Annotated in this window: 57 protein-coding genes (2 of these 57 running past the window's edge); 16 read left to right on the top strand and 41 right to left on the bottom strand. The window is 56.2% G+C overall.

The window, feature by feature from the left end; genetic code table 11:
• Positions 1-377, top strand: the end of a protein-coding gene (gene pyk / locus F3J31_RS03185; protein WP_008500455.1) for a pyruvate kinase. Its footprint begins 1,066 nt before the window's first position; the window shows 377 of its 1,443 coding nt (coding positions 1,067-1,443); its start codon lies beyond the left edge, outside the window; the stop codon is at positions 375-377.
• 45 nt (positions 378-422) lie between these two features.
• On the opposite strand, the gene lpxM is transcribed toward pyk, so the two are convergent.
• The 3 genes from lpxM to znuA form a co-directional block, all read right to left on the bottom strand.
• Positions 423-1,394, bottom strand: a complete 972-nt coding sequence (lpxM, locus tag F3J31_RS03190) for a lauroyl-Kdo(2)-lipid IV(A) myristoyltransferase (protein WP_045908211.1) — start codon at positions 1,392-1,394, stop codon at positions 423-425.
• Positions 1,395-1,515: 121 nt separating this feature from the next.
• Entirely contained in the window at positions 1,516-2,835 is a 1,320-nt protein-coding gene (gene mepM, locus F3J31_RS03195; RefSeq protein ID WP_048029426.1) for a murein DD-endopeptidase MepM, read from the bottom strand.
• A gap of 15 nt (positions 2,836-2,850) precedes the next feature.
• Complete coding sequence (gene znuA, locus F3J31_RS03200) at positions 2,851-3,795, bottom strand: zinc ABC transporter substrate-binding protein ZnuA (RefSeq protein ID WP_167212026.1); 945 nt, start codon at positions 3,793-3,795, stop codon at positions 2,851-2,853.
• 77 nt (positions 3,796-3,872) lie between these two features.
• Here znuA and znuC point away from each other — a divergent pair, with 77 nt between their 5' ends.
• Together znuC and znuB are read left to right on the top strand one after the other, a co-directional pair.
• Positions 3,873-4,628: a zinc ABC transporter ATP-binding protein ZnuC gene (gene znuC, locus F3J31_RS03205; protein WP_048029425.1), complete on the top strand. Its 756-nt coding sequence runs from the start codon at positions 3,873-3,875 to the stop codon at positions 4,626-4,628.
• A complete protein-coding gene (gene znuB, locus F3J31_RS03210) occupies positions 4,625-5,410 on the top strand; it encodes a zinc ABC transporter permease subunit ZnuB (RefSeq protein ID WP_048029424.1) in 786 nt (261 codons plus the stop codon). The genes znuC and znuB overlap by 4 nt, the downstream gene beginning before the upstream one ends.
• A 52-nt stretch (positions 5,411-5,462) precedes the next feature.
• On the opposite strand, the gene ruvB is transcribed toward znuB, so the two are convergent.
• The 6 genes from ruvB to aspS form a co-directional block, all read right to left on the bottom strand.
• Positions 5,463-6,473, bottom strand: coding sequence for a Holliday junction branch migration DNA helicase RuvB (gene ruvB, locus F3J31_RS03215; RefSeq protein WP_008500449.1), 1,011 nt, complete (start codon positions 6,471-6,473; stop codon positions 5,463-5,465).
• Between the two features lie 8 nt (positions 6,474-6,481).
• Positions 6,482-7,096 carry a Holliday junction branch migration protein RuvA gene (ruvA, locus tag F3J31_RS03220; protein WP_023617042.1) on the bottom strand — a complete coding sequence of 205 codons (615 nt, stop codon included), beginning with the start codon at positions 7,094-7,096 and terminating at the stop codon, positions 6,482-6,484.
• Positions 7,097-7,176: 80 nt separating this feature from the next.
• Positions 7,177-7,698, bottom strand: coding sequence for a crossover junction endodeoxyribonuclease RuvC (gene ruvC, locus F3J31_RS03225; RefSeq protein WP_003859749.1), 522 nt, complete (start codon positions 7,696-7,698; stop codon positions 7,177-7,179).
• Positions 7,699-7,732: 34 nt separating this feature from the next.
• Positions 7,733-8,473, bottom strand: coding sequence for a YebC/PmpR family DNA-binding transcriptional regulator (locus F3J31_RS03230; protein ID WP_008500447.1), 741 nt, complete (start codon positions 8,471-8,473; stop codon positions 7,733-7,735).
• Positions 8,474-8,500: 27 nt separating this feature from the next.
• Positions 8,501-8,944, bottom strand: coding sequence for a dihydroneopterin triphosphate diphosphatase (gene nudB, locus F3J31_RS03235; protein WP_008500446.1), 444 nt, complete (start codon positions 8,942-8,944; stop codon positions 8,501-8,503).
• A 1-nt stretch (position 8,945) separates the two neighbouring features.
• Positions 8,946-10,718 carry an aspartate--tRNA ligase gene (gene aspS, locus F3J31_RS03240; RefSeq protein WP_126533671.1) on the bottom strand — a complete coding sequence of 591 codons (1,773 nt, stop codon included), beginning with the start codon at positions 10,716-10,718 and terminating at the stop codon, positions 8,946-8,948.
• A 263-nt stretch (positions 10,719-10,981) separates the two neighbouring features.
• Between aspS and F3J31_RS03245 the strand changes: the two genes are divergently transcribed.
• Genes F3J31_RS03245 through cmoB form a run of 5 tightly spaced genes read left to right on the top strand, consistent with a single transcriptional unit; the run spans position 10,982 to position 14,562 of the window.
• The gene (locus F3J31_RS03245) at positions 10,982-11,548 is read left to right on the top strand and encodes a hydrolase (protein WP_167211295.1); all 567 of its coding nucleotides are present in this window, start codon (positions 10,982-10,984) and stop codon (positions 11,546-11,548) included.
• Positions 11,545-12,363, top strand: coding sequence for a DUF72 domain-containing protein (locus tag F3J31_RS03250; protein WP_126533670.1), 819 nt, complete (start codon positions 11,545-11,547; stop codon positions 12,361-12,363). Before F3J31_RS03245 ends, F3J31_RS03250 begins: the two co-directional genes overlap by 4 nt.
• Before the next feature lie 51 nt (positions 12,364-12,414).
• Complete coding sequence (locus F3J31_RS03255; protein ID WP_021240443.1) at positions 12,415-12,810, top strand: MAPEG family protein; 396 nt, start codon at positions 12,415-12,417, stop codon at positions 12,808-12,810.
• A gap of 40 nt (positions 12,811-12,850) precedes the next feature.
• Positions 12,851-13,594, top strand: a complete 744-nt coding sequence (gene cmoA, locus F3J31_RS03260; RefSeq protein ID WP_045908204.1) for a carboxy-S-adenosyl-L-methionine synthase CmoA — start codon at positions 12,851-12,853, stop codon at positions 13,592-13,594.
• Positions 13,591-14,562 carry a tRNA 5-methoxyuridine(34)/uridine 5-oxyacetic acid(34) synthase CmoB gene (gene cmoB, locus F3J31_RS03265; protein ID WP_045908203.1) on the top strand — a complete coding sequence of 324 codons (972 nt, stop codon included), beginning with the start codon at positions 13,591-13,593 and terminating at the stop codon, positions 14,560-14,562. The genes cmoA and cmoB overlap by 4 nt, the downstream gene beginning before the upstream one ends.
• A gap of 262 nt (positions 14,563-14,824) precedes the next feature.
• Here the strand turns inward: cmoB and cutC are convergent, their stop codons facing one another.
• Entirely contained in the window at positions 14,825-15,568 is a 744-nt protein-coding gene (gene cutC, locus F3J31_RS03270) for a copper homeostasis protein CutC (protein WP_167211298.1), read from the bottom strand.
• 69 nt (positions 15,569-15,637) lie between these two features.
• Positions 15,638-16,207: a VOC family protein gene (locus tag F3J31_RS03275; RefSeq protein WP_167211301.1), complete on the bottom strand. Its 570-nt coding sequence runs from the start codon at positions 16,205-16,207 to the stop codon at positions 15,638-15,640.
• A 239-nt stretch (positions 16,208-16,446) separates the two neighbouring features.
• Here F3J31_RS03275 and argS point away from each other — a divergent pair, with 239 nt between their 5' ends.
• Complete coding sequence (gene argS, locus F3J31_RS03280; protein ID WP_167211304.1) at positions 16,447-18,180, top strand: arginine--tRNA ligase; 1,734 nt, start codon at positions 16,447-16,449, stop codon at positions 18,178-18,180.
• A gap of 76 nt (positions 18,181-18,256) precedes the next feature.
• Here the strand turns inward: argS and F3J31_RS03285 are convergent, their stop codons facing one another.
• The 16 genes from F3J31_RS03285 to F3J31_RS03360 all read right to left on the bottom strand — a co-directional run bounded on the left by F3J31_RS03285 (position 18,257) and on the right by F3J31_RS03360 (position 36,626).
• Entirely contained in the window at positions 18,257-19,396 is a 1,140-nt protein-coding gene (locus F3J31_RS03285; protein WP_167212027.1) for a glycoside hydrolase family 105 protein, read from the bottom strand.
• A 4-nt stretch (positions 19,397-19,400) separates the two neighbouring features.
• Positions 19,401-20,984 carry an MFS transporter gene (locus F3J31_RS03290; RefSeq protein WP_045908199.1) on the bottom strand — a complete coding sequence of 528 codons (1,584 nt, stop codon included), beginning with the start codon at positions 20,982-20,984 and terminating at the stop codon, positions 19,401-19,403.
• 262 nt (positions 20,985-21,246) lie between these two features.
• Positions 21,247-21,639 carry a flagellar protein FlhE gene (locus F3J31_RS03295; RefSeq protein ID WP_048029418.1) on the bottom strand — a complete coding sequence of 131 codons (393 nt, stop codon included), beginning with the start codon at positions 21,637-21,639 and terminating at the stop codon, positions 21,247-21,249.
• On the bottom strand, positions 21,639-23,717 hold the full coding sequence (gene flhA, locus F3J31_RS03300; protein ID WP_045908197.1) for a flagellar biosynthesis protein FlhA: 2,079 nt from the start codon (positions 23,715-23,717) through the stop codon (positions 21,639-21,641). Before flhA ends, F3J31_RS03295 begins: the two co-directional genes overlap by 1 nt.
• Positions 23,710-24,858 (bottom strand): flagellar biosynthesis protein FlhB, encoded by a 1,149-nt coding sequence (gene flhB, locus F3J31_RS03305; protein WP_021240449.1) that lies wholly within the window; start codon positions 24,856-24,858, stop codon positions 23,710-23,712. Before flhB ends, flhA begins: the two co-directional genes overlap by 8 nt.
• 148 nt (positions 24,859-25,006) lie before the next feature.
• On the bottom strand, positions 25,007-25,651 hold the full coding sequence (gene cheZ, locus F3J31_RS03310) for a protein phosphatase CheZ (protein ID WP_008500432.1): 645 nt from the start codon (positions 25,649-25,651) through the stop codon (positions 25,007-25,009).
• Between the two features lie 10 nt (positions 25,652-25,661).
• The gene (cheY, locus tag F3J31_RS03315) at positions 25,662-26,051 is read right to left on the bottom strand and encodes a chemotaxis response regulator CheY (protein ID WP_008500431.1); all 390 of its coding nucleotides are present in this window, start codon (positions 26,049-26,051) and stop codon (positions 25,662-25,664) included.
• 17 nt (positions 26,052-26,068) lie between these two features.
• Entirely contained in the window at positions 26,069-27,118 is a 1,050-nt protein-coding gene (locus F3J31_RS03320; RefSeq protein ID WP_008500430.1) for a chemotaxis response regulator protein-glutamate methylesterase, read from the bottom strand.
• A complete protein-coding gene (gene cheR / locus F3J31_RS03325; protein ID WP_008500429.1) occupies positions 27,115-27,981 on the bottom strand; it encodes a protein-glutamate O-methyltransferase CheR in 867 nt (288 codons plus the stop codon). Before cheR ends, F3J31_RS03320 begins: the two co-directional genes overlap by 4 nt.
• A gap of 19 nt (positions 27,982-28,000) precedes the next feature.
• Complete coding sequence (gene tap / locus F3J31_RS03330; protein ID WP_167211307.1) at positions 28,001-29,602, bottom strand: methyl-accepting chemotaxis protein IV; 1,602 nt, start codon at positions 29,600-29,602, stop codon at positions 28,001-28,003.
• A gap of 44 nt (positions 29,603-29,646) precedes the next feature.
• A complete protein-coding gene (gene tar, locus F3J31_RS03335; protein ID WP_063621994.1) occupies positions 29,647-31,314 on the bottom strand; it encodes a methyl-accepting chemotaxis protein II in 1,668 nt (555 codons plus the stop codon).
• Positions 31,315-31,398: 84 nt separating this feature from the next.
• Positions 31,399-32,361 carry a spore coat U domain-containing protein gene (locus tag F3J31_RS03340; RefSeq protein ID WP_045372554.1) on the bottom strand — a complete coding sequence of 321 codons (963 nt, stop codon included), beginning with the start codon at positions 32,359-32,361 and terminating at the stop codon, positions 31,399-31,401.
• On the bottom strand, positions 32,358-34,742 hold the full coding sequence (locus F3J31_RS03345; protein WP_167211310.1) for a fimbria/pilus outer membrane usher protein: 2,385 nt from the start codon (positions 34,740-34,742) through the stop codon (positions 32,358-32,360). Before F3J31_RS03345 ends, F3J31_RS03340 begins: the two co-directional genes overlap by 4 nt.
• Positions 34,718-35,476: a molecular chaperone gene (locus F3J31_RS03350; RefSeq protein ID WP_167211313.1), complete on the bottom strand. Its 759-nt coding sequence runs from the start codon at positions 35,474-35,476 to the stop codon at positions 34,718-34,720. Before F3J31_RS03350 ends, F3J31_RS03345 begins: the two co-directional genes overlap by 25 nt.
• 16 nt (positions 35,477-35,492) lie before the next feature.
• Positions 35,493-36,041: a spore coat U domain-containing protein gene (locus tag F3J31_RS03355; protein WP_167211316.1), complete on the bottom strand. Its 549-nt coding sequence runs from the start codon at positions 36,039-36,041 to the stop codon at positions 35,493-35,495.
• Positions 36,042-36,053: 12 nt separating this feature from the next.
• The gene (locus F3J31_RS03360) at positions 36,054-36,626 is read right to left on the bottom strand and encodes a spore coat protein U domain-containing protein (protein WP_008500422.1); all 573 of its coding nucleotides are present in this window, start codon (positions 36,624-36,626) and stop codon (positions 36,054-36,056) included.
• A gap of 430 nt (positions 36,627-37,056) precedes the next feature.
• Between F3J31_RS03360 and F3J31_RS03365 the strand changes: the two genes are divergently transcribed.
• Positions 37,057-38,322 (top strand): dicarboxylate/amino acid:cation symporter, encoded by a 1,266-nt coding sequence (locus F3J31_RS03365; RefSeq protein WP_111964836.1) that lies wholly within the window; start codon positions 37,057-37,059, stop codon positions 38,320-38,322.
• Between the two features lie 284 nt (positions 38,323-38,606).
• Here F3J31_RS03365 and cheW read toward each other — a convergent pair whose 3' ends face one another.
• From cheW to flhD, 6 genes are all read right to left on the bottom strand, one after another.
• Complete coding sequence (cheW, locus tag F3J31_RS03370) at positions 38,607-39,110, bottom strand: chemotaxis protein CheW (RefSeq protein ID WP_008500420.1); 504 nt, start codon at positions 39,108-39,110, stop codon at positions 38,607-38,609.
• 19 nt (positions 39,111-39,129) lie between these two features.
• The gene (gene cheA / locus F3J31_RS03375) at positions 39,130-41,166 is read right to left on the bottom strand and encodes a chemotaxis protein CheA (RefSeq protein ID WP_069718977.1); all 2,037 of its coding nucleotides are present in this window, start codon (positions 41,164-41,166) and stop codon (positions 39,130-39,132) included.
• 4 nt (positions 41,167-41,170) lie between these two features.
• Positions 41,171-42,100: a flagellar motor protein MotB gene (gene motB / locus F3J31_RS03380; protein ID WP_032658606.1), complete on the bottom strand. Its 930-nt coding sequence runs from the start codon at positions 42,098-42,100 to the stop codon at positions 41,171-41,173.
• Complete coding sequence (motA, locus tag F3J31_RS03385) at positions 42,097-42,984, bottom strand: flagellar motor stator protein MotA (protein WP_008500417.1); 888 nt, start codon at positions 42,982-42,984, stop codon at positions 42,097-42,099. The genes motB and motA overlap by 4 nt, the downstream gene beginning before the upstream one ends.
• A 123-nt stretch (positions 42,985-43,107) precedes the next feature.
• Positions 43,108-43,686, bottom strand: a complete 579-nt coding sequence (flhC, locus tag F3J31_RS03390) for a flagellar transcriptional regulator FlhC (RefSeq protein ID WP_008500416.1) — start codon at positions 43,684-43,686, stop codon at positions 43,108-43,110.
• Positions 43,687-43,688: 2 nt separating this feature from the next.
• A complete protein-coding gene (flhD, locus tag F3J31_RS03395; protein ID WP_008500415.1) occupies positions 43,689-44,039 on the bottom strand; it encodes a flagellar transcriptional regulator FlhD in 351 nt (116 codons plus the stop codon).
• A 795-nt stretch (positions 44,040-44,834) separates the two neighbouring features.
• On the opposite strand from flhD, the gene uspC reads away from it, so the two are divergent.
• Positions 44,835-45,263 (top strand): universal stress protein UspC, encoded by a 429-nt coding sequence (gene uspC, locus F3J31_RS03400; protein WP_045908186.1) that lies wholly within the window; start codon positions 44,835-44,837, stop codon positions 45,261-45,263.
• Between the two features lie 15 nt (positions 45,264-45,278).
• Here uspC and otsA read toward each other — a convergent pair whose 3' ends face one another.
• From otsA to araF, 5 genes are all read right to left on the bottom strand, one after another.
• Positions 45,279-46,703: an alpha,alpha-trehalose-phosphate synthase gene (gene otsA / locus F3J31_RS03405; protein WP_167211319.1), complete on the bottom strand. Its 1,425-nt coding sequence runs from the start codon at positions 46,701-46,703 to the stop codon at positions 45,279-45,281.
• Entirely contained in the window at positions 46,678-47,481 is an 804-nt protein-coding gene (gene otsB, locus F3J31_RS03410) for a trehalose-phosphatase (RefSeq protein ID WP_167211322.1), read from the bottom strand. The genes otsA and otsB overlap by 26 nt, the downstream gene beginning before the upstream one ends.
• 176 nt (positions 47,482-47,657) lie before the next feature.
• The gene (araH, locus tag F3J31_RS03415) at positions 47,658-48,647 is read right to left on the bottom strand and encodes an L-arabinose ABC transporter permease AraH (protein WP_171843394.1); all 990 of its coding nucleotides are present in this window, start codon (positions 48,645-48,647) and stop codon (positions 47,658-47,660) included.
• A gap of 11 nt (positions 48,648-48,658) precedes the next feature.
• Complete coding sequence (araG, locus tag F3J31_RS03420; protein ID WP_045908182.1) at positions 48,659-50,173, bottom strand: L-arabinose ABC transporter ATP-binding protein AraG; 1,515 nt, start codon at positions 50,171-50,173, stop codon at positions 48,659-48,661.
• A gap of 71 nt (positions 50,174-50,244) precedes the next feature.
• Positions 50,245-51,234 (bottom strand): arabinose ABC transporter substrate-binding protein AraF, encoded by a 990-nt coding sequence (gene araF / locus F3J31_RS03425; protein WP_008500409.1) that lies wholly within the window; start codon positions 51,232-51,234, stop codon positions 50,245-50,247.
• A 788-nt stretch (positions 51,235-52,022) separates the two neighbouring features.
• Here araF and F3J31_RS03430 point away from each other — a divergent pair.
• Both F3J31_RS03430 and F3J31_RS03435 read left to right on the top strand, forming a co-directional pair.
• A complete protein-coding gene (locus tag F3J31_RS03430; RefSeq protein ID WP_045908180.1) occupies positions 52,023-52,526 on the top strand; it encodes a non-heme ferritin-like protein in 504 nt (167 codons plus the stop codon).
• A gap of 156 nt (positions 52,527-52,682) precedes the next feature.
• Entirely contained in the window at positions 52,683-54,026 is a 1,344-nt protein-coding gene (locus F3J31_RS03435) for an anaerobic C4-dicarboxylate transporter (RefSeq protein WP_167211325.1), read from the top strand.
• A 42-nt stretch (positions 54,027-54,068) separates the two neighbouring features.
• On the opposite strand, the gene F3J31_RS03440 is transcribed toward F3J31_RS03435, so the two are convergent.
• Both F3J31_RS03440 and azuC read right to left on the bottom strand, forming a co-directional pair.
• The gene (locus tag F3J31_RS03440; protein ID WP_008500405.1) at positions 54,069-54,320 is read right to left on the bottom strand and encodes a DUF2766 family protein; all 252 of its coding nucleotides are present in this window, start codon (positions 54,318-54,320) and stop codon (positions 54,069-54,071) included.
• 109 nt (positions 54,321-54,429) lie between these two features.
• Positions 54,430-54,513, bottom strand: a complete 84-nt coding sequence (gene azuC / locus F3J31_RS03445) for a stress response protein AzuC (RefSeq protein WP_014884364.1) — start codon at positions 54,511-54,513, stop codon at positions 54,430-54,432.
• A 234-nt stretch (positions 54,514-54,747) separates the two neighbouring features.
• On the opposite strand from azuC, the gene yecR reads away from it, so the two are divergent.
• Together yecR and ftnA are read left to right on the top strand one after the other, a co-directional pair.
• The gene (yecR, locus tag F3J31_RS03450; protein ID WP_045908178.1) at positions 54,748-55,086 is read left to right on the top strand and encodes a YecR family lipoprotein; all 339 of its coding nucleotides are present in this window, start codon (positions 54,748-54,750) and stop codon (positions 55,084-55,086) included.
• A gap of 202 nt (positions 55,087-55,288) precedes the next feature.
• Positions 55,289-55,786 carry a non-heme ferritin gene (ftnA, locus tag F3J31_RS03455; RefSeq protein ID WP_014884366.1) on the top strand — a complete coding sequence of 166 codons (498 nt, stop codon included), beginning with the start codon at positions 55,289-55,291 and terminating at the stop codon, positions 55,784-55,786.
• A 36-nt stretch (positions 55,787-55,822) separates the two neighbouring features.
• Here the strand turns inward: ftnA and F3J31_RS03460 are convergent, their stop codons facing one another.
• The gene (locus tag F3J31_RS03460) at positions 55,823-56,164 is read right to left on the bottom strand and encodes a hypothetical protein (RefSeq protein WP_111966390.1); all 342 of its coding nucleotides are present in this window, start codon (positions 56,162-56,164) and stop codon (positions 55,823-55,825) included.
• Between the two features lie 229 nt (positions 56,165-56,393).
• Between F3J31_RS03460 and tyrP the strand changes: the two genes are divergently transcribed.
• On the top strand, positions 56,394-57,290 hold the 5' portion of the coding sequence (tyrP, locus tag F3J31_RS03465; RefSeq protein WP_024909783.1) for a tyrosine transporter TyrP. It continues 315 nt past the right edge of the window; the window shows 897 of its 1,212 coding nt (coding positions 1-897); it begins with the start codon at positions 56,394-56,396; its stop codon lies beyond the right edge, outside the window.

Consider the following 57,290-nt stretch of genomic DNA (forward strand, 5'->3'; position numbering starts at 1 on the left):
TGCAGTTCGACAACGTGGAAGAAGCGATTGCGATGTCGGCAATGTATGCGGCAAACCATCTGAAAGGCGTTACCGCGATCATCACCATGACCGAATCTGGCCGCACCGCGCTGATGACCTCGCGTATCAGCTCGGGTCTGCCGATCTTCGCCATGTCCCGTCACGAACGTACGCTGAACCTGACGGCGCTGTACCGCGGCGTGACGCCGGTTCACTTCGACAGCACCAATGACGGCGTGGCCGCCGCGCACGATGCCGTAAACCTGCTGCGCGACAAAGGCTATCTGGTGTCAGGTGATATCGTTATTGTGACCCAGGGCGATGTGATGAGCACCATCGGCTCAACCAACACCACCCGTGTTATGACCGTCGAGTAATAACGTCTCTGTTAAAAAGCCCTCTCCAGATGGAGAGGGCTTTTTTTATTTCGTTGGATACAACTCTTTGCGTTTATACGGCTCTGTTTCGCCCGGTTTGCGCGTTTTAAGCAGCTTCAAAATCCAGGTGTACTGTTCGGCATGCGGTCCCACCAGAATCTCCACCTCTTCGTTCATCCGACGCGCAATGGTGTGGTCATCGGCGGTGAGCAGATCGTCCATCGGCGGACGAACCTCAATGCTCAGGCGATGCGTTTTGCCGTCATAGACCGGGAACAGCGGGATCACCCGGGCACGACACACTTTCATCAGGCGACCAATCGCGGGGAGCGTCGCTTTATAAGTCGCAAAGAAATCGACAAACTCGCTGTGCTCTGGGCCGTGGTCCTGATCCGGCAGATAGTAGCCCCAGTACCCCTGACGTACCGACTGAATGAAGGGCTTAATGCCATCGTTACGGGCATGCAGGCGTCCACCAAAACGACGACGCACCGTATTCCAGACAAAATCGAAAATCTTATTGCCCTGATTGTGGAACATTGCCGCCATCTTCTGGCCCTGAGAGGCCATCAGCATCGCCGGAATATCAACGCCCCAGCCGTGTGGGACAAGGAAAATGACTTTCTCGTCATTGCGACGCATCTCCTCGATGATTTCCAGCCCTTTCCAGTCAACGCGATCGACAATTTTATCCGGCCCTTTCAGCGCCAGCTCCGCCATCATCGCCATGGCCTGCGGTGCGGTGGTATACATCTCATCAATGATTGCCTCGCGCTCGGCATCACTCTTTTCCGGAAAACAGTAATAGAGGTTGATCTGCGCGCGACGGCGGGCACTCTTGCCAAAACGCCCGGCCAGACGGCCAATTTTACCCAGGACAGGATCGCGGACGGAAGCCGGCAGCATCGCTATCCCCGCAAAGGCATAAACGCCAAGCCAGGCGCCCCAGTTGCGCGGATGACGAAAGGATTTTTCAAACTCAGGAATGTATTCAATATTGTTTTTTTGGGTTTCCATGTTGGATCCAGGGTCTGATGACGCAAAAAATTATTCAGATAGTGTAGCGAGGCAGTCGTCCGCGCACAAAAGAAAAAGCCGGCGTCAGTGTGCGCCGGCTTTATTAACAAAAACAGAGGGCTTAGTCTAAGCTCAGCTGCGGCAATACCTCTTTCACCTGCGCCAGATAATCAGTACGATCTTTACCTGTCAGGCCTTCGGTGCGCGGCAGTTTCGCCGTCAGCGGGTTCACTGCCTGTTGGTTAATCCACACTTCATAGTGCAGATGCGGGCCGGTAGAGCGTCCGGTATTACCAGAGATCGCAATACGATCGCCACGTTTCACCTTCTGGCCCGGTTTAACCAGCAGCTTACGCAGGTGCATGTAGCGGGTCGTATACGTACGGCCATGACGTACCGCGACGTAATACCCGGCTGCACCGCTACGTTTGGCCACCACCACTTCACCATCCCCTACCGCCAGAACCGGTGTGCCCTGCGGCATGGCAAAGTCAACGCCACGGTGCGGTGCGACACGCCCGGTTACCGGGTTCAGACGACGCGGGTTAAAGTTGGAGGAGACGCGGAACTGTTTAGCCGTCGGGAAGCGCAGGAAGCCTTTTGCAAGGCCCGTACCGCTGCGGTCGTAGAACTTACCGTCTTCGGCACGGATCGCGTAGTAATCTTTGCCCTCGGAGCGCAGACGCACGCCCAGCAGTTGGCTTTGCTCGCGCTTACCGTCCAGCATTTCGCGGGACATCAGAACGGAGAACTCATCGCCCTTCTTCAGTTTGCGGAAATCCATCTGCCACTGCATGGCTTTGATCACCGAACTGATTTCAGCGCTGGTCAACCCTGCATCACGCGCGCTGGAAACAAAGCTTGCCCCCACGGTGCCTTTCAGAACGCTGTTAACCCAGTCGCCCTTCTGCATTTCGCTGGTCATTTTAAAGCCCGTTGCCGTGCGATCGTAGGTGCGGGTTTCGCGGCGGGACATTTCCCAGGTCAGACGCTGCAGATCGCCATCGGCCGTTAACGTCCAGGAGAGCTGTTGCCCAATTTTCAGGTTGCGAAGATCTTTATCTGCCGCCGCCAGCTGGCTGATATTCCCCATGTCGATGCCGTACTGGTTCAGCACGCTGCTCAGCGTGTCCCCGGTAGAAACAACATATTCGTGAATACCCGCTTCGTTCTCGGTTTTATCGTCCAGTTCATCCTGTGGAATAGCTTCATCTTCCTGAGCCGACTGGTCGATAGGCTCACTGGCTTCAGGCAGCAAAGAACGGATTTCGCTCTTTTCAAGCTCGATGGTTTTGATGATAGGGGCAGAACTCGGGTGGTAAACATAGGGCCGCCAGACGGCGACCGCTAAGGTGAGTACTGTAAGCGACCCCAGCATGACGCGGTGGGGTCGAGGCAGATTGTTAAATGCCAGGGCGACAGAGCGGGCTATCTGTTGCACGTATTCACTTCCTCGTTAATCTCCTTTCAGGCAGCTCGCATACTGGTTCGCCAGTTGGCTGAGGAACTGAGAATAGCTCGCTTTGCTCAACTGGATATTCGTTCCTAGCGGGTCAAGGGTCCCCATGCGCACGGATGTCCCCCTGGCCACGGCTTCTACGACCGCTGGCCTGAACTGTGGCTCAGCAAAAACGCATGTCGCTTTTTGCTCAACCAGCTGTGTTCTGATTTCATGTAAACGCTGCGCACCAGGTTGAATTTCAGGGTTGACGGTAAAATGACCCAGCGGGGTCAAACCGTAGTGTTTTTCGTAATAGCCGTAGGCGTCATGAAAAACGAAATACCCTTTTCCTTTCAACGGTGCGAGCTCATTACCAACCTGCTTATCGGTTGCGGCTAATTGTGCCTCAAAATCCTTCAGGTTGGCGTCTAGTTTGGCTCGACTTTGCGGCATAAGTTCCACTAATTTGTCATGGATTGCAACCGCTGAAAGCCGCGCTATCTCTGGGGATAACCAAAGATGCATGTTGTACTCGCCGTGATGGTGATCTCCATCACCTTTTTCACCGTCGGCAGCATGATGGTCATGTTCGTCGCCGTCGTCATCCGCCCCTTTCATGAGTAACGGTTTCACGCCGGGGAGGTCGACAATCGCGACCTGTTTTTCACCCGCCACCTGTTTTGCTGACTTCTGCATAAACGCTTCCATTTCCGGACCGATCCAGACAACTAAGTCCGCGTTTTGTAAGCGTTTTACATCGGAAGGGCGCAGGGAATAATCATGCTCCGATGCACCATCCGGGAGCAGAACCTGGGTTTCTGTTACCCCGTCAGCAATGGCTGACGCGATGAACCCGAGTGGTTTAAGCGAAGCGACAACCGCAGCGTTAACATCTTGTGCGGTTGTACCCCAAAGGGCAGCGGATAATGCTGCGAAAAGAAGCGTATTTTTATGTAACATAATGCGACTAATCATCGTAGTGAATGCGTGGAATGTGATATTATAACATTCGTTGACTTCTTCAAGCTTAAAATGACATGACGACATTGGTTTCCCTTGAAAATATTTCGGTCTCATTTGGTCAGCGCCGCGTCCTCTCTGACGTGTCGCTCGATCTGAAGCCCGGCAAAATTCTGACGCTGCTCGGCCCCAATGGCGCAGGCAAATCCACTCTGGTACGTGTGGTGCTGGGTCTGGTCGCACCCGATGAAGGCGTGATCACGCGCGAGGAAAAATTGCGCATCGGCTATGTGCCGCAAAAACTGCACCTCGACGCCACACTGCCGCTGACGGTGAGCCGTTTCCTGCGCCTGCGTCCCGGCACGCGTAAAGCCGATATTCTCCCGGCGCTGAAGCGCGTGCAGGCGGGCCATCTTGTCGATGCGCCGCTGCAAAAACTGTCCGGCGGAGAAACGCAGCGCGTTTTACTTGCCCGCGCGTTGCTCAGCAGCCCGCAGCTGCTGGTACTGGATGAGCCGACGCAGGGTGTAGACGTCAACGGCCAGGTCGCGCTATACGACCTCATTGACCAGCTGCGCCGGGAACTGAACTGCGCGGTGCTGATGGTATCCCACGACCTGCATCTGGTGATGGCAAAGACTGACGAAGTGCTGTGTCTTAACCACCATATCTGCTGCTCCGGCACGCCTGAAGTGGTCTCCATGCACCCGGAATTTATCTCTATGTTCGGCCCTCGCGGCGCTGAACAGCTCGGCATCTATCGCCATCATCATAATCATCGCCATGATTTGCAGGGACGAATCGTTCTGCGTCGGGGAAATGGACACTCATGATTGAACTGTTACTGCCCGGCTGGCTGGCCGGGATTATGCTTGCCTGCGCCGCGGGCCCGCTCGGCTCGTTTGTGGTGTGGCGCAGAATGTCTTACTTCGGTGATACCCTGGCGCACGCGTCCCTGCTGGGCGTGGCTTTTGGCCTGCTGCTGAACGTCAACCCGTTCTACGCGGTGATTGTGGTCACGCTGCTGCTGGCGGCCGGTCTGGTCTGGCTGGAAAAGCGCCCTCACCTCGCCATCGATACCCTGCTTGGCATCATGGCGCACAGTGCCCTGTCGCTGGGCCTGGTGGTGGTCAGCCTGATGTCGAATATCCGCGTGGATCTGATGGCTTACCTGTTCGGTGACCTGCTGGCCGTCACGCCAGACGATCTCATCGCTATCGCGATTGGCGTTGTGGTGGTGCTCGGCATTCTGCTCTGGCAGTGGCGTAACCTGCTGGCCATGACCGTCAGCCCGGACCTGGCGTTTGTCGACGGCGTGAAGCTGCAGCGCGTTAAGCTGCTGCTGATGCTGGTAACGGCGTTAACCATTGGCGTGGCGATGAAGTTTGTCGGCGCGCTGATTATTACGTCGCTGCTGATCATCCCTGCGGCTACGGCGCGTCGTTTTGCCCGTACGCCGGAGCAGATGGCCGGTGTGGCCGTGATTGTCGGAATGATTGCGGTAACGGGTGGACTCACCTTCTCGGCGTTCTATGACACGCCTGCCGGGCCGTCCGTGGTGCTGAGTGCGGCGGTGCTGTTTATCTTCAGTATGATGAAGAAGACCGCGCAGTAGTGGACATGTCCCCGGTGGCGCTTCGCTTACCGGGGCTACAAATTATCGCTGCTTACGGCATTGCCGGTGGCGTAATGCCGAAATGATTCCACGCCCGCACCGTAGCCATACGTCCACGCGGTGTGCGCTGCAGGAAGCCCTGCTGGATCAGATACGGTTCAAGCACATCCTCAATGGTTTCACGCTCTTCCCCGATTGCCGCCGCCAGGTTATCCAGGCCGACCGGGCCACCAAAGAACTTGTCCAGCACCGCCAGCAGCAGCTTGCGGTCCATGTAGTCAAAACCTTCGGCATCGACGTTAAGCATATCCAGCGCCTGCGCGGCGATCTCTGCGGAGATCGAACCGTTGTGCTTCACCTCAGCAAAGTCACGCACGCGGCGCAGCAGGCGGTTGGCGATACGCGGCGTACCGCGGGAACGCTTCGCCACTTCAAACGCCCCCTCTTCGCTCATCTCCAGCCCCATATAGCGGGCGCTGCGGCCAACGATGTGCTGGAGGTCGGCCACCTGGTAAAACTCCAGACGCTGCACGATCCCGAAACGGTCGCGCAGTGGAGAGGTCAACGACCCGGCTCGCGTTGTTGCGCCAATCAGGGTAAACGGCGGCAGATCGATTTTGATGGAGCGTGCCGCCGGACCTTCACCAATCATGATATCCAGCTGATAATCTTCCATCGCCGGATAGAGCACTTCCTCCACCACCGGTGACAGACGGTGGATCTCATCGATAAACAGCACGTCATGCGGTTCGAGGTTGGTCAGCATAGCTGCCAAATCGCCCGCTTTCTCCAGCACCGGGCCGGAGGTGGTACGCAGGTTTACGCCCATTTCATTAGCGACGATATTCGCCAGCGTGGTTTTGCCCAACCCCGGAGGGCCAAAAATCAGCAGGTGATCGAGCGCATCGCCGCGCAGTTTTGCCGCCTGGATAAAAATCTCCATCTGGGAACGAACCTGCGGCTGGCCAATGTACTCATCAAGCAGTTTTGGGCGAATCGCGCGATCCACCACATCCTCTGCCTGAACAGTGCCTGCCGAAACCAGGCGGTCTGCTTCAATCATCCTTTACCTCACAATGCAGCGCGCAGCGCTTCACGAATCAGGGTTTCACTGCTGGCATCCGGTTTGGCAATTTTACTTACCATGCGGCTGGCCTCCTGAGGTTTATAGCCCAGCGCCACCAGCGCGGCAACCGCTTCCTGCTCGGCGTCATCATCCGTCGCAGGCGCGCCTGGGGAGGTCAACACCAGATCGGCCGCCGGCGTGAAGAGATCGCCATGCAGGCCTTTGAAACGGTCTTTCATCTCGACAATCAGGCGCTCTGCCGTTTTCTTACCAATACCGGGAAGCTTAATCAGTGCCGCAGGATCTTCACGCTCAACGGCATTCACAAACTGTGGCGCTGACATGCCGGATAAGATCGCCAGCGCCAGCTTTGGTCCGACGCCGTTGGTTTTAATCAGCTCGCGGAACAGCGTGCGTTCCTGTTTGTTGTTGAAGCCGTACAGCAGTTGAGCATCTTCACGCACCACAAACTGAGTAAAGACGATCGCCTCTTTGCCCGCGTCCGGCAGCTCGTAGAAGCAGGTCATCGGCATATGGACTTCATAGCCCACGCCACCCACTTCCAGCAGCACTAACGGGGGTTGTTTTTCAATGATGATGCCTCTGAGTCTGCCTATCACGTGACGCTCCTGCGTTCTGGAAGAAATTAACTGCCGACATAATAAAAAAAGGCTGGATAAACATCCAGCCTGATTTGTCATTATCGTAACCTGCCTCGCGCCAGATTGAGCCGCGACTCGCTCATTTGCATCGCGTTCTGGCTGACGTGACAATGGGTAATCGCAATCGCCAGCGCATCCGCGGCGTCAGCCTGCGGGTTTGCAGGGAGCTTCAGCAGGGTCCGCACCATGTGCTGCACCTGACTTTTCTCCGCGCTACCGATGCCCACCACCGTCTGCTTGACCTGACGTGCCGCGTATTCAAATACCGGCAAATCCTGGTTTACCGCAGCCACGATGGCCACTCCACGCGCCTGACCGAGCTTTAGCGCCGAATCGGCGTTTTTCGCCATAAAGACCTGCTCGATGGCGAAATAGTCCGGCTGAAACTGGGTGATGATCTCCGACACGCCCGCATAAATGAGCTTCAGGCGCGAAGGCAGATCGTCCACTTTGGTGCGAATACAGCCGCTGCCGAGGTAGGTTAACTGGCGTCCCACCTGACGGATAACGCCATACCCGGTGACGCGTGAGCCTGGGTCAATCCCGAGAATAATCGACATCACGCGTCTCCTGTAACGGATCTACACGCTCTCATCAGAGAGTCGCTGCAACCTCATCAGAGATTTCACCGTTGTGGTACACTTCCTGCACGTCGTCGCAGTCTTCGAGCATGTCGATCAGACGCAGCAGTTTTGGTGCGGTTTCCGCATCCATGTCCGCTTTGGTGGACGGGATCATGGAGACTTCCGCATTGTCCGCTTTCAGGCCAGCCGCTTCCAGCGCATCGCGCACGGCACCCATCTCTTCCCACGCGGTGTAAACGTCGATAGCACCGTCGTCAAAGGTCACCACGTCTTCAGCACCGGCTTCCAGCGCCGCTTCCATGATCGCATCTTCGTCGCCTTTCTCGAAAGAGATGACGCCTTTTTTGCTGAACAGGTATGCAACGGAACCGTCAGTGCCCAGGTTGCCACCGGTTTTGGTGAATGCGTGGCGCACTTCCGCAACGGTACGGTTACGGTTGTCGGACAGGCACTCAACCATTACCGCCGTACCGCCAGGACCGTAACCTTCATAGATGATGGTTTCCATGTTCGCGTCTTCGTCGCCGCCCACGCCACGTGCGATAGCACGGTTCAGGGTGTCACGCGTCATGTTGTTGGACAGCGCTTTATCCACCGCCGCGCGCAGACGCGGGTTAGAAGCCGGGTCACCGCCGCCCAGACGCGCGGCCGTCACCAGCTCGCGAATGATTTTGGTAAAGATCTTACCGCGCTTGGCATCCTGTGCCGCTTTGCGGTGTTTGGTGTTGGCCCACTTACTATGACCTGCCATAAAAAGTTCTCCAAAAATCGCGCCTTTTCAGGCTGCGTTAATTACAAATTCTTCAATCGCCTGCCGGTTGCTCCACGACTTGGTCAGTGCGGCGGCATCCGCCGCATTCACCCAGCGGTAGGTCAGGTGTTCGGTAAACACGATCTCCCGTTCATGGGGGAGCGCGAGACAGAACCACGATTCCGTATTGCGCTCGGTACCCGGCGCGTAGCGATGACGTAAATGGCTAAAAATTTCAAACTCCACCGTGCGCTGACAGTCCTTCAGGGTCAGTTGCTCGCGGGCAACGTCAATGGCGACCTCTTCCTTTACTTCACGCGCGGCGGCCTGCGGCGCGGTTTCCCCCTCTTCCAGACTGCCGGTAACCGACTGCCAGAATTCAGGGTCATCGCGCCGCTGCAACATCAGCACCCGCTTCGTGTCTTCTGCATAAATGACCACCAGGACCGAAACGGGGAGCTTATATGTCATATCAGTTTTTCTCTTCCTTCTTAACCACCTCAATGCCCAGCTCAGCCAGTGCGGCCGGGTTGGCAAAGCTTGGCGCTTCGGTCATCAGACACGCGGCGGCAGTGGTTTTCGGGAAGGCGATCACATCACGGATGTTATCGGTGCCGGTCAGCAGCATGGTCAGACGGTCAAGACCGAAGGCCAGACCCGCGTGCGGAGGCGTACCGTATTTCAGCGCGTCCAGCAGGAAGCCGAATTTCTCACGCTGCTCCTGCTCGTTGATGCCCAGGATGCCGAACACGGTCTGCTGCATTTCACCGCTGTGAATACGCACGGAACCGCCGCCCACTTCGTAGCCGTTAATGACCATATCGTAGGCGTTGGCGACCGCCTCTTCCGGTGCCGCTTTCAGCTCTGCCGCCGTCATCTCTTTTGGCGAGGTGAACGGGTGGTGCATCGCGGTCAGGCCGCCTTCACCGTCGTCTTCAAACATTGGGAAGTCGATAACCCACAGCGGCGCCCATTTGCTCTCGTCGGTCAGGTTCAGGTCTTTGCCGAGCTTCAGACGCAGCGCGCCCATCGCATCCGCAACGACTTTCTTGTTGTCTGCACCGAAGAAGATCATGTCGCCGTCCTGCGCGCCGGTGCGCTCCAGGATCGCTTCCACGATGTCTGCGTTCAGGAATTTCGCGACCGGGCTGGTGATACCTTCAAGACCTTTCGCGCGCTCGGTCACTTTAATATAGGCCAGACCTTTCGCGCCGTAGATCTTGATGAAGTTACCGTAGTCGTCGATCTGCTTACGGCTCAGAGCCGCGCCGCCCGGTACACGCAGCGCTGCTACGCGGCCTTTGACGTCGTTAGCCGGGCCCGCGAATACCGCGAACTCCACGTTTTTAACCAGATCAGCTACGTCTACCAGCTCCATTGGGTTACGCAGGTCTGGTTTGTCAGAGCCATAGCGACGCTCGGCTTCCGCGAAGGTCATGATTGGGAAATCGCCCAGCTCAACGCCTTTCACGTCATTCCACAGGCTACGCACCAGAGCTTCCATCACTTCACGCACCTGCTCGGCGGTCATGAAGGAGGTTTCCACATCGATCTGGGTAAATTCAGGCTGGCGGTCAGCACGCAGGTCTTCGTCGCGGAAGCATTTCACGATCTGATAGTAGCGATCGAATCCGGACATCATCAGCAGCTGTTTGAACAGCTGTGGAGACTGCGGCAGCGCGTAGAACTTGCCTTTATGAACGCGGGATGGCACCAGGTAATCGCGCGCGCCTTCCGGCGTGGCTTTGGTCAGCATCGGGGTTTCGATATCCAGGAAACCATGGTCATCCATAAAGCGACGCACCAGGCTGGTGATTTTCGCACGGGTTTTCAGGCGCTGAGCCATTTCCGGGCGACGCAGATCCAGGTAGCGGTATTTCAGACGCGCTTCTTCGGTGTTGACGTGGTTGGAGTCCAGCGGCAGCGCTTCAGCACGGTTGATGATCGTCAGATCGGACGCCAGCACTTCAATGGCCCCCGTCGCCATGTCGGCGTTAACGTTTTTCTCGTCACGCGCACGTACGGTGCCGGTGACCTGAATGCAGAACTCATTACGCAGCTCAGAGGCCAGCTTCAACGCATCTGCGCGATCCGGATCGAAGAACACCTGAACGATACCTTCGCGGTCGCGCATATCGATGAAGATAAGGCTACCAAGATCACGACGACGATTGACCCAACCACACAGGGTGACCTGCTGTCCGACGTGGGACTGACGCAGCTGCCCGCAATATTCTGTACGCATGAGATATCCCTTAATTAGCCGCAGGCTAAATGTCGCCTGGTATGCAGGCTACTATGTCGCAGCTTTCTGTATGTCACAACTGGATGAAAAAAGGCGGCTATTATACTGGAAATTCCGCCGGACGATAAGAGCGAACCACGGCCAGGCGGTCGTTTGCTGCACTCTTATTGCGCATTCTCACAAAAATTAACAAAATTATGCGACCAATAACAGGCCATCACGTCGTATGGTGTCTGGAAGTGATTAATTTAACGGGAGTAACGATGTTAACCCTTGATGCCAGAAAAACCGCGCTTGTAGTCATTGATTTACAGGAAGGCATTTTGCCCTTCGCCGGTGGCCCGCATACCGCGGACGATGTAGTAAGCCGCGCCGCCCGCCTGGCGGAAAAATGCCGCTCCAGCGGTGCCCCGGTTGTCATGGTGCGCGTCGGCTGGTCTGCGGATTACGCCGAAGCGTTAAAACAGCCCGTTGATGCGCAGGCACCCGCGCGAGCCCTGCCGGAAAACTGGTGGACGTACCCGGTCTCGCTTGGCAAACGCGACAGCGACATCGAAGTCACCAAACGCCAGTGGGGCGCATTTTACGGCACCGATCTTGAGCTGCAGCTCCGCCGTCGCGGCATTGACACCATTATCCTGTGCGGTATTTCCACCAACATCGGCGTGGAATCGACTGCCCGCAACGCGTGGGAGCTCGGTTTTAATCTGGTGATCGCCGAAGATGCCTGCAGCGCGGCCTCCGCGGAACAGCACCAGGGCAGCATGACCCACATCTTCCCGCGCATCGGCCGCGTGCGCAGCACGGATGAGATTGTCAGCGCGCTATGATGTATGTCGGTTTACCCCAGTGGTCGCACCCGAAATGGGTGCGCCTTGGCATCACCAGCCTTGAAGAGTATGCCCGACACTTCAACTGCGTCGAGGGTAACACTACCCTCTATGCGCTCCCGAAAGCCGAGATTGTTGCGCGCTGGCGGGAACAAACGACCGACGACTTCCGCTTCTGCTTCAAGTTTCCGGCGACCATTTCTCACCAGGCCGCGCTGCGAAACTGCGGTGAGTTGACCGACGAATTCTTTGCCCGGATGGCGCCTCTGGCAAACCGCATTGGCCAGTACTGGCTGCAGCTTCCGGCCGTCTTTGGCCCGCGCGACCTGCCCGCACTGTGGACGTTTCTGGACGCCCTGCCCCGGGAGTTTACGTACGGCGTGGAAGTTCGACACCAGGACTTCTTTGCGAAGGGCGAAGCAGAAAAAGCGCTCAACCGCGGCCTTCTCGAGCGCTCCGTTAACCGGGTGATCCTCGATAGCCGTCCGGTGCACAGCGCGATACCGCACAGTGAGGCCATCATTGAGGCGCAGCGTAAAAAGCCAAAAGTGCCCGTTCATGCTGTGGTGACCGCGCAGAACCCCATGGTCAGGTTTATCGGCAGCGATAACATGCCGCAAAACCAGGCGCTGTTCGCCGTCTGGCTGGAAAAACTGGCCTCGTGGGAACACACCACCACGCCGTATCTCTTTTTGCACACGCCGGATATTGCCCAGGCCCCCGAACTGGTCGATGCTCTGTGGCAGGCCTTGCAGACTGCAGTGCCGTCCGTGGGCTGCGCCCCTTCCATCCCACAACAATCTTCTCTTTTCTGATATCACCCCCTATCATAGTGAAGTGCCATCTGCCAAAAACAGGGAGTTTGTATGGTCAGCGCGCTGTATGCGGTGTTAGGTGCATTACTGCTGATTAAATTTTCATTTGATGTTGTGCGCCTCAGAACGCTCTACCGCGTCTCCTACGGTGACGGAGGATTTTCCGAGCTGCAAAGCGCAATCCGCATTCACGGCAATGCGGTCGAATACATCCCCGCGGCCTTAATCCTGCTGCTGTTTATGGAGATGAATGGCGCAGAAACCTGGATGGTGCACATCTGTGGCCTGCTGCTTATCGCTGGCCGCCTGATGCACTATTACGGTTTTCACCACCGCTTAATCCGCTGGCGTCGTTCCGGCATGAGTGCGACCTGGTGTTCACTTTTGCTGATGGTGCTGGCTAACCTGTGGTATATGCCGTGGGAGTTGGTTTTCTCCCTCCATTAGCGCACAATACGCCACTTTATTTTTCCCGGATTTTTACGTTATGTCAGATCGCGACACGCTTTTTTCCGCGCCTATCGCCAGCCTGGGCGACTGGACCTTCGATGAACGGGTAGCCGAAGTCTTCCCGGATATGATCCAGCGCTCTGTTCCCGGTTATTCCAATATTATCTCTATGATCGGCATGCTGGCTGAGCGCTTCGTTCAACCCGGCACGCAGGTCTATGACCTGGGCTGCTCGCTCGGCGCGGCAACGCTGTCGGTTCGTCGTAACGTTCACCACGAAGGCTGCCGAATCATAGCCGTCGATAACTCCCCGGCGATGGTTGAACGCTGCCGTCGTCATATTGACGCCTACAAAGCCCCTGTGCCAGTGGACGTGGTGGAAGGCGATATCCGCGAGATTGAGATCACTAACGCGTCGATGGTCGTGCTGAATTTCACGCTGCAGTTCCTGGTGCCGGAAGACCGCCAGCTGCTGCTGGACAAAATTTATCAGGGGCTGAATCCTGGCGGCGCGCTGGTGCTCTCAGAGAAATTCAGTTTTGAAGATGCCGAGGTTGGCGAGCTACTGTTCAATATGCACCACGATTTCAAGCGTGCGAACGGCTACAGCGAGCTGGAGATCAGCCAGAAGCGCAGCATGCTCGAAAACGTGATGCTGACGGACTCCGTAGAAACCCACAAGGCGCGCCTGCGTCAGGCCGGATTTGAGCATAGCGAACTGTGGTTCCAGTGCTTCAACTTTGGTTCGCTGGTGGCGCTGAAAGCGGGGAAACCGGCATGATCGAGTTCAGTAACTTCTATCAGTTGATTGCTAAAAATCAGCTCTCACACTGGCTTGAGACGCTGCCTGCACAGATTGCCGCCTGGCAGCGCGATCAGCAGCACGGCCTGTTAAAGCAGTGGGCGAATGCGGTGGAGTTTCTGCCCGAGCTGACCCCGCATCGTCTGGATCTCCTGCACAGCGTCACCGCAGAGAGTGAAGAACCGCTTCCGCCAGGACAGATCAACCGCATCGAAACGCTGATGCGCAACCTGATGCCGTGGCGCAAAGGGCCGTTCTCGCTGTACGGCGTGAACATCAATACCGAATGGCGCTCAGACTGGAAATGGGATCGCGTTCTGCCCCACCTTTCCGACCTGACCGGGCGCACCATTCTGGACGTGGGCTGCGGCAGCGGTTACCACATGTGGCGCATGATTGGCGCGGGTGCGCATCTGGCGGTGGGTATTGACCCGATGCAGCTGTTCCTGTGCCAGTTTGAAGCGGTACGTAAGCTGCTGGGTAACGACCAGCGCGCCCACCTGCTGCCGCTGGGTATTGAGCAACTGCCCGCTCTGAAAGCGTTTGATACCGTGTTCTCCATGGGCGTGCTGTACCACCGTCGTTCCCCGCTGGAGCACCTGTGGCAACTGAAAGATCAGCTGGTCAGCGGCGGCGAGCTGGTGCTGGAAACGCTGGTCATCGAAGGGGATGAACATGCCGTTCTGGTGCCGGGCGATCGCTACGCGCAGATGCGCAACGTTTACTTCATCCCTTCTGCGCTGGCGCTGAAGAACTGGCTGGAGAAATGCGGGTTTGTGGACGTGCGGATTGCCGATGTCAGCGTGACCTCAATCGAAGAGCAGCGCCGCACCGACTGGATGATCACCGAATCGCTGGAGCAGTTCCTCGACCCGACCGATCACAGCAAAACCATTGAAGGCTATCCGGCCCCGATGCGTGCGGTGCTGATAGCGACAAAGCCGTAGCCTGTTAGCCGGGTGGCGGCTGCGCCTTACCCGGCCTACGCGTCGCACGTTTTCTCCAAAATAGTTCAAGTTGCAGCAAGGCGGCAACGCAGCGAATCCCCGGGAGCTTACATCAGTAAGTGACCGGGGTGAGCGAGGCGGCCAACGCGGCTGCGGCTTGAAATATGAAGGAGAAAAAAAGGCCCCTGTGTAATTTGCAGGGGCCTGGTACAAGCAAGCATCATATTGGGCGACATGATGCGCGGTAAAAATCGGTACGTTGCTACACGTGATGGCGCTCAATCAGCGACTTCATTTCCGCAACCGACTCTCCCTCGACACCGTAGCGTGAATACTCATCCGCTTCAGCATCCGTCGACATAGACAATCCTGTATTGCGATAACGCATGGGTGACGGCATCCATTTGCCTGCCGAGCTGTGCAGCTCTTTTACCCCGGCGTTTAAAAACAGTTCCAGATTGCTGGCACGGACTCCCGCACCCGCCATTATTATTGGAACGCGGGAATGTGCGTTTAGTTCCGTAATTAATTGCATTCCTTTTTCTGCGGACGCCTGTTGACCCGAGGTCAGAACGCGCGCCACACCAAGTTCTCCAAGCGTTTCAAAGGCCTGAAGCGGATCTTTACACATATCAAATGCGCGATGAAACGTGACGGCCAGCCCCTTCGCGGCGCTCATGACCTGACGCATGCGCGGGAGGTCGATATTACCGTCTTCATCCAGCAGGCCGGTGACCAGCCCCGGGAACCCCAGGTCGCGAACGAGGGCGATGTCTTCAAGCATGGCACCGAACTCGCCCGCCGTGTAACAAAAATCACCGCCGCGCGGACGAATAATCGGGTGAACGGGAATGGTGACGGCCTGACGGGCGGCCCTCAGCACGCCGTAAGAAGGCGTCAGCCCGCCCTCTTTGGGTGCCGTACACAGTTCAATGCGGTCAGCCCCGTGTTTTTGCGCGGTGACGGCGCACTCCACGCTGTAACAGCAAATCTCCAGCAGCGCCATTTAATCCTCCTTTACTCCCACCAAACGCGCCATCATGACATGCCTTCCGCTTTCAGTCCCGGCGGGAACTCACATCTCTTGCGCTTCACTGGCAACGATCTGCTCAATGGTCCAGGGATGAAACTTCACCGTGACGTTCCCGTCCGTGACGGCCAGCGTCGGATTCGGTAATCGCTCGCGCTCACCTTTGGGTGAACTGGTCTTCACAAAAATCCCTGGCTGGCTTAAGCCTTCGTCAGCTAACAGGGCCAGCGCACGCGCGTTCAATGTCTCCGGCTCGCCCGGCAGGACAATCTCGATGTGCTCCCACCCTTCGTGCGGATAGCGCTTCTCGCCCGGCCACGGCAGTTCAACCACGGTGAATTGCCAGTGGGCCACGTTCACCGGCTCACGCAGCCTGAACAGGCAAATAGGCCGACCGTTAATGATGTTCTCGGACAGTAACTCGCCGCACTGTTCGAACCCACGACGCCAGCGCTCTGCGGTGGCATTTTGATGGCAGCGCAAAGAGATGTGATCGGCCTCAAGCGGCGCAATATCCAGACCCAGACGGGTGGCAAGTTCTGTGAACGCCTGGGTGAAGCGCGGTAAATCTGCGGAAATATCATGCAGTTCGTCAATGGATTGCCAGTTCGCCATAAGTCACTCTCTTTTCGTGTCGCAAAGCCGCTAATTTACTCTGTTGCCCTGTTTTGACCAACCGCAGAATCCGGCTTTTTATGACTGCATGTTTATGCACACCTTCTTAGCCTGGATTCTGAGCAATCTTCAGACCCCGCGATGCTGACGGCAGAAGGCATTTGCAGTATACTCCCGCCCTAAATTCTCTAACTGGCGCGGGTGGTTGTGAGCCCGCATCAAAAAAGTAAGGTATCCAGGTGAATATTCAGGCTCTTCTCTCCGAAAAAGTCAGTCAGGCACTGATTGCCGCAGGTGCGCCTGCGGATTGCGAACCGCAGGTTCGTCAGTCAGCAAAAGTACAGTTTGGCGACTATCAGGCTAATGGCGTGATGGCTGTGGCTAAAAAACTGGGCATGCCGCCGCGACAGCTCGCTGAGCAGGTACTGACGCATCTGGATCTCGCCGGCATTGCCAGCAAAACCGAAATCGCCGGCCCGGGCTTTATCAACATCTTCCTTGAGCCTGCCTTCCTGGCAAGCCACGTTGACGCGGCGCTGAAATCTGACCGTCTGGGTGTTTCCCAGCCGGAAGCGCAGACCGTCGTGATCGACTACTCTGCCCCGAACGTGGCGAAAGAGATGCACGTTGGCCACCTGCGCTCCACCATCATCGGTGATGCCGCGGTGCGTACGCTCGAGTTCCTCGGTCACAAGGTGATCCGCGCGAACCACGTGGGCGACTGGGGTACCCAGTTCGGGATGCTGATTGCTTACCTGGAAAAACAGCAGCAGGAAAACGCGGGCGAAATGGCGCTGGCGGACCTGGAAGGGTTCTATCGCGAAGCCAAAAAACACTACGACGAAGACGAAGCCTTTGCCGAGCGCGCGCGCAGCTACGTGGTAAAACTGCAGGGCGGCGATCAATACTTCCTCGAGATGTGGCGCAAGCTGGTTGACATCACCATGTCTCAGAACCAGCTGACCTATAACCGTCTGAACGTCACCCTGACCCGTGACGACGTGATGGGTGAAAGCCTGTATAACCCAATGCTGCCCGGCATTGTGGCTGACCTGAAAGCGAAAAACCTGGCGGTTGAGAGCGAAGGCGCAACGGTTGTGTTCCTTGATGAGTACAAAAACAAGGAAGGCGAACCGATGGGCGTGATCATCCAGAAAAAGGATGGCGGCTATCTCTACACCACGACCGACATCGCCTGTGCGAAATACCGTTACGAAACGCTGCATGCCGACCGCGTGCTATACTACATCGACTCCCGTCAGCACCAGCACCTGATGCAGGCGTGGACGATCGTGCGTAAAGCCGGTTACGTGCCGGACAGCGTTCCGCTGGAACACCATATGTTCGGCATGATGCTGGGCAAAGACGGCAAGCCGTTCAAAACCCGTGCGGGCGGAACCGTGAAACTGTCCGACCTGCTGGACGAAGCGCTGGAACGCGCCCGTCGTCTGGTGGCCGAGAAGAATCCGGAAATGCCGGTCGACGAGCTGGAAAAACTGGCCAACGCTGTGGGTATCGGTGCGGTGAAATACGCTGACCTGTCCAAAAACCGTACCACCGACTATATCTTCGACTGGGATAATATGCTGGCGTTTGAAGGCAACACGGCGCCATACATGCAGTACGCCTATACCCGCGTGCTGTCGGTCTTCCGTAAAGCCAATATCGACGAAAGCGTGCTGGCGAATGCCACCGTGACCATCACGGAAGATCGTGAAGCACAGCTGGCAGCGCGTCTGCTGCAGTTCGAAGAGACGCTGACCGTGGTCGCACGTGACGGCACGCCGCACGTGATGTGCGCTTACCTGTACGATCTCGCGGGTCTGTTCTCCGGCTTCTACGAGCACTGCCCTATTCTCTCCGCGGAGAATGAATCGGTCCGCAACAGCCGCCTGAAGCTGGCGCAGCTGACGGCGAAGACCCTGAAGCTGGGTCTGGATACCCTGGGTATCGAAACCGTAGAACGTATGTAATGCAAAAAACCCGGCGCAAGCCGGGTTTTGTTTTGTAGCCCCGGTAAACGCAGCGCCACCGGGAATATTCACAGGTTCAGAAGTATTTCCGCAAATACTCCGTCAGACACAGTATCGCCATCGCCTGCCCATACGGCATTGAGGTCAGCGGGATCTGACGATAAAACTCAAGATCGCTCCCCATGCCCGTGCCGAACGACGTTTGCAACAGCTCGCCTTCCGGCGAGATATTCCTGACGATACCGCGAATTGCTTTTTCTGCCACTTCGGCATACTCCGCGCCAACATAGCGCTTGCGCACGGCTTTCAGAATGCCGTAGGCAAACCCTGCCGTGGCGGACGCCTCAAGATAAGAATGTGGATCGTCAAGCAGCGTGTGCCACAAACCACTCCCGTCCTGACACTTCGCCAGCGCGGCAATCTGCGCGTTCAATACCTGCACCAGGTAGCGGCGCACGGCGTTGTTTTCCGGCAGATCCACCAGTTCGAGGAAGTCCGGGATCACGATGGTGAGCCAGCTGTTGCCGCGCGCCCAGCGGGCACGGGCAAAGTTATGATTACCGTCATAGCTCCAGCCGTGGAACCACAGTCCGGTCTCCCGGTCCATCAGGTTCTGCACGTGCAGCAGGAATTGATACACCGCCTCTTCAACGTACTCCGGTTTGTTGAGCAGCTTGCCGATTTTCGCCAGCGGCAGCACCGTCATCATTAGCGTGTCGTCCCACATCTGCTGATGGTTCTCTTCCGCCAGGGTGATATGCTGCATCCCGCCGTGTTCAGTGCGCGGCATCTCCGCCATCGCCCATTCCGCCCAGCTTTCCAGCCACGGCAGCCAGGCCTGATTTTGGGTCTCTTCGTAACGATAAGCGAGCGTCAGGAACGGCGACATGGTATTCACGTTTTTGGTGGTTGCGCCTTCCGCAAAGCGGTCGGCAAACCAGCTGTCGATGATGTCGCGCATACCTTCGTCGCCGGTCTGGCAGTAATACTGCCAGATACCATACAGGCCAACGCCGTGCGTCCACTCCCATCCGGCCCAGCCTTTGGTGTCGATCACGCGCCCGTCGTCCAGCCGCAGCAAAAATTCACCCGTTTTGTCGCGGATATTGACCAGATTATGCGTCACCTTTTGAATCAGCGATTTCAGCTCGTCCCGGGCGATAAAGCGCTCTGGCTGACGTAATAACGGGCTATGTTTGACAGGCCAAACTTTCATCATCTTAACCTCTGTTGTATGTCGAATTCAGTACCGCGCGATCCTTGAGAGAAGGTGCCGCTGGCTTATTGCGATTCAGATAACCGATGTTGTTATTGCCCCACAGTGACTCATAAGGCATACCGGCCAGCATCTCGACGGTGGCGCGGGCGTGTGGCGTCGCTGACTCAGGCATCGCATGACCACTCTCACGCATTTTCGCGGTCTCCTCGCGCAGCGTGCTGTGGGTTTGCAAATTGAGTTTGAAGCGCAGGGAAACAAGGAAGCCGCAGAACAGCACCAGGATGGTGCCCACGCTCAGGATCATCAAAATGGTGTGGCTCACTTCTGCAGGCTGCACTTTCTGACCACTGACAAAGCCGGACATCTGCATCACGATGCCCACCAGCATCACCGCACCGGCCTGCGACGCCTTGCGGGTCAGGGTCATGATGCCCGCGAAAATCCCTTCGCGGCGCTGGCCGGTGATCACTTCATCCACGTCAGCAATGTAGGTGTAGGTATTCCATGGGACGTAGTTGATACCGCCACGACCCAGCCCTGCGACCGCAGAGATCAGCAACAGCAGAGCGTAGACGTCGCTCAGGCCAGCATAATAGAGTACGGCGTATGAGAGAGACGCCAGGCCAAACAGCACCACAACCATGCGGTAGGACGGTGCAGGCCCGAAGCGGATACACAGCGGGATCATGGCGATAACCGCAATGAACTGGAAGATAGCCATCGTGCCCAGCAGACTGGACGCCATTGACGCTTCCTGCATCAGCACGAACACCACGTAGTAGGTGAATACCGCGTTAAACACGTCCTGCGCGATATAGCCGCCGAGGTACATGCCCAGATGCTGACGGAAAATTTTGATGCGCAGCGTGGAGCTTAACTCAACGATCAGCCGGTTGAGGCTCTGCCCCAGCGTCAGTTTCTTCTTCTCTTCTTCAGCACGCAGCGCCGCTTCAGACCACTCTTCGCGCGGGCGCTCCCAGGTGAAGCACCAGACGAAGGTCAGCATCAGCGCGCAGAGCACAGAAAAGACCAGGCTTGCGTAGAAGAAGGAAACCGCGTTGTCTTTCCCGAAGTGGGTCAACAGGATCCCCGGCAGGAAGGAGGCCAGAATGGCGGACATCTGCGCCATAGAGATGCGCGCCCCGGAGAACTTCGTTTTCTGTTTAAAGTCGTCAGTCATTTCCGGCACCAGCGTTTCGTACGGCACCAGAATCATGGTGTAGACAATATCAAACACCAGATAGGTCAGTAGGTAATACCAGAAGCTCATGTCCCCAACCCACATCAGCGAGTAGCTGAACACGCACGGAATACCCAGCAGGATAAAGAACTTACGACGGCCAAAGCGCTTACCGAGCCAGGTCGTACCGAAGTTATCGGTTAAAAAGCCCATTAACGGGCTAACCACGGCATCCAGCACCCTTGCCGCGGCAAAGATGAACGTTGCTTCGATCGGTGAGAGTCCGCAGAAGGTGGTATAAAAATATAAAAGCCAGGCCGCCGTCAGGGCGGTAGTACCCGCCCCAAGGAAATCGCCTGATCCGTACGCAAGATAATTCGCGAGTCCAATTTTACGTGTTTTCATTGCCGTCAACCCTAATCAGTTTTGGGAGACTCCCTGCAAGCAAGCCTCGTCCGGGAGCTTTAATACGGCTACAGTAATTGCATCGGCTTGTTGATACCTTTCTGTTTCTGCCATTGCAAAGAGGGGGAATGGCAAAAATACAAAGAGTATGGTTACGCGCGTCACTGATTTATAAAACAGCGTTTCTTTTTGATCAAAAGGCGAGGTCAGTTTTGAGAGCCAGCCATCAAAATTGCCTGATGGCTGGTGAAAAGGCAGGGTGTTAGCGGTAGTTCACGATGACAGAATTGCTCTGCACCTTCAGCGCCGGGATCAAACGTCCTCCGCCCGGCACTTCCCAGATGAAACGCAAAGGCTCAATAGCTGGCACGCCGTTGAACGCCTGCGTTGTTCCATTTTCGCCGTCGATTTCGGTACAGCGCGTCTGAGAGCAGAGGCGTACCCGCAAGCCCGCTGGCGTAGGGCCAATCAGCCGGTAGTTCCAGACCACAAGGCCCATCTGACCGGAAACCTCTTCCGAAGGCGACAGCGGGTTAGACGACATGGCAACACCGCGGTTGCTGAGGGTCACCCCCATGCTGCTCGCCTGCCAGGTACCTCCCCCGGCAGCCTGCGCCGCCAGCGGGAAGAGCACTATCCAAAGCCACTTACGCATTATTTTCCTCCAATCGTCGCGGTCATACGGATATGACGGTTATCCGACAGCTCCAGATTCGACAGCACGACCAGCTGGTTCAGGCTGCGACGCAGGAAGCGCGACAGCAGCGGACGCAGCGCGTGGTTCACCAGCAGCACCGGCGGCGCCCCCAGCATCTCCTGACGCGCCAGCGCCTCCTGGGTTTGCGCCAGCAGACGGTCCGCCAGGCCCGGCTCCAGGCCGCCCCCGCCCTGCAGAGCCTGCAGCAGCAGACGCTCAAGCGGCGTATCGAGGCCGATCACCTGCACTTCCCCGGTTCCCGGGAACCACTGCTGGGTGATTGCCCGTCCCAGCGCCACGCGCACCACCGCCGTCAGCTCGTGCGGATCGCTTTGTATCGGTGCGTGCTCGGCAAGGGTTTCCAGAATGGTGCGCATATCGCGGATCGGCACCTTCTCGTCGAGCAGGTTTTGCAGCACCTTATGCAGCGTGGTTAAGGTCAGCACGCCCGGGACCAGATCTTCCGTCAGCTTCGGCATCTCCTGCGTGACGCGGTCCAGCAGCTGCTGCGCTTCCTGACGGCCAAACAGCTCGGCTGAGAATTGCCCAATCAGGTGATTAAGATGGGTTGCCACCACGGTACTGGCTTCCACAACCGTATAACCCTGGATCTGCGCCTGCTCTTTCAGCGCGCTTTCAATCCAGATCGCGGCCAGACCAAAGGCCGGGTCGATAGTTTGCTCACCCGGCAGCGTGCCTGCGGCGGTGCCGGGGTTAATCGCCAGCCAGCGGCCCGGATAGGCATCGCCGCTGCCGATTTCAACGCCTTTCATCAGGATGCGATAGCGCGCGGGCGGCAGGTCCATATTGTCGCGGATGTGTACCACCGGCGGCAGGAATCCCATGTCCTGGGCGAATTTTTTACGGATACTGCGGATACGGCCGAGCAGCTCGCCGTCCTGCTGGAAATCGACCATCGGGATCAGGCGATACCCGACTTCCATTCCCAGGGAATCTTCGAGCTGAACGTCGTTCCAGGTCGCTTCAACGGCCTGGTTATTCTCCGGCATTTTGACCGGCACAGGTTCCGCAGCCGGTTTGGTTTCACGGCCACGCATCCACCAGGCAAGGCCCAGCAGCGCCGCCGTAAACAGCAGGAAAACGAGGTTTGGCATACCCGGCACCAGACCGAGCAACCCGAGAACCGCCGCGGCCAGCAGCATCACGCGCGGGTTACTGAACAGCTGGCCCACCATCTGCTCGCCAACGTCCTGATCGGTGCTCACGCGGGTCACGATGACACCCGCCGCAGTGGAAATCACCAGCGCCGGGATCTGCGCGACCAGACCGTCACCGATGGTCAGCAGCGTATAGCTTTCCGCCGCGTGGCCCATGTCCATCCCGTGCTGCAACACGCCCACCAGCAGGCCGCCGACCACGTTAATCACCATGATCAGAATGCCCGCGATGGCGTCACCGCGCACAAACTTACTCGCACCGTCCATGGAGCCGTAGAAGTCCGCCTCCTGCGTCACTTCCGCACGGCGCTTTTTGGCTTCATCTTCGGCAATAAGACCGGCGTTCAGATCGGCGTCGATCGCCATCTGCTTGCCGGGCATCCCGTCGAGCACAAAGCGCGCGCCCACTTCCGCAATACGCCCTGCACCTTTGGTGATGACCATAAAGTTGATGATCACGAGGATGACGAACACCACGATACCGATAGCGAAATTACCGCCCACCAGGAAGTGGCCGAACGCTTCTACCACTTTACCTGCCGCTGCCGCCCCGGTGTGACCTTCCATCAGGATGATACGCGTGGACGCCACGTTCAGCGCCAGTCGCAGGAGAGTGGTAAACAGCAGGATGGTCGGGAACGCGGCGAACTCCAGGGTACGCTGGGTGAACATCGCCACCAGCAGCACCATAATGGACAGCGCGATATTGAAAGTGAAAAGCAGGTCGAGGATGAACGCCGGGAGCGGCAGTACCATCATCGACAGAATTAGCAGGATCAGAATCGGCCCGGCCAGGATCTGCCATTGGGTCGATTTCAGGTTGCCGGGCAGGCGCAACATTGCCACCAGATTAGCCATCAGTGTCCTTCTCGTTCATAAAATCCAGCGCGGCAGGCACCGGAAGGTTCTCAGGTTTCACAGGCCGTTGACCGCCGGCCAGACGCCAGCGCTTCAATTGCCACACCCAGGCCAGCACTTCCGCCACGGCGGCGTAGAGTTGTCCCGGGATCTGTTGTCCAATATCCGCATGGCGGTACAGGGCACGCGCCAGCGGAGGCGCTTCCAGGATCGGCACGCGGTGTTCCGTGCCAATTTCCCGGATACGCAAAGCGATCAGCCCCGCCCCTTTTGCCACCACTTTTGGCGCGCTCATTTTGTTTTCGTCATAGCGCAGCGCAACGGAGTAGTGTGTCGGGTTGGTGACGATGACGTCGGCCTTGGGCACATCGTCCATCATGCGGCGACGGGCGGCGGCACGTTGCATCTGGCGGATACGCCCCTTCACGTGTGGGTCACCTTCCATCTGCTTATATTCGTCACGGATATCCTGACGTGACATCCGCAGTTTCTTGAAGTGGGTATAGAGCTGGAAGATCACGTCAAAACCCACCATCGGGATAATGCTGAGCACCACCAGCAGCGCGCAGAGTCCGACCAGATTCAGGGCATTGCTCATCGCGGTGAGAGGCGATTCGCTGATGAGACGCATCATTTCCGGCCAGTGGTACCAGAGGTAAAACCCCGCGGAGCTGCCCATCAACACCGATTTGAGAATGGCTTTGAGCAGCTCGGCCCCGGTCTGCGCAGAGAACATTTTCGCAATGCCCGGCAGCGGGTTCAGTTTGGAAAATTTCGGCTGCAGCGATTTGGCGCTGAAGACCAGACCGCCGAGCATCACCGGCGAGACCAGCGCGACCAGCACAACCCCGGTGATCAGGGGCAGCAGCGCAACCATGGCCCCTTTAATCAGCTGGATAATCTGGCTGAGGATCAGATTCGGATCGTTGACCATACTGTGGTCAAAACGTAAGCCGGTCGACAGCATGCCCGCCAGCTTGCGGGCGAGCGACTCCCCGCCCCACCAGATAATGCACACGCCTACGATAAGGATCAGCAGGGAGGTCAATTCTCGGGATCGGGGGATTTGCCCTTCCTCACGCGCCTTTTCTAGTCGGTGGGGTGTGGGGGCTTCCGTTTTGTCGTCGTTCTCTTCTGCCACTGTGCACGCTCAGCCCATTACGTCACGGGTATCATGCCAGCGCAGCGGAAATCCAATGGCGGGAAAAGCCCGTTTATTCGGGCTCTTTTCGGTGATTTTGTCGCAAACCGCCTCAGGGGGCATCCCTCCCCTGAGGCGGAATGGACCATCAGAAGCCGAGGCTGTCCAGCAGGTCGTCCACCTGATCCTGGCTTGCCACCACGCCCGCCTTGCTGGCGTCGAGCTGTGGACCATTGAGCAGGCTTTCGTTCTCGCGTTTTGGACGGGCTGCCGGTTCCGGGATGTTCTCCAGCAGCACCATCAGCAGTTGGCGCTCAATCTCCTGGATCACATCCATCATGCGCTTGATAACCTGACCGGTCAGGTCCTGGAAATCCTGCGCCATCATGATGTCCAGCAGTTGGGCATTGGTGAAGCTGGTGTGACCCGGCACATCCCCCAGGAACTGACGGGTATCGGTCACCAGCTCGCGGGCATCCGCCAGCTCGATAGGGTTCTCAAACCACTCGTCCCAGCGTTTGGTCAGCGCTTTCGCCCCCTTTTCCATCGCATCCTGGTGCGGCTGTGACGCTTCAACGCTGTTCAGCGCACGTTCAGCGGCCTGAGCGGTCATCTGCACGACGTAGTCCAGACGATCTCGGGCATCAGGAATCGCTTCCGCCGCTTCCGCAATCGCCTGATCCAGACCCAGCTCACGCAGGCTGTCACGCAGCATGCGCGTCAGGCTGCCGATGCGGACGATGATGTCGCTCGGCGAGTGTTCTTCAACGGGTTTCATAGCAGGTTGCATCATAACCAACACCTCACATGCCGAGTTTCTCGAAGATCTTACCGAGCTTCTCTTCCAGGGTCGCCGCGGTGAATGGTTTCACCACATAGCCGCTTGCGCCCGCCTGTGCAGCGGCAATGATGTTCTCTTTCTTCGCTTCTGCCGTGACCATCAGAACCGGCATGGACGCCATTCCCGCATCAGCACGAATGGTTTTTAACAGTTCCAGACCGTCCATGTTTGGCATGTTCCAGTCGGAGATCACAAAACCAAACCCGCCAGCCTGCAGTTTGTTCAGCGCATCAACGCCGTCTTCTGCTTCTTCAACGTTGTTGAAGCCCAGCTCTTTCAGCAGGTTGCGCACAATGCGACGCATGGTGGAAAAGTCATCCACAACCAAAAACTTAAGCTCTTTATCCGCCATAAAATAATACTCCTGAGTCAAATACGTATTGCCTGTCCGGCACTGATTTTCGCCAGCATCTGCTGGCTTACCTGGCTAAGATCGACCACTTCGCTCACGCCACCCATATTGATGGCCTCGCGCGGCATGCCGAACACCACACAACTTGCTTCATTCTGCGCAATCGTCCAGGCGCCAGCCTGGTGCATTGCAAGCATTCCGGCGGCACCGTCGTTGCCCATCCCCGTCAGGATCACCCCCACGGCGTTGCGCCCCGCATGTTTCGCCACCGAATGAAACAGCACATCCACCGACGGACGGTGCCGGTTGACCGGCGGTCCGTCATGAATTTTGATTTGATAGTTAGCGCCGCTGCGCGCCAGCTCCATATGCTTGTCGCCCGGCGCGATATAGGCATGCCCCGGGAGCACGCGCTCGCCGTCTTCCGCCTCTTTCACGCTGATCTGGCACAGCTTGTTCAGGCGTTCTGCGAACGAACGGGTAAAGCCTGGCGGCATATGTTGAGTGATCAGAATACCCGGACTTGAGAGCGGCAATGGCTGGAGTACATGACGAATTGCCTCTGTTCCTCCGGTTGACGCCCCAATGACCAGCAGTTTTTCCGAGCTGAGTAAGGGACCGGCCTTCAGGGTCGCCGGCGCGGCCATCGGCGTGTGGGCGGCAAGCTTCGCCCGCGACGCGGTGCGGATCTTCTCGGCGATCATCTCGCTGTACGCCAGCATCCCTTCACGGATGCCGAGCTGCGGCTTGGTGACAAAATCGACCGCCCCCAGCTCCAGCGCGCGCAGGGTGATTTCCGATCCTTTCCCGGTCAGGGAGGAGACCATCACCACTGGCATGGGCCGCAGCCGCATTAATTTTTCGAGGAAATCTATGCCATCCATGCGCGGCATCTCGACATCCAGCGTTAGCACGTCGGGGTTATATTTTTTAATTAAATCCCGCGCTACCAGCGGATCAGGCGCGGTTGCCACCATCTCCATGTCGCTGTGGCTATTGATAATTTCAGTCATGATCTGACGCATCAGCGCTGAATCATCGACAGACAATACCCTGATTTTACTCATGCTTTTTCCTTACTCAGCGCATATACCGTTTGCCCACGCAGGCTAAACTCACGCACGAGGTTGCTGAAGTTTTCCGAGTGCCCGGCAAACAGTAAACCGTCAGGCTTGAGCAACGGAACAAACCGACGCAAAATGTCCTGTTGCGTCGTTTTATCAAAATAGATCATGACGTTACGGCAAAAAATGGCGTCGAAAGGCCCCGGCACGTTGTACTGCTTATCCAGCAGGTTAACGGGCGCGAATTCGACGCAGTTCGCCAGCTCCTGGCGTACGCGTACCAGGCCTTCATGCGGGCCCGTCCCGCGCATGAAATAACGCTGCAGCTGCTGCGGCGACAGCGTTTTCAGTTCATCCTGGCGATAAACGCCGTTACGCGCCTTCTCCAGCACTTCGGTATCGATATCGCTGGCGTAGACCTTCCAGCGCCCGGGCGCCATCCCCAGCGTATCGGCAAGGGTGATCGCCAGCGAGTACGGCTCTTCACCCGTCGAGGCGGCCGCACTCCAGACGCGATACTCCCCGGTGCGACGGCGCGCATGCTCGGCCAGGACCGGGAAGTGGTGGGCTTCGCGGAAAAACGCCGTCAGGTTGGTGGTTAACGAGTTAATAAAAGCCTGCCACTCTGCGCTGTTCTGGTTCGCCTCGAGCATGCTCAGATAGCGGCCAAAATCATCCAGCCCCAGCGTACGCAAGCGCCGCACCAGACGGTTGTAGACCATGTCCCGCTTATGATCCGCAAGCACGATCCCCGCACGCTGGTAGATTAACTGACATATCCGACGAAAATGCGCGTCGGACAGCGCGAGGCGCTGTGTCATCTGCAACAATAATGACGTTTGCCCAGGGGGCATTGGTGATGTCATAGCGCCTTCTTAATTACATTCAGGATACAACTGGCACGGCCTGCGACCGCCCGACTTCTGTTACTGCTTCAACGTGCTCTTTCACATTAAATACCGCGACCAGCCCGGTCAGACGATCCGCCTGGCTGGCCAGCTGATCGGTTGCCGCTGCCGCTTCCTCAACCAACGAGGCGTTCTGTTGCGTCACCTGATCCATCTGGCTCACCGCCAGGGCAACCTGCTCAATGCCGCGACGCTGTTCATCCGACGCCGAGGCAATCTCGCCCATGATGTCGTTCACCCGCGTCACGGAGGTGACGATTTCGTGCATGGTTTTCGCCGCGGTATCCACAAGCGTTGAGCCCTGCTGAACGCGTGAGACCGACTCTTCGATCAGCACCTTAATTTCTTTCGCCGCATTGGCGCTGCGGCTCGCCAGGTTACGCACCTCACCCGCCACCACCGCAAACCCGCGCCCCTGCTCCCCGGCACGCGCGGCTTCCACAGCGGCATTCAGCGCCAGAATGTTGGTCTGGAACGCGATACCGTCAATCACGCTGATGATGTCACCAATTTTCTGTGAACTGGTGGCGATCTCCTGCATGGTGCTGGCGACGTGGGACGCCTGGTCGCCGCCCTTCTTCGCGGTCATCGCCGCCTGTTTTGACAGGTCAGACGCCTGACGCGCGTTATCGGCGTTCTGGCTTACCGTCGCGGTCAGCTGCTCCATACTGGCTGCCGTCTGCGCCAGCGAGGCCGCCTGCTGCTCGGTGCGGGACGAGAGATCGTTGTTACCCGCCGCAATCTCTGAGATCCCGGTGTGCATGGCATAACTGCTCTGACGCACGTCGGATACCGTTTCCCGCAGCGATCCCTGCATCGCCTTCAGGCTGGCAAAAATCGCCGAAATTTCGTTCTTGCCGAACACCGCCACCGGACGCGCCAGGTCGCCTTTCGCAATACTGTCGAAGTGGCTGCTGATAATGGCCAGCGACTGCACAATCATTCTGCGCGACCAGAGCAGCGCGGCACCGGTCAGCAACCCTGCCAGAATCACCACCACGGCAAAGATGACGCCCGACATGTGATAGCTTTGACGGCTCTGGTCACCGGCACGCTGAACAGACTGGTTAATATCCTGCTGCCACGCGTTAAAGCTGCCGTCAAACGCGGCCTGCGAGGCCTGAACCGGCGCGGTCATAAAGTCCGACAACTGGTTGTTCTCAAGCCACGTCGCCTGATGGTCCAGATCGCTGTACCACTGTTCAAAATGGGTCTTCATGGCGTCCTTCAGCGCTTTCTCTTTCTCGCTACCGGTGGCCTGTGCCGTAAAGGCCTTAAACTGTGCGTCAGCCTGTTTCAGGCTATCGCGCGCGGTGGCCATCAGCGCCTTAATGTCATCCGGCGGATAACTTAGCGCGGTTAAGGTTCCCGCCTTGTTCAGCGCAGTGCTTGCCTGCAACAGCACGGCACGGGTTTGTGCCAGTGCGGAGCGCTGCTGATTACTCGCCTCAACGTCCTGCAAATTCTGATAGCCATCGCGAAACGCCCAAAAAGACAACCCGTTACTGCCAACCTGCAACACACCGCAAAGGATCAGAATCAAAAACAGTGTGGTCGAGATACGAATACGATTTAACATCCACGCTCCCATCAAGCGGCAAGCAGCCGCGGTTTAATTGTCAGTCAAAATGTTTCCCAGTTTTCATCTTGTCCGGTCGTCGCGGTACGCGTCCGGTTTGCAGCCGGTTCAGCGGCTGGCGCGCGGTACGTCGCCTGCGGGGTGACCGTGTTTCCAGCGAGTGAAGCGAGACGAAACGCCGAGACGGCCATCTTCAGACGGCTTGCCTGGTCTTCCAGCGCAGCGGCCGCCGCAGCGGACTCCTGCACCAGCGCGGCGTTTTGCTGTGTCACGCGATCCATTTCCGATACCGCCAGAGCAACCTGGTCGATACCACGACTCTGCTCATCAGACGCAGAGGCGATTTCACCCATGATGTCCGTCACGCGGGTGACAGCATTCACGATGTCATTCATGGTCTCCCCGGCGCTTTCCACCAGCACGGAGCCGGTATCCACGCGGGAGACGGAATCTTCAATCAGCGACTTGATCTCTTTTGCCGCGTTGGCGCTGCGGCTGGCCAGGTTGCGCACTTCCCCGGCCACCACGGCAAACCCGCGTCCCTGCTCGCCCGCACGCGCCGCTTCCACGGCGGCGTTCAGCGCCAGAATGTTGGTCTGGAAGGCAATGCCGTCGATGACGCTGATAATGTCGGCGATTTTCTTCGAGCTCTCGGCGATGTCGTGCATGGTTTTCACCACACCATCCACCACGCGACCTCCGCGCTGTGCCGTCTCGGAGGCGCTTTCCGCCAGCTGAGAGGCCTGGCGGGCGTTATCGGCGTTCTGCTTCACGGTCGCGGTGAGCTGCTCCATGCTGGCCGCCGTCTCTTCCAGGGCGGACGCCTGTTGTTCGGTGCGCGAAGAGAGGTCGTTATTGCCCATCGCAATTTCGCTGGTGCCGGTATAGATGGCATCCGTGCCGCTACGCACGTTGGCGACGGTATCGATAAGCGAACGCTGCATATGGTCAACGCTGTTTGCCAGCTCGGTGATCTCATTGCGCCCGGACACGGTCAGCGTTTTGGTCAGGTCACCGCCGGCAATGTCACGAATGTGGGCAATGACGCGACCGAGAGGGTTCAGCAGGATATGGCGAATGCCGTACCAGACCGCAATCAGCACAATGACCAGCGCCAGCGCCAACACCGCCATCTGCCATTTCGCAAAGCGGTAGTCATTCTGGCTTTCAGCAAACGCGGAGTGATACAGATCGCCACTGACCTTCGCGTACTCCCCCAGTGCCGCGCCGAGGGCGTTTTGCATCCCCTGCGTCGGCTGCGCGAAATAGGCGTCCATGTTGCCGCTCTCAAGGAACTGAATCAGCTCTGCCAGACCGGCATGGTAGGCGTTGTATTTTTCGTCAATGTTCTGACTCACCTGCTCCATCGCAGGCTGCGGGGTAATCTTTTTGAAGGCGTCGTAATGTTTTGCGGCGTCAGCGAGGGTGGCACGGGCATTTTTCAACAGATCGGTTTTCGCGCTGCTCTGCTGATTGTTGGGATCCATCATCATGCGCGCGGACGAACGGCTCAGGTTGATACGCGTTTGCAGCATCAGATCCCACGTTGAGGTGAGCTCACTCTGCTGCAGGCGGAGATCGTTCGAGGCCGCAAAGCTGTCCTGGTTCTGTTTTAATGACGAGAAAAAAAGCCCGCCGGAGATGAGCTGAAGAAGTGCGAAAATGACCAGCACCATCATGAGCATTGTGACAACGCGGATACGGTTCAACATACAACACCTTCTCATAGATTTATTAACGGTGTTATCGGCACAGCCAACAGGAACTTTACATTTGCGAAAGGGAAAAGCGCGGGGTTAGAAAGCCACGTCGACAATCAGCGTATCGGTGTAGGTTCCGGCGGGTGGCGTGGCCTGATTGGTCAGCACTTTCGCGGTGTAGTTGTAGGTACGCAGGAGACCGTCGGTACTGACCTGCGACGACGTCGCGCTGGTCCAGCGTTCGCTGCCGCTGCCGCCCCAGCGGTTACCCGTGGCTTCTTTATAGATGTCATAACTCAGGTAGTTACTGCCGCTTACCATCCGGCGCACGTTATTCAGCGCGTTAGCACCGTTGTTAATGCCGATGGTATACGTGCTGCCTTTGGTACAGGTGACGGCAATCGCCTGCGAGACGGTAGGGAAACTTTGCACCAGCGGCGCGCTGTTGAAGTTGACGTCCGGCGTGGTCATGGCGCTGCAGTCGTTGGTTACGGTCAGGTTAAGGAGAATGGTGGTCGTCGCCGTGCCCGTCTGATTGATTGTGCAAATACCGAGCGCGCCCACGGAGCAGACGCTGTAGTTAACGCTGAAGGTTAACTGCACCTGATACGGCCCGGCAGAAACGTTCTGTCCGGCGACGGTACGGAAATAGAGCGGGATGTTGTACTGCTTTGACCCCAGCAACCCCAGCAGCGTATTCCCGCTCCAGGTATACGATTTACTTATCTGTACCTCGCTGCTGCTCGCGCAGCCCGCGAGTCCGCACAGCCGGGTGGGGATCACGTCCGTGATGGCCGCATTGTCCGTGCGTTTCATGGTGGCCCGACTGCTGCCCGAGACCGATGCCGCGGTATAGGTCAGCGTCACCGAGTCGCTGGTCAACAGATTCAGTATGGCATCGCACGCCACCACCAGCGTGCCGGTGGTTTCCACCTCCCCGGTTCCGCTGAGCGCAAACGACGTGACGCTGCCAAACGAGGCGTTGACCGTACTGACGGTACACGCCGCCCAGCCGCCGCCGGAAAACAGCAACAATATCAACAGCAGCAGGCGCTTCATGGCGCCTCCCGGCACACCAGTGGACCGTAGGTTTGCAGCTTGTGCTCCGGGTTGGCTCCCACGGTCAGGGTAGCCCTGCAGCGTTTTCCATCAGGCGCGATCACCTCCAGCGGGTTCACATCGCTAAGATTCTCCAGCCAGGCGATGCCGTCATACCCCACCACCGCATTGCTGCGCGAAGCGCGTCGGACCTGGCTTCCCACCGGCAGCGCCTGGCCCCGTACATCGTGCAGAATGACGCTTGCCACCCGCTCCTGCTCCATTGGGAAATCAACCAGATAGCCGCTGTGACGCCGGATCGCGATCCGCCGCTCGGTCTCTTTCAGACGGGTATCCGCCGGCAGGTTCAGGGTATCAATGCGGTAGCTAGCCGGATAATACGCCGACACCCCGCTGACCAGCAGGTAACCGTTGTTATTCGTTTTACCGACGGGCTGATTCTCATAGCTGACGGGCACGTCCGGATGACCGTCGGTACTGATGACGACAAACGCATCGTTGATCTTATTCGCGGCAAACAGTTCGCCGTCCATCAGAACAATTGCGCCCATCGCCTCGCCCCACCAGGTCATCATGTCCCTTTCGCCGTAGCCGCCGCCCTGCAGTTCAATATTGTTATTACGCCAGCCCAGCGTGCCCTGTTGATAGTCACTGGATTTTGACTGGTTGGCCCAGGCCATGTTCCAGCTAAAGCCGCCGTCAGACGGCATGGCGTGGTTATAGTTGATGCGCTGGGTACTGCCGGCATCCGGGGTGTTTTCAACGGTGAACGCGGCGCTGTCGCGTGCTCCCAGCGGCACCTGCAGCGACAGCGCGACCGTCCAGTCTCCCCGCTGCTGGTCCCGGCTCCCGGCGAGATAAATACTGCTCGCGCCCCACAAATTGCGGCTCCATGAGAGATTTAGCAGCTCGGTTTTTTGACTGTCAAAACTCTCCACGCCGATCCAGGCCGCGCCGATGTTGCCATACTGTCCCAGATTGAAGGTCAGAGAATACTGGTCCGTATTACGGCTGAAGCTGGCGATGGGTTTATTGTTCTCGTCATACACCGTCGGCTGGTCGTAAAGGGCCAGATTGCCAAAACCGCGGTCACGGCGCGTGTGCTGAGTGGCGACGCTGAACTCGCTGGTGCTGTACTGGTAACCCCAGTTGATTTGCCCGCCCGTATCCCCCCGCATGCGGCTCTGCGAGTAAGCGGTATTCACCACGCCAAACTGGCCGAGTTTTATCACCGTCCCTGCCCCGCCCAGCGCCAGCTCCTGCGCCCCTTCCGCATGCCCTTCCAGGGTCAGCCAGTCCGTCAGCCCGTAGCGATACGAGCCGCTGCCTGCCGCCGAGCCGTAGTCAAAATTCCTGATACCGTAATTACGCCGCAGGCTGCCCAGGGTCACGGCGCCGTCGCTCAGCCCTTTTTTAAGCAAGTCGCTGGTGACGTAAAACGGCAGCGTGGTGCTGACCTGCCGCCCCAGCGCATCCGTCGTGACCAGCACCGCATCCCCGGCGCCGTTGATATAGGGCAGATTGGTCAGGGTGAAGGGGCCCGGCTGAAGCTGGGTTGAGCCGGAGCGATACCCGTTGATAAAAAGATCGACCGAGGTGGGTACCGCCGCTTCCCCGGCGAACTCGGGCAGCGGCCACGTCACCAGGTCAGGGCGCAGGGAGAAATCCCGCCCGACGCTGATCCCCCCCATCCGCACGCTGGAACTCCAGCTCAGGGCATCGCTGATCACGTCCCCGACGCTCCAGCTCATCGCGTCATCCTCATTGGTGAACAGCAGGGTCGTGTCATAGCGGACATACCCCTCCTGCTGACCCTCGTTGCCGGTGAAATTTTCCCGGGCATAGCCGGTGGAGGAAAACGAACCGTTCTCGTTAAAGTAGCGGAACTCATGCCAGAGAGACGCCTGTCCGCCGATATGCTCCGTGTGGTTGGTGTAAAGATCGTAATTGAGCAGCGCGCCGCGTCCGAAGTGCGGTTTGGCCTGCGTCGCTTGCGCGCTGAACGGCGTCACACGGGACGCGACCCAGTCGCGGGGAACGGTCAGCAGCAGGCGCTGCGCGGCGCTGTCGTACTCGATCCTCACCTGAGAAAGCGAAGAGAGATTCACCTCTCCGGCAGGAACATGTTCCGGTGGCAACCCCGCGCGTAGCAGGTCGGCGCTGGAGATAAAGAAAGCGCCTTTACGCTGCGTCACGGGCACGACCAGACCGGTGTCGTAGTGGTTAAGCACGAGGGCAAGCTGGAAGACCGCTTCATCATGTATCGCCTGTGCCTGGGGCGGCGGCGGCAGGCTGTCATCGCCGGGCTCAGCCCAGGTCGCGGAACTGACGCAAAGCAGTATCATCATCGCCGGCTTCAGTTGACGGGCGTCGACTGCCATTGTGCGTCCCTGGCATTAATCTGCGCGCTCATCCGCTCTGGCTGACGAACGCCCGCGGGTACGGGCCAGCTGCGGGTGCTACCGGGAAGTACGTAACCCAGCAATCCCTCCGCAACCGTGCGTTTCTGTCCTCCCTGCTCCAGCGCCACCTGGCTCAGTCTGACATGGACATCCCCCCGATTCCGGACCTCCAGTGCCGGCTGCCCATCCGTTCGCGTCACTCGCCAGCTCAGGTTCCGGGTCTCCACCAGCGCGTGATGCGCCCCCTCTTTTATGGTCGGGATCCCCTGACCATACACAAACAGCGGAATGGAGTAACGCATCTGCAATTTGAGGCCGATGGTGGGTTCTGCTTTGGCATCAGGCTGAGGAATTTCATCCACGATAATGCGGTAGGCTTGTTCGATGCCTGCGGGAACGGGAGCTTGCTTAATAAGGCGGATAAGCTGCTTGCTGCCTGTGCCAATCGTGACGATGGGCGGGCTGGCGACCACATCCTGCTGTGCGGTGTAGCGCTCGTATCCGTCCTCCTGTTTCCAGCGCACAATGCGCACCTGCATCGTTGTGGCGCTGTTTCCCTGGTTCTGGATCCACAGTTCCGTGGCGTTGGCGTCTGCCGCAAGCCACGGGTCGATCGGCCAGAGCAGAATGGTGGCTGCAGCCTGCGCCTGACCGGTTGCCACAGCCATTCCCAACGCGCCCGCCAGACAAACAGGTCTGAAAATTGGCTTCATCAACACTCTCCCTTTATTACCATGACAAGGTCACAGTGAGCTGATCGGAATATGTTCCTGCCGGGCTAAATCCGGTCAGTAGCGCCACGCCAAAAAGCGGCAGCGCGATGTTATTGCTGTTGCTATAGGTCACCGGTATCGCCTGGTTGACGCCAATTTCGCTGTTCGCGGCCAGCGAGCTGCTGCTGTAAAGCCGGTATCCCACCACGTCGGCGCCGTTCGAGCGTTTCATGCGGCGAACGGTTGAATAATTCTGGCCGCCATTAATGCTCATGCTCAGCGCCACGCCTGGCGTGCAGGCGATAGATAAGGCCCCGTTTGGCACAAAACTGGTGCTGAACGGTGCGCTCTCGACGCCGTTATGGGTGCCAAAATCCAGCGTCCCGAGAAGCCCTCCGCTGCCGGTGGTCACCACACATCCCGGGACGATGGTCGCGCTGACTTTAAAGGACTGTGATGTCACCGCATTCGCCGCGGGCGTCATCAGCAATCCGACGATCAGCGCGAAAAAAGGCTGCACGTGTCCCTCTGCGCGTATGCGCAGACCTGTGAGAGTTGCCTTCATGGCGGTGCAGGACTAATAGGTGACGCTGACGTTAATCGTGTCGGTGTAGGTTCCGGGTACGACCGTCACGCTGTTACCGCCGCCGGTAATACGTCCGTAGAGGGTGTAACTGTCCACCCCTCCCGCCGTTGAGGCGATCGGCAACGCGGTGTTATTGGCAATCACGCTGTTAAACCCGCTATCACTGTACAGGCTGTACGCCACGCCCTGAGCCGCGTTGGCGGTGTTAACCAGATAGCGGGCAGGTGTTCCTGGGGTGCCAACAACGGTACCGGGAGCGGTGGAGTTGGTGTTGCCGGTGATCGCCACCGTATAGCTGGCGGTCGTACATTGAATGGTGAAGGTGTTTCCGCCGCTGGCGCCGGTGAGCTGGGTGGTCAGAGTGGAAAACGTTGCGGGATGGGTGCCGAAATCCAGTGTCCCGAAGTTAATGCCGTTTTGCGTGGGCGATCCGTTTATCAGACAGCCGTTCGTGAGTGTCAGCGTCGCGCCGATGGTGCCGCTACTGGTGACGGCCAGCGCCTGATGGACCGTTGTCGCAGTCAGTAAGGTACCTGCGCAGATCAAAAGGAGTTTTCTTTTCATTTACCACCCTCCAGAAGACGTCTCCGTTCCCTTGCCACATTTTATTTATTTCGTTCAAGATGTTAGCCCCGCTTAATGTTCCTCTGAGGGGGGTTATTGAGAATCTAGTTTACGGATATCGCTTCGACCACCTGCCCCTTAACGCATAAGCACTTTGTCTTATTGACTTCTTATTTCCTTAAATAACATGCAGTTAAAATCATTTTTTCCGCTTTTTTAATTTATTTTCTGAGAATATATCCATTAAAATGTGATGCAGATCACAATATATCGTCATGGCAATAACAACAAAATTAATAAAACTTAAAAAGGAGTTGTATCCCCCTACGCTTTGCGTCAATTTATGTGCCGAATAATTTCCCGCGTCGTAATAAAAAATTTATATGTATCGCCGCGGGCTACATCTGAAGCGCATAGAGGGTCTTTTTTCGTGGCAAGTGCAAACAAACTCACACTCTTCATCGTGATATTCATGCTGGCGGGTATTCTTTCAGGGGCAGCAATTCATGAATATGCATCTGCGGATGCCATCAAAGCCTGGTCGGATAATATTACCCTTCTGACCGATATTTTCCTCCGACTGATCAAAATGGTCATTGCCCCCCTGGTGTTCAGTACGCTCACCGTCGGCATTATGAAGCTGGGCGAAACCTCTACCATTGGCCGCGTGGGCGGCAAAGCGATGGTATGGTTTATCAGCTCATCCGTGCTCTCTATTCTGGTCGGCCTGTTTATCGTCACGCTGGAGCATCCGGGAAGCGGGCTGAACCTGACCATCCCGACCGAGGCGGTGGATACCGGTCTGGCCGTTGGGGGCATGACGCTGAAAGCGTTCCTGTCACACACCATTCCCACCAGCATCGCGGGGGCGATGTCGAACAATGAGATCCTGCAGATTGTGGTGTTCTCCATGTTCTTCGGCATTGGCGGCGCGTCGTTGGGGCAGAAATTCAATGCCCCACTGGTGGCTGCGCTGGACGTGGTTTCCCATATCATGCTGAAGGTCACGGGTTATGTGATGTACGTTGCGCCGCTGGCCATTTTCGCGGCAATCTCATCCGTTATCGCCACGCAGGGTCTGGGCATTCTGTTGAACTATGCCTCCTTTATTGGCGGCTACTATGTTGCCATTCTTCTCACCTGCATGGTGCTGCTGGCCGTGGGTTACATGGTGCTGAAAAAAGAGGTGTTCCGCCTGGTCAGCATGCTGAAAGATCCAGTTCTGGTGGCGTTTACCACCAGCAGTTCTGAAGCGGCCTACCCTAAAACGCTGGAGCAGCTGGAGCGTTTTGGCTGCTCGCGCAACATCGCCTCTTTCGTGCTGCCGATTGGCTACTCCTTCAACCTGGTGGGGTCGATGGTGTACTGCTCTTTCGCCTCAATGTTTATCGCTCAGGCGTACAACATTCACCTGAGCTTCTCTGAAGTGACGGTGCTGATGCTGACTCTGATGCTGGCCTCAAAAGGGATTGCGGGCGTACCGCGCTCCTCGCTGGTGGTGCTGGCCGCGACGATCCCAAGCTTCAACATTCCGGTCGCCGGTATTTTGCTGCTGATGGGGATCGACCACTTCCTGGATATGGGCCGTTCCGCGATTAACGTGTTGGGGAATGGTATTGCGACCGCGATGCTGTCGCAGAATGAAGGTGCGCGGGAAGCGGACGCTGAAGCTGAGCTGGTAAAGCAGGAAGCGTAATGGCATGAAAAAGCCGGGTGGCGGCTTCGCCTTACCCGGCCTACAAATGGCTCGAACACGTAGGCCGGGTAAGCGTCAGCGCCACCCGGCTTTGTTTTAGGCTACGTGACTCGCCGCGATATCCAGCGGCGAAGAAGGCCCCGAGCATTAACGTATGGGTGGCCACGGAAGCTGAGCTGGTGGAGCAGGATGTAAAAAAGCCGGGTGGCGGCTTCGCCTTACCCGGCCTACAAATGGCTCGAACGCGTAGGCCGGGTAAGCGTCAGCGCCACCCGGCTTTGTTTTTATGCCACGTGACTCGCCGCAATATCCAGCAGCGCCATCTCATCGCTGTTCAGCAGCTTCTCAATGTTCACCAGAATCAGCATACGCTCGCCGAGCGCGCCCAGACCGGTCAGGTATTCGGTCGACAGCGTGACCGCAAACTCCGGCGCAGGACGAATCTGGTCAGAGGTCAGGGAAAGCACGTCAGACACGCCATCCACCACGATACCTACCACGCGCTGCCCCAGGTTCAGGACGATCACTACGGTGTTGTCGTTGTAATCAACGTCGCCCTGGCTGAACTTCACGCGCAGGTCCACGATGGGCACAATGACGCCACGCAGGTTGGTGACACCTTTAATAAACGCAGGCGTGTTAGCGATGCGGGTAACCTGGTCGTAACCACGGATTTCCTGCACTTTCAGGATATCGATGCCGTACTCTTCATCGCCTAAAGTGAATACCAGAAATTCCTGTCCTGATGGCTCGCCCGCCAGTTTCGTTACATTACTCATACCGGTCATGTTATTACCTTCTACTTAATCAGGCGGCTGTGTACGCCACACGTTGTTCACGATTTAATCCCTGAAGCGCCGACACGTCGACGATCAGCGCCACGCTACCATCACCCAGAATGGTGGCGGCAGAAATACCCGGCACTTTGCGGTAGTTGCTTTCGAGGTTCTTCACCACCACCTGGTGCTGGCCAATCAGCTGATCGACCAGCAACGCATAGCGGCGGCCCGCGCTTTGCAGGATCACCACGATACCCTGCGTGGCCTCGGTCTTCGCCCCGTCCACTTCGAACACTTTCCACAGTTCCACCAGCGGCAGGTACTCACCGCGAACCTCGAGCACGCGCTCGCCGCCCGCCAGCGGATGCAGATCTTCCTCACGCGGCTGCAGAGATTCCATCACCGCGTTCAGCGGCAGGATAAAGACTTCGTCCGCCACCTTGACGGACATGCCGTCGAGGATCGCCAGCGTCAGCGGCAGCAGGATGCGAATGGTGGTGCCGGAACCTTGTTTAGACTGGATTTCAACGTGGCCGCCCATCTCCTGGATGTTACGTTTCACCACGTCCATGCCCACGCCGCGCCCGGAGACATCGGTCACCTGCTCTGCGGTAGAGAAGCCCGGCGCGAAGATCAGCATGCCTACTTCTTCGTCGGTCATGTTTTCATTGACCGCCATCCCCTGCGAAATCGCTTTTGCCAGGATGCGCTCGCGGTTCAGACCGGCGCCGTCATCGGTCACTTCGATACAAATGTTCCCGCCCTGGTGCTCCGCAGAGAGAATCAGGTTGCCGACCGGCGATTTCCCGGCGGCAATGCGGTTTTCCGGCAGTTCGATACCGTGGTCGAGGCTGTTACGCACCAGGTGCGTTAACGGATCAATGATGCGCTCGATCAGGCTCTTATCCAGTTCGGTTGAGCTGCCCATCAGGGTCAGTTCAATCTGCTTGTTCAGCTTGCTGGCGAGATCGCGGACCAGGCGCGGGAAGCGGCTGAAGACATATTCCATCGGCATCATACGGATGGACATGACCGATTCCTGCAGGTCGCGGGCGTTACGCTGCAGCTGGCCCATGCTGGTAATCAAATCCCCGTGGGTGACCGGGTCGAGTTCGTTTGAACGTTGCGCCAGCATCGACTGGGTGATCACCAGTTCGCCCACCAGGTTAATCAGCTGGTCAACCTTCTCAACGGCAACACGGATGCTGGTCGACTCGCTGGAGCGCGCGGCAGGTTTTTCACCACGGCCCGGTGCAGCAGCTTCTTTTGGCACCGCCTTCAGCGCCGGGGCCGCAGGGGCCACAGCCGGTGCGGCGGCCTGGGCGACAACAGCCACCTCTTCCGCAGCCACAGGGGCGTCAACCGCGACAGTTTCAGTTTCGAAGGCGATTTGATCGGCTTCAATCACAAAGCACAGCACCGCCACGATATCGTCCTGGCCAATACCGTCATCAAGCGTCGCGGCCAGGCTGTCTTTGCCTTTTACCACGTTGCTTAATTTCGCCAGGTTACCCAGTTCTTCTTCCAGCAGGTTAACTTCATTCTCTTTCAGGCGAGACAGCACAACGCGCAGCTTGCCTGCCGGTGCGTCAGCAGGGGCAGACGCCTGCGCGGCAACCGTATCCACAACACTCAGTTTTGCGGCAGGAACCACGGCTGCGGCAACCTCACCTTTTGCTTCCAGCGCGAGCTGGCGCAGCGCATTGCAGATGTATTCAAAGCTGGCGGCATCAGGCTCTGCCGAACTTTTATAGGCGTCGAGCTGTTCCTGCATAATATCTTTGGTTTCCAAAAACAGGTTGATAATGTCGGTATTGAGCTGCATCTCACCGCGTCGTGCTTCATCAAGCAGGTTTTCCATTAAATGGGTCGTTTCCTGCAGGATGGTAAATCCAAACGTTCCGGCTCCGCCTTTAATGGAATGCGCCGCACGGAAGATGGCATTGAGCTGCTCGGAATCCGGTGCTTCGGGCACCAAATCGAGCAAGTGTTGCTCCATATCGGCCAACAATTCGTCGGCTTCATCAAAGAATGTCTGGTAAAAATCGCTAATATCCATGCTCACGCTATCACCTCGGATTGGCTGGTGGCGATGTTGGAACGGCAGCCGAAGGAACGGCCCCAGGCTGTTTTAAATCGTCCAGTGACTCATTCTGACTTTCGGCGTTTTCATGCAGGATGGCCTGCTCCGCCTGCTGGTTCAGCACTAAAAGACTGATACGACGGTTGATGGCATCATCCGGCCCGCGGTCGGAAACGCGCATGGTTGCGGCCATGCCGACTACGCGCAGTACCTTGCCATCATCAAGCCCACCTACCACCAGCTCGCGACGCGAGGCGTTGGCACGATCGGCAGAAAGTTCCCAGTTGCTGTATCCCTTCTCCCCACTGGCGTACGGGAAATCGTCCGTGTGTCCTGACAGGCTGATTCGGTTAGGAATGCCGTTCAGCACCGGTGCAATGGCGCGGAGAATATCGCGCATGTACGGTTCAACTTCCGCACTCCCGGTTTTAAACATCGGGCGGTTCTGGCTGTCGATAATCTGGATACGCAGCCCTTCCTGCACCAGATCAATCTTCAGATGCGGTCGCAGCGCGCGCAGCTTCGGATCCGCTTCAATCAGCTGGTCGAGATCGCCACGCAGTTTCTTCAGGCGCGCCTGTTCCATCTTTCTCTTCAGCTCGTCGATGTTCGGCTCTTTTTTCACCTCACCCTTCTGCTGGGTGTAATCATCGCCGCCGCCCGGGATCGGGCTTTCGCTGTTAGAGATACGCGGTCCGCCAGCCACCGCCGTTGCCAGCGGCGTGCGGAAATACTCGGCAATCTGGATCAGTTCTTTTGGACTGGAGATGGAGATCAGCCACATCACCAGAAAGAACGCCATCATTGCGGTCATAAAATCGGCGTACGCGATTTTCCACGAGCCGTGCGCGCCATGCCCACCGCCCTTGTGCTTGCGTTTTTTTACGATGACGATCGGATGGGACTGGTTTTTCATGCGTCCTCAGTTGTCGTCTGTTGGTTTGGGTTTTTCACCGCACGCACGTGTTCTTCAAGCTCGATAAACGACGGACGCTCGCTGGAGTAAAGCGTTTTACGGCCAAACTCAACCGCGATCGGTGGCGCATAACCGTTGAGGTTAGAGAGCAGCGTGATCTTCACGCACTGCATCATTTTGGTGGTTTCCGCGCTCTTCTGGCGCAGTACGCTGGCCAACGGAGAGATAAAACCATACGCCAGCAAAATACCGAGGAAGGTACCCACCATCGCATGGGCAATCAGCGCACCGAGCTCCGCTGCCGGACGGTCTGCTGAGGCCAGCGCGTGAACCACCCCCATGACCGCGGCAACGATACCGAATGCCGGAAGCGAGTCGCCGACCAGCGCCAGGCTGTTGGCCGGTACTTCAGATTCGCTTTCATGGGTTTCAATTTCTTCATCCATCAGCGCTTCGATTTCGAAGGTATTCATGTTGCCGCTGATGATCAGTCGCAGATAGTCGACGATGAAATCCAGCATCATGGCATCAGCAAGAATGCGCGGATAGCTGGCAAAAATTTCGCTCTCTTTCGGGTTTTCAATATCCCGCTCAAGCGAGAACATGCCCTGCTGACGCGACTTCGCCATCAGGCGATAGAGCAGTGCCAGCAGATCCATATACATGCTTTTGGTGTATTTCGAGCGACGGAACAGCAATGGAATTGCTTTCAGCGTGCCCTTGATCGATTTACCGTTGTTACCAACGATAAAAGCCCCTACCCCTGCGCCGCCGATGATAATAAGTTCAGCCGGTTGATAGAGTGCTCCAAGGTGCCCGCCGGTCATCATGTAACCGCCGAAAACTGTACCGAGAACTACCAGGTAACCTAATAAGATAAGCACGACATCATCCTTCCGCTAGTGACTATGGCAAGGACGTCCAGCTCGCAGCGTTGACCGTTTACGGGGTAAAAAAAAGCAGCGGTAATCGCTTACCGCTGCTGGAATCTTTCCCACACGTTCGGGTTAAACAGCTTGTTCGATCTGTTCATCCAGCAGTTGTGGAATAATATCGGCAGCATCCCGGGAAAGTTTACGTCTTTTTACTGCGCGGGATGGAGGCTGACATAAACTACAGGCGAAGCTGCCTGCAGGCTGATGAGCATGGGTAATAAAATTGCCGTTGCAGCAGTTGCAGCGCGACAGCTCAAGCATTCCGCTCTCAACAAAACGCACCAGCGTCCATGCGCGGGTCAGCGCCAGCAGAGGGCCTTCTTCCTGCTGTGGGCATTGTTCAAGGTAAAGTTTGTAGGCTTTGATCACGGCGTCAACGCCGCTACACAAACCGGTTTTGAGAAGATACTGCCAGGCATTACAGAACATGGAAGCATGAATATTCTGCTCCCACGTCATAAACCAGTCGGTAGAAAACGGCAGCATGCCTTTCGGCGGGGGACTACCACGTAACTCTTTGTACAGTTTGATCAGACGGCCACGGCTCAACTGCGTCTCGCTTTCCAGCATTTGTAAACGAGCACCCAGTGTAATCAGCTCCATGGCTAACTGTATGTCACGCGCTTCCTGAACAATGCTTTTCTCGCTCATTGCTAGGCCCTTTTCTTACGGGCTACGTCATCAGGCTGGCTGATTTCGTTAAGCAAGCGAGTGGAAAGAAGAATACCGGTATGGATCTGTTGAAGATCGTCTACACGGGACTCCTGCGTCAGACGCGTTATTGTCTGTGAATCATCGAAACGGAACTGGCAAACCAGTTGATTCGTTTCAGCCAGTTTAACCATCTGCGGGAGGGTTAAGCCGCCCAGCATGGTTGCCATTTCTTCGTTAATACCCAGACGAAACATCGCGGACGCCTTGTCCTGACTAATCAAACGCTGCGCGAGCAGTAAATACGACAAATTGATGTCATAGATATGTTTTAGCAACTCGGATGTATGCATTGTTCCCATCCCGAATAACCAACTATTATTTTTATGCGGAAAGACCGCACCCCGTGATGTCGCCGGGAAATCACCCGGTATAAAAAAGAAAAGGCTAAATGCATAGTTGAATTTAGGTTTGTATTCATCGAAACGCGTAAGAGAGGAAACGCAAATGCGTCTCTTACATGTTTTATCATTTCTTACAAATAACTAAGATTTTTCCTAATTCGACGCAAACTCTACTCGTCAGTTTTGACACATACAATCCAGCCATCCTCAAATTTAAAAAAAATGTGATCCACGTCACACAATTTAAGTGAATATGACCCATAAATCCATCAGTATGACTTGTAATTTGTTCACTTATTGACCAATCAGCACTGTTTTGTATTCTTAATTGACGAATACTCATGCAGAAGGGGGATCAGAACTGGCATGCAATGTGCTTTTCCATCGGGGAGCGTGGCGCGGAAACATTTACATCAAACACCCCTTCGGGAAACATTTTTCTTACCGTGAAAAAACATAGAGTTATGCAGGGAGCCTAAAAAAGATGTTTCATTCCGTGATCATTCGAAATGATTTTGTAACGCGTAAAAACGATTCAACAGTCAAGGCATAAATTTGTGTGATTTACGTTAAGTTGTTAATTTTTTTCATTTAGACCCATTTTTCAGTTATTCTTCTTATAAGAATAATTAATGAATAATTATGATAAGCTTCACACTAATGTCGTAATCAGCCCTTGCAGAACCCCGAAATTCGCGGTAAAGGTGATCAAACGCTGTCAGTCAGACACCCAAGGAGTGCGCCATGAGTTACTCCCATCTACTTGTTTCTGTTGCTGTTTCCCCAGAAAGCCATCAACTCGTCGCCCGGGCGGTGTCCATTGCCAGACCCCACAATGCCCGCATCAGCCTCATCACGCTTGCGGCCGAACCGGAGATGTATAATCAGCTGGCTGCCCCTATGCTGGAGGATATTCGTGAGGTACTTCAGGAGGAAACGCAGCAATTCCTGCGCGAGCTGGTAGAAAAGGCAGATTATCCCGTCTTTGAGACCGTTATTGCGACAGGAGAACTTAATGCCCATATTCTCGATATGTGTCGTAAACAGAATATTGATTTAGTGATATGCGGGAATCATAACCACAGCTTTTTATCGCGCGCGGCCTGCGCGGCGAAATCTATTGTCGCGTCAAGCCAGGTTGATGTGCTGTTAGTACCGCTTGGGGGGCGTTAACCCCCCAGGGAAATATCAGGCAAGTTTAGGGAAGGTTGCGATCTTTTTTTGTAAATCGCCTTCATGGCTTTGTGGGGCGATATCGCGGAGATCCTGAATAAAACGCGCCTGCCAGTGGTTAATATCGTTTTTCCGGATCGTCTCCATCATTTCAGCATGGCGGGAAATACGCTCCGTGAGCGGCATGGTCAGCGCGCGGTTCAGGGCGTTAGCCACGTCATCGCGATCGTAAGGGTTCACGATCAGCGCCGACGTGAGCTCATTTGCGGCCCCGGCAAACTGGGAGAGCACCAGCACACCCGGATCGGCGGGGTCCTGCGCCGCCACGTATTCTTTCGCAACCAGGTTCATCCCATCGCGCAGCGGCGTCACCAGGCCGACGTCCGCGTAGCGGAAGACCTTCATCAGGATCTTACGGTCAAAGTGCTGGTTCAGATAAAACAGCGGCGTCCAGCCCAGCTGCCCGTAGCGGCCATTAATCCGCCCTGCTTCTGTCTCCAGCTGATGGCGAATGTCCTGATAGGCCTGAACCTCACCGCGCGACGTCGGCGCAATCTGGGTATAACGGATTTTACCGTGATGCTCCGGATATTTATCCAGCAGCGTTTCATATGCCAGGAAGCGCTCCGGCAGCCCTTTGGAATAATCAAGACGCTCGACTGAGAAGATATTTTTCACATGCTTGAGTTCATTCTTAAGCTGCGCCAGCTTTGGCGGCAGCGGGCCAGCGGCCTGCTCCGCGATTTCGTCAGGTTCAATCCCTATTGGATACACTTCGGTGTGGAACGTTTTCCCCCACGCCGTATGGGTTTTCCCGGCTTTGGTCACCAGACGCGCTTTCCCTGACACGGAGTCAAGGAATGCCAGTCGGTCATTTTCCGTCTGGAAGCCCAGCAAATCATAGTCACACAGCGCCTCCAGCAGCTCTTCATGCGGCGGCAGCGCGGTAAAAATTTCCGGCGTCGGGAACGGGATGTGCAGGAAGAAGCCAATCCGGTTATTCACTCCCCTCTTTCGCAGCTCTCTGGCGAACGGCAGCAGGTGATAATCGTGGATCCATAAAATATCGTCTTCTTCTATTAAAGGCAGCAGTTTATCCGCCAGCAGCGCATTCACGCGCGCGTAGCCTTCGAAGGATTCACGCTGGAATTTGACCAGGTCAAGACGATAGTGAAACGCCGGCCACAGGACGGCATTCGAGAACTGCGAGTAATACTCGTCGTAGTCTTTCTCTTTCAGTGCAAACGAGGCCCACGTGATGTTCCCGCGCGTCACTTTTTTGAGCGGTTTCTCTTCTTCACTGATTTCTCCGCTCCAGCCAAACCACAGCCCGCCAGCGGCTTTCAAGGCACCTAACACCCCTACCGCCAGGCCACCCGCACTGGCTTTTTTATCATCAGGCGGTGCGATTCGGTTAGAGACGACGACTAAGCGACCCATAATGGTTTCCCCCTTTGTTTTGCGCTATTTGTTTTTGTTGCTGGTTAGCGATATCAGATACCCACTGCCAGACGCTGGCGACATCCGCCAGCCGCCATTCGGCGACAGTGTCACCAGGCCCTACCTTAACGGCGATCCCTCCGGCCTGATTAACCACACGGAACCCGGCCTCGTCGGTCAGGTCATCCCCAAAGAAAACAGGCGTCCGGCCCTCAAAAGGTGCCTCCGCCATAAATGCGGCGATGGCTGCGCCTTTATTAATCCCCTTCGGCTTTAACTCCACCACGCATTTGCCCGGCTGCAGCGCCAGCTGTGGATGTTCATCCGCAACCGTCTGCGCAAGCGCAAGCACGGCAGCTTCATGCTGCGGCGCCTGGCGATAATGCAGGGCAAAGGCCATGCCTTTGGCTTCCAGCTCGGTGCCAGGCAGGTCTGCCAGCGCAGCAGAGAGCTGCTTCTGGAGCGTTTGCGTGAGTGCGTCGGGGAGTGAAACGATATGCGTTTGATCATGGATGTCGCGGCGCTCCGCTCCGTGTACACCGGCCAGCGGAAAGTGGTATGGACTGGCGAGCAGATCCAGCTCGGCCATTGAGCGCCCTGATATCAATGCCAGTGCTCCCTCATTCATGAGCGAGAGCTGATGCAAATCCTGTAACACCGCCTCCGGAATAGACACCTGATCGGGGTGCGGTTTTATCCCGGCGAGCGTGCCGTCGAGATCAAAAAAGAAAGCATAGTGTCCGGGCAGTACAGGCGGTGCGGTTAACAAGTCAGCCACCCTTTTCCTCCTTACGGTTGACGAGAGGCAAACGCCTTTACCTCTTTCATAGCCATGTAAGTATAGACAGTGTGACGTCGCTCGCCATTTGACAACCGCCCCGCCAGTTTTACTGGCGGGGCGGTTAAGAGGTCAACTATGGTTATAAGTTGAGCAATAAAAGAGGTGCAAAACGGTTACACGGTACGCTTCGCTTTTTGCTTGTAACGGTCGAAAATCACCGCTGCCAGCAGGATCAGACCACGTACCACGTACTGCGAGAACGGCGAAATATTCAGCAGGTTCATGGCGTTCTCTACCGTCCCTAAAATCAGGATACCGGCCACCACATATGAGATTTTTCCGATGCCGCCCTTGAGGGAAACGCCCCCTAACACGCAGGCCGAAATAACGATCAGCTCATAACCGATAGAGGTCATCGGCTGGCCACTGGTCATACGCGACGCCAGAATAATCCCCGCTGCGGCAGAAACCAGCCCTGAGAGCACAAAGATAATAATCTTGGTGCGCACCACCGGTACCCCGGCCAGACGGGCAGCCTCTTCATTACCGCCAATCGCCAGCGTATTACGGCCAAAGGTGGTCCGGTTAAGCAGGAAGCCGAACAGGATCAGGCAGGCCACCGTCAGCCAGATAGGCGCAGGCAGACCCAGCCAGTTGGCGTACCCCAGCGTGAAGAAGCGTTCGTCTTCAATCCCCACCGCTTTACCGTCAGAGATGATATAGGCCAGCCCGCGGACAATTTGCATTGTCGCAAGCGTCGTGATCAGGGCGTTAATCTTCAGGCGCGCGATGACAAAACCGTTCACCAGACCGCTGATGACGCCGAGTAACAGACCGGCAAAAACGCCGATCCACAGGCTCTCCGTCATGTTGATCACCACGGCCGTCGTGACGCCTGCGCAGGCAATCACCGACGCCACCGACAGGTCAAAATCGCCGGAGGCCAGGCAGAACAGCATCCCGCAGGCCACCATCCCGGACATAGAGATGGCGAGACCCAGCCCCTTCATATTAATGAAGGTGGCAAAATTGGGAACAAAGATCGCGCAGGCGACGAACAGTGCGGCAAAGACCACCAGCATGCCGTACTGATCCCAGATACGCCCAACGCTCAACGCCGACTTCGACTTCGGCACTCCGGATGTAGTAACAGAGGACATGATTAACTCCTTACTCAGGCGACGGCCTGGCTAACTTTAGGCATGGCGAGGTTCAACGCCTGTTGTTCATTCGCCTGTTCATGAAGTAATTCGCCGGCAATTTCGCCTTCACGCATCACCACAATGCGGTCGGCCACGCCAAGCACCTCAGGCAGATCGCTGGAGGCGAAAAGCACCGCCACGCCGCGTTTTGCCAGCTCATAGATCACGTTATAAATCTCGTGTTTTGCCCCCACGTCGATACCGCGCGTCGGCTCATCCAGTAAGATGACCTTCATATCCTCTGACAGCCAGCGGCCCAGAATGGCCTTCTGCTGGTTTCCGCCTGACAGATTCATGATCAGCTGTTCCGGACCCGGCGTTTTGATATTCAGTGAACGAATATGGTGGTCGGCGTTACTCGACTCCCAGCTATCGTTTATCAGGCAACCGGCGCGAATAAACTTACGCCGGGCGGAAATATTGATGTTGTCGCGCACCGAGTGCACCGGAATAATGCCCTCCGCTTTCCGGTCTTCCGGACAGAGCATCATCCCCGCCCTGATCGCGTGGGCCGGTTTCTGAATATCTATCCGCTCGCCGTCAATGGAGACCTGCCCATCGGTAATACGGGTACCGCCGAACAGACCTTTCATCAACTCGCTACGCCCCGCGCCCACCAGACCAAACAGGCCGACGATTTCACCGCTGCGTACGGATAACGAAATCGGCGTTCTGACGCCCGGCGCTTTTACGCTATCCAGGCGCAGGCGTTCCGGGCCGTACTGGCGTGGCTGCCAGTGATAGATATCCCCCAGATCGCGTCCGACCATCGCCTGGACCAGCTGGTCATGGTTCACCTGCGCCATGTCGGTAAAGGTGCGCACATAGCGTCCATCTTTAAACACGGTGATGGCATCGCTCAGGGCAAATATCTCTTCCATGCGGTGCGAAACGTACAGAATCGTCCGGCCTTCCTGACGCAATTCGCGGATCACGCGGAACAGATTTTCGATTTCCCGCTTTGAGAGCGAACTGGTGGGTTCATCGAAGGCAATAATTCTGGCGTTACGCGCCAGCGCCTTGGCAATTTCAACCATCTGCCACTGGCCGATGGAGAGATATTTCAGCGGCGTCTGGGGATCGACGTCCAGACCCAGGTGTTTAAGCTGCAGCCCCGCTTCATAATTAAGTAGCGAACGATTCACCACGCCGCCTTTGTGCGGGAGCTGTCCTAGATAGATGTTTTCCGCCACGGTCATCTCAGGGATGAGGTGCAGCTCCTGATAGATAATGGCTACCCCGGCATTGAGCGCCGCCGTGGTATCGGCAAAAGCGACCTCTTCGCCGCGGATCGCCAGCGTGCCGGTCGTGGGCGAGTAGTTGCCGCTGAGGATTTTCAACAGCGTCGATTTTCCCGCACCGTTTTCCCCCATCAGGGCATGAACCTGGCCGGCATAGCAGTCGAAGCTGATATCGGTCAGCGCGTTAACACCGGGGAAGGTTTTCCCGATGCCGCGAAAAGAGAGATACGGATCAGACTGTCGCATAACGTCTCCGTGATTCCTGTAGTGTGTACGTCAGGCCCCTCACGAAGGATGAGGGGCACAATCACCGCGTATTACTTCCCGCCCAGTCCTTTTTTCGCCAGCTCCTCTTTGAAGTTGTCGCGGGTGATCAGCACCACGTCGGTCACTTCGGTAAATTTCGGCGGTTCAGCCCCTTTGGTGACCCAGTTGTAGAGCATCTCGCTGGATTTGTAGCCGTGAACGTCCGGGCTTGGCAGCAGTGAACCATAGAAGCCGGTTGCCTGCGCTTTGGACAGCTCGCTGACGGCGTCAACGCCGTTGATGCCAATCCCGATCACGTCAGGCGCTTTGAAGCCCTGGCCTTCCGTCGCGCGCACCCCGCCCAGCACGGTGTTGTCGTTCATGCCGACCACCAGCCAGTGTTTGACTTCTGGATGCTGCACCAGCATGGAGTTCGCGGCGTCGAATGCGCCCGGGATATCGTTGGATTTGGTTGGGACTTTATAGATCTGTTTTTCCGGGAAGCCGGCTGCTTTCAGCGCGTCCATTGACCCGGTCGTACGACGACGTGCCGTGTCCAGCTCATCCGCAGTAATGGCCATCACCGCGGTCTCTTTGACATCCCAGCCGCGTTTTTGCATCTCTTTATAGAGTTCCTGGCCCTGACGCTCACCGATTTTGGTCGCCGCCATCATCACCAGCGGGACGCTGTCCATCGGCTTGCCTTTGGCGTTAACGAACTGATCGTCAACGGCGATGACCTTCATGTCATAGCCCCGGGCCTTGGCCGCGATGGCCGAGCCCAGCTTGGGATCCGGCGTGCAGATCACAAAACCTTTCGCGCCGCTTGCTGCCAGGCTGTCGATGGCGTTCAGGGTTTTCTCACCGTCAGGCACGGCGATTTTAATCACTTCAAAACCTAAGTCTTTCCCGGCCTTATCGGCGAATTTCCACTCCGTCTGGAACCAGGGCTCTTCAGGCTGTTTTACCAAAAAACCGAGTTTTAAATTCTCAGCAATAGCGGATTGTGACATAACGGCAGCCAGACCGATGGCCGCCAGCGCTTTAGTAAATTTGTGCATGGTAAACTCCAGCTTTAGCTTTCTTTTCTGTAGGGAATATTTGCGTGCTTCTTATTTAATCGGACTTAAAACAAGGCATTAGCGCTTACCTCGTCATAAGCGTTATTGCTGGTGATAGTTTTAGCGGGAAATTAATCATCCATAAGAGAGCCCCATCACACCGCAGAATTACAGTAATTGCGTACATAAATTCAGCGAAAAATGACATAAAAAAGACAGGATTTATCAGACAAATGAAACGAGGGTGAGCAGGATTATCCATAAGATTAGCTAAGATATCCCTGATGCCTTTTAACAGGCGTGAGGACGCCAGACGTCAGAACGCTGCAGCATGTTTTTCATCAAAAACGCAGCACGTCCGGAGCGTTATTTATTTCGTAGAATTTGATTTAGCGCAATTTTATTAATGCTTCATATATTCGAAATAATTAATCCGTAATTCATTCTTTTACGGAGCATTATTCCGGCTTAATATCCCCAAAAGAGTAACAGTATATCTATTTGTTAAAAATCATTAATTATCAATGGATTAATGAGAGGGAATTTGATGGCGAGCTAATTGTATTTCTGTACTATATTAAAGTTTGTAATGTATGGTAAACACAGCCTATTTAAGAGTTTTCTTAGACCACAGACAAGGGTATGCTTATTTATATCGAACACAGGAAGTGAATTTCGGTCGACTTCGTTTACTGCAGAAAACGTATTTCTGCTCTTTTTCTTCGTATTTGCCTGACGCTCAGGTTAAGCAACGGACATCACGTCCCACCGTCAATAAGGATATGAGTATGGCTACCCAAACGATGATGCAAAAACTTAACGCGCAGATGAACCTTGAGTTCTATGCCTCCAATCTGCACCTGCACTTAAGTGCGTGGTGCGCTGAGAACAGTCTCACGGGGTCTGCCACCTTCTTTCGCTCTCAGGCGCAAAGTAACGTCACCCATATGATGCGGGTCTTTAACTTCCTGAAGGCCTCAGGGGCGAATCCTGTCGTTAAAGCCCTTGATGGGATCAACGAGAGCTATTCTTGCCTGGAAGAACTGTTTCAGAAGACGCTTGAAGAGTATGAACAACGCTGCAGCACCCTCAACAAACTGGCTGATGAAGCCAAAGCGCAGCAGGATATTACGACGCTCAGATTCTTACGCGATATGGACAAAGAGCAGCAGCAGGATGGCCTGCTGCTGAAGACGCTGGCGGATGAGATCCATAATGCGCAGCAGGCAGGTTTATGTCCTGAGCAAACCGACCGTCACCTGCTCGACATTGTAGCGGTGCAGCATCACTGAGTTTTTGGCCTGCTTCCGTCCCGGGGAGCAGGTCCCCTTCCCCTCTCCAACCTTCTGCTTTTGCTGAAATTTAACAAATCAGATCTGGCTCCCAATGATTAACCACACAACGTGTGATGATTTATTTAATTACATAATCATTGACGAGGGAGCATCATGATCACCATTGAGTTTGTTGTCATTCTCCTCTGCCTGCTGACGGGTACGCGTTTCGGCGGGATGGGGCTTGGGTTAATCAGCGGTATTGGTCTTTTTATTTTATGTTTCGTCTTTGGTCTGCAGCCGGGTAAACCCCCGGTTGACGTCATGCTGACCATTCTCGCGGTGATTGGTTGTGCCGCTACCCTGCAAACGGCGGGGGGCCTCAACGTCATGATGCAGTTTGCGGAACGCCTGCTGCGCAAACACCCGCAGCACATCACCCTGCTCGCTCCGTTTACCACCTGGATGCTGACCTTTCTGTGCGGCACCGGCCATGTGGTCTACACCATGTTCCCCATCATTGCGGATATTGCGTTGAAAAAAGGGATCCGCCCGGAGCGCCCCATGGCCGTGGCATCGGTGGCATCGCAGATGGCGATCACGGCCTCCCCCGTTTCCGTTGCCGTCGTGTCGCTGGTGTCCATCCTGGCGGCCCAGCATGGGATCGGCCACGCGTGGGGAATTCTGGAAATTCTCGCCGTGTCGGTTCCCGCTTCACTTTTCGGCGTGGCTATTGCTGCGCTGTGGAGTTTACGCCGCGGGAAAGATTTGGCGGACGACATAGAGTTCCAGGAAAAGCTGAACGATCCTAAACAACGTGAATTTATCTATGGCGGAACGGAGACGTTAATGAATCAGCGTTTCCCAAAACAGGCATACTGGTCCACGTGGATTTTCTTTGCCGGTATTGCCGTGGTCGTTCTGCTGGGGGCCTTCCCTGAGTTGCGTCCTGCCTTTGAACTGAAAGGTAAAATGACGGCCCTGTCGATGAACCTTGTCATTCAGATGATGATGTTAATTGCGGGTGCCGTGATGCTGATGGTCTGTAAGGTCAATGCCTCCGCGATTTCTAACGGCGCGGTGTTCAAGGCCGGTATGGTCGCGATCTTCTCGGTATTTGGCGTGGCGTGGATGAGCGATACTTTTTTCCAGGCGCATCTCGACGAGTTAAAGCTGGCGCTGGAGGGCGTGGTGAAAAGCCACCCGTGGACGTATGCCATTGTTCTGTTTCTGGTGTCAAAACTGGTGAACAGCCAGGCGGCGGCGCTGACGGCGGTTGCGCCGATGGGGTTGATGTTGGGCATCGATCCGAAAATGCTGATCGCCTTTTTCCCGGCGTCATACGGTTATTTTGTCCTGCCGACCTATCCCAGCGATTTGGCCTGCATCGGCTTTGACCGGTCAGGCACGACCCGCATCGGGAAATTTATCATCAACCACAGCTTCATTTTGCCAGGGCTGATTGGGGTGAGCTGCGCCTGTGCGGCGAGCTACCTGCTGGTTCAGACGTTCTTCTGATAGCATCAAAGGGCGACACATGCCGTCGCCCATTTCCCTGCTTTAGTGAGACTCACCCTGCGGCGTGAATCGCAGCTCGATCAGCGCGATGGCTTTCTGGATCGCACGCAGTGTAACCGGGTCAGCGGCAGCAGGATGGCTGGCGAAATCGATGTTTTTCAGCTGCGTAGACATCTTCTCGCGCACTTCAACCGGCGCAATCACGTCCAGAACATCAAGGATTTGTTTGATAACCAGCTGGCAGGCGACAACGTCAGAGACCAGTTCCTGATCGGCGCTCAGGTTTTGTGACATGGGGGCTTTCTCCTTATTTAAAGGCCGCCATAGTACCAAAACACGCCCCCTGACATCTTCCCTTCATCGGCTGCAGGTACAAAAAAACCCGCCGAAGCAGGTTTTTTTATCAGAACATGGCGCCCGGCGGCACGTCTTTGAAGGTGCGGCAGTAATTGGCCCACATACTTTTCAGGATTTTGCGCAGTTTCACGATGATGCTCCATTAACTTGTTATACAACTTTATCGTCAACCTGCTTATAATATGACCGCCATCACAAAAATCAATACTTTTGTGACAAACATCACAATTTAATCAGCCAGTGGCCTGATGGCGTTCACCTCTGACCCGTTGCGAAGAGTGAGGGCAGATTGTCCGGCTATTCCAGCCATTGCGGCGGGCATCTGCGGGTACGATAACGTATTTCCATCCACTCAGAGCGAACCATGAAAAGAGTCATTGTAGCCGGCACACTCCTGCTGCTCGCGGGGTGCAGTATTAACCGCCAGGCTGAAGTCAGCAGCCTCGACGCGCCAAACGGCATCGTCCGCCTCGATTACGGCCAGGCAGCGCTGCAAAATGCGTATTCCGATGAGTATGTGAACAACGGCACGGCGGTAAAAGCCTGTCAAAACATGGGGTATGCCACTGCTTCGGCCTATGGTCAGCCTATCAAAACCTGCACTCTCATTAGCGGTTCGTTGTGTCTGAACGAGAGCGTGACTATCCAGTATAAATGCCTGGGTTACGCCGTTAACCCTAAGTCAAATAATCCGTGGTATTAATCCAGACTGCCAGCCTGTGCTGGCAGTTTATTTCATTACGAACAAAAACAATTCTCATTAATAAATAATAAATCGCCAATGCGTTTTATTCCCATTCGTATTTTTAATAAATAAAATAAATATTTTACGTTTTGCAAATAATTAAATAACAAATTATAGTGTCGCTCATTGTGAACCAGAAATAATAACCCGGAGCGTCACCATGCTGAAAACTGAAATGATCGACAAGCTCAACGCGCAAATGAACCTTGAGCTGTTTTCGTCCCTGCTCTACCAGCAGATGAGCGCCTGGTGCAGCTACCACAGTTTCGAAGGCGCGGCCGCGTTTCTGCGTCGTCACGCGCAGGAAGAGATGACCCATATGCAGCGTCTGTTTGATTATCTGACGGATACCGGCAGCCTGCCGCGCATTGAAACCGTGGCTTCCCCTTTTGCTGAATATAATTCTCTCGATGAACTGTTCCGCGCCACCTACGAGCACGAGCAGCTGATCACGCAGAAAATTAACGAACTGGTTCATGCCGCGATGACCAGCCAGGATTATCCAACCTTTAATTTCCTGCAGTGGTATGTAGCCGAACAGCATGAAGAAGAGAAGCTGTTTAAATCCGTGCTGGATAAATTATCGCTGGTGGGTAAATCCGGTGAAGGTCTTTACTTTATTGATAAAGAACTTTCCACGCTTGATACGCAGAATTAATTTCAGCGCGGTGCCGGTTTCCGGTACCGCGTATATTTACATACACCCGGCACAGCTGGTGCAGCGCCAGTCGTGGGGATTCACGGCCTGGTAAAAATAGCGGTAGCTGGACGTCTCCAGCGGAATCCCCCTCTCGTAGAACATATCCGTCAACCAGTCGACATTCTCGATAATCCACTCATCTTCCTGTAAGCCTTGTGCAAAGGTCTCATCTTCAGGATCAATAACCGAATAGATCCCCCAGGTGCCCATATCCTTTTCGCAACGGGACTCGGGAAGATTCAGGGGCTGGTTCTGCCAGCTGATTATCCAGTGGCCATGGCACAACAGGTTGCCTCCCCGGCTCCATGCCGCGGTAAAAGGATTCTCCCCCGCCATAACACCCTCACTTTATTTGATAATTTATATTTATTGTTTACGTTACGCCGGAATGTCGTGCAGCAGTATTGCCCTTATGAGGTAGGCGCAGGCCTAAAAAGGATCGGAGGGTCATTAATACGTAAACAATTTTTTACACCACTTGTAACGGTGATTTGACGAGTTATGGCTTTTCCCTTACTCTGCGCCGCAGATTTTGTCGCGGTTAAGAAGCGTTGTAGAGGAAAGCGTGAAAAACAGAACTCTGGGAAGTATTTTTATCGTCGCCGGAACGACAATTGGCGCAGGAATGCTGGCAATGCCTCTGGCAGCCGCGGGCGTAGGATTTGGCATGACCCTGCTGCTGCTGGGCACGCTCTGGGCGCTGATGTGTTACACCGCCCTGCTGCTGCTTGAGGTTTACCAGCACGTACCCGCCGATACCGGTCTGGGTTCGCTTGCTGCGCGCTATCTGGGACGCTATGGCCAGTGGATAACCGGCTTTAGCATGATGTTCCTGATGTACGCCCTGACCGCCGCCTATATCAGCGGCGCCGGGGAATTGATCGCCTCCAGCGTCAACGACTGGTTTGGCTCTGACATTACCCCTGCGACGGGCGCCATCTTCTTTGCGCTCATCGGCGGCGGCGTGGTCTGCGTCGGGACGTCGCTGGTCGATCTGTTTAACCGTTTTCTGTTCAGCGCCAAAATTCTTTTCCTGATTGTCATGCTGGTCCTGCTGGCGCCGCACGTGCATAAGGTCAACCTGCTGACGTTGCCGCTGGAAAAAGGTCTGGCGCTTTCCGCGATCCCAGTCATTTTCACCTCGTTTGGCTTCCACGGCAGCGTGCCGAGTATCGTCAGCTATATGAACGGCGATATTCGCAAGCTGCGCCGCGTCTTTGTGATCGGCAGCGCGATCCCGCTGATCGCCTATATTTTCTGGCAGCTGGTGACCCTGGGCAGCATCGACTCTTCAACCTTTATTGGGCTGATGGCGCAACACGCTGGACTGAACGGTTTTCTGCTGGCACTGCGTGAGGTTGTCACCTCGCCGCACGTGGAGCTGGCGGTACACCTGTTTGCCGACCTGGCGCTGGCAACCTCGTTCCTGGGCGTGGCGCTTGGCCTGTTTGATTATCTGGCC

This window comes from Enterobacter sp. Acro-832 (assembly GCF_011752745.1).
Taxonomy (GTDB): Bacteria; Pseudomonadota; Gammaproteobacteria; order Enterobacterales; family Enterobacteriaceae; genus Enterobacter; species Enterobacter quasiroggenkampii.

Bases quoted from the DNA above. Each gene is read 5' to 3' on its own strand.
- lpxM (WP_045908211.1), bottom strand. From the start codon at position 1,394: ATGGAAACCCAAAAAAACAATATTGAATACATTCCTGAGTTTGAAAAA.
- znuA (WP_167212026.1), bottom strand. From the start codon at position 3,795: ATGTTACATAAAAATACGCTTCTTTTCGCAGCATTATCCGCTGCCCTT.
- znuC (WP_048029425.1), top strand. From the start codon at position 3,873: ATGACGACATTGGTTTCCCTTGAAAATATTTCGGTCTCATTTGGTCAG.
- znuB (WP_048029424.1), top strand. From the start codon at position 4,625: ATGATTGAACTGTTACTGCCCGGCTGGCTGGCCGGGATTATGCTTGCC.
- ruvB (WP_008500449.1), bottom strand. From the start codon at position 6,473: ATGATTGAAGCAGACCGCCTGGTTTCGGCAGGCACTGTTCAGGCAGAG.
- ruvC (WP_003859749.1), bottom strand. From the start codon at position 7,698: ATGTCGATTATTCTCGGGATTGACCCAGGCTCACGCGTCACCGGGTAT.
- F3J31_RS03230 (WP_008500447.1), bottom strand. From the start codon at position 8,473: ATGGCAGGTCATAGTAAGTGGGCCAACACCAAACACCGCAAAGCGGCA.
- nudB (WP_008500446.1), bottom strand. From the start codon at position 8,944: ATGACATATAAGCTCCCCGTTTCGGTCCTGGTGGTCATTTATGCAGAA.
- aspS (WP_126533671.1), bottom strand. From the start codon at position 10,718: ATGCGTACAGAATATTGCGGGCAGCTGCGTCAGTCCCACGTCGGACAG.
- F3J31_RS03245 (WP_167211295.1), top strand. From the start codon at position 10,982: ATGTTAACCCTTGATGCCAGAAAAACCGCGCTTGTAGTCATTGATTTA.
- F3J31_RS03250 (WP_126533670.1), top strand. From the start codon at position 11,545: ATGATGTATGTCGGTTTACCCCAGTGGTCGCACCCGAAATGGGTGCGC.
- F3J31_RS03255 (WP_021240443.1), top strand. From the start codon at position 12,415: ATGGTCAGCGCGCTGTATGCGGTGTTAGGTGCATTACTGCTGATTAAA.
- cmoA (WP_045908204.1), top strand. From the start codon at position 12,851: ATGTCAGATCGCGACACGCTTTTTTCCGCGCCTATCGCCAGCCTGGGC.
- cmoB (WP_045908203.1), top strand. From the start codon at position 13,591: ATGATCGAGTTCAGTAACTTCTATCAGTTGATTGCTAAAAATCAGCTC.
- cutC (WP_167211298.1), bottom strand. From the start codon at position 15,568: ATGGCGCTGCTGGAGATTTGCTGTTACAGCGTGGAGTGCGCCGTCACC.
- F3J31_RS03275 (WP_167211301.1), bottom strand. From the start codon at position 16,207: ATGGCGAACTGGCAATCCATTGACGAACTGCATGATATTTCCGCAGAT.
- F3J31_RS03285 (WP_167212027.1), bottom strand. From the start codon at position 19,396: ATGAAAGTTTGGCCTGTCAAACATAGCCCGTTATTACGTCAGCCAGAG.
- F3J31_RS03290 (WP_045908199.1), bottom strand. From the start codon at position 20,984: ATGAAAACACGTAAAATTGGACTCGCGAATTATCTTGCGTACGGATCA.
- F3J31_RS03295 (WP_048029418.1), bottom strand. From the start codon at position 21,639: ATGCGTAAGTGGCTTTGGATAGTGCTCTTCCCGCTGGCGGCGCAGGCT.
- flhA (WP_045908197.1), bottom strand. From the start codon at position 23,717: ATGGCTAATCTGGTGGCAATGTTGCGCCTGCCCGGCAACCTGAAATCG.
- cheZ (WP_008500432.1), bottom strand. From the start codon at position 25,651: ATGATGCAACCTGCTATGAAACCCGTTGAAGAACACTCGCCGAGCGAC.
- cheY (WP_008500431.1), bottom strand. From the start codon at position 26,051: ATGGCGGATAAAGAGCTTAAGTTTTTGGTTGTGGATGACTTTTCCACC.
- F3J31_RS03320 (WP_008500430.1), bottom strand. From the start codon at position 27,118: ATGAGTAAAATCAGGGTATTGTCTGTCGATGATTCAGCGCTGATGCGT.
- cheR (WP_008500429.1), bottom strand. From the start codon at position 27,981: ATGACATCACCAATGCCCCCTGGGCAAACGTCATTATTGTTGCAGATG.
- tap (WP_167211307.1), bottom strand. From the start codon at position 29,602: ATGTTAAATCGTATTCGTATCTCGACCACACTGTTTTTGATTCTGATC.
- tar (WP_063621994.1), bottom strand. From the start codon at position 31,314: ATGTTGAACCGTATCCGCGTTGTCACAATGCTCATGATGGTGCTGGTC.
- F3J31_RS03340 (WP_045372554.1), bottom strand. From the start codon at position 32,361: ATGAAGCGCCTGCTGCTGTTGATATTGTTGCTGTTTTCCGGCGGCGGC.
- F3J31_RS03345 (WP_167211310.1), bottom strand. From the start codon at position 34,742: ATGGCAGTCGACGCCCGTCAACTGAAGCCGGCGATGATGATACTGCTT.
- F3J31_RS03350 (WP_167211313.1), bottom strand. From the start codon at position 35,476: ATGAAGCCAATTTTCAGACCTGTTTGTCTGGCGGGCGCGTTGGGAATG.
- F3J31_RS03355 (WP_167211316.1), bottom strand. From the start codon at position 36,041: ATGAAGGCAACTCTCACAGGTCTGCGCATACGCGCAGAGGGACACGTG.
- F3J31_RS03360 (WP_008500422.1), bottom strand. From the start codon at position 36,626: ATGAAAAGAAAACTCCTTTTGATCTGCGCAGGTACCTTACTGACTGCG.
- cheW (WP_008500420.1), bottom strand. From the start codon at position 39,110: ATGACCGGTATGAGTAATGTAACGAAACTGGCGGGCGAGCCATCAGGA.
- motB (WP_032658606.1), bottom strand. From the start codon at position 42,100: ATGAAAAACCAGTCCCATCCGATCGTCATCGTAAAAAAACGCAAGCAC.
- flhC (WP_008500416.1), bottom strand. From the start codon at position 43,686: ATGAGCGAGAAAAGCATTGTTCAGGAAGCGCGTGACATACAGTTAGCC.
- flhD (WP_008500415.1), bottom strand. From the start codon at position 44,039: ATGCATACATCCGAGTTGCTAAAACATATCTATGACATCAATTTGTCG.
- uspC (WP_045908186.1), top strand. From the start codon at position 44,835: ATGAGTTACTCCCATCTACTTGTTTCTGTTGCTGTTTCCCCAGAAAGC.
- otsA (WP_167211319.1), bottom strand. From the start codon at position 46,703: ATGGGTCGCTTAGTCGTCGTCTCTAACCGAATCGCACCGCCTGATGAT.
- araG (WP_045908182.1), bottom strand. From the start codon at position 50,173: ATGCGACAGTCTGATCCGTATCTCTCTTTTCGCGGCATCGGGAAAACC.
- araF (WP_008500409.1), bottom strand. From the start codon at position 51,234: ATGCACAAATTTACTAAAGCGCTGGCGGCCATCGGTCTGGCTGCCGTT.
- F3J31_RS03430 (WP_045908180.1), top strand. From the start codon at position 52,023: ATGGCTACCCAAACGATGATGCAAAAACTTAACGCGCAGATGAACCTT.
- F3J31_RS03435 (WP_167211325.1), top strand. From the start codon at position 52,683: ATGATCACCATTGAGTTTGTTGTCATTCTCCTCTGCCTGCTGACGGGT.
- F3J31_RS03440 (WP_008500405.1), bottom strand. From the start codon at position 54,320: ATGTCACAAAACCTGAGCGCCGATCAGGAACTGGTCTCTGACGTTGTC.
- yecR (WP_045908178.1), top strand. From the start codon at position 54,748: ATGAAAAGAGTCATTGTAGCCGGCACACTCCTGCTGCTCGCGGGGTGC.
- ftnA (WP_014884366.1), top strand. From the start codon at position 55,289: ATGCTGAAAACTGAAATGATCGACAAGCTCAACGCGCAAATGAACCTT.
- F3J31_RS03460 (WP_111966390.1), bottom strand. From the start codon at position 56,164: ATGGCGGGGGAGAATCCTTTTACCGCGGCATGGAGCCGGGGAGGCAAC.